Source organism: Brevundimonas sp. SPF441 (assembly GCF_009661015.1).
Lineage (GTDB): Bacteria > Pseudomonadota > Alphaproteobacteria > Caulobacterales > Caulobacteraceae > Brevundimonas > Brevundimonas vesicularis.
The window spans coordinates 1-54273 of sequence record NZ_WJWX01000022.1 but is presented as its reverse complement, the minus strand read 5'-3'; the positions used below and the strand labels follow the sequence as shown (position 1 = coordinate 54273).

General features: G+C 67.0%; 56 protein-coding genes and 1 pseudogene (1 of these 57 only partly in view). 21 read left to right on the top strand and 36 right to left on the bottom strand.

Annotated elements, in window-relative coordinates; translation table 11 throughout:
- A protein-coding gene (locus GGC30_RS12470) for a M28 family metallopeptidase (protein ID WP_153924648.1) crosses the window boundary here: on the bottom strand, positions 1-1416 show its 5' portion. It extends 231 nt beyond the left edge of the window; the window shows 1416 of its 1647 coding nt (coding positions 1-1416); it begins with the start codon at positions 1414-1416; its stop codon lies off the left edge, out of view.
- A 37-nt stretch (positions 1417-1453) separates the two neighbouring features.
- A complete protein-coding gene (locus GGC30_RS12465; RefSeq protein ID WP_153924645.1) occupies positions 1454-2683 on the bottom strand; it encodes a TIGR03862 family flavoprotein in 1230 nt (409 codons plus the stop codon).
- A gap of 64 nt (positions 2684-2747) precedes the next feature.
- Here GGC30_RS12465 and greA point away from each other — a divergent pair, with 64 nt between their 5' ends.
- A complete protein-coding gene (gene greA / locus GGC30_RS12460; protein WP_194943594.1) occupies positions 2748-3227 on the top strand; it encodes a transcription elongation factor GreA in 480 nt (159 codons plus the stop codon).
- A gap of 2 nt (positions 3228-3229) precedes the next feature.
- Here the strand turns inward: greA and GGC30_RS12455 are convergent, their stop codons facing one another.
- Genes GGC30_RS12455 through GGC30_RS12410 form a run of 10 tightly spaced genes read right to left on the bottom strand, consistent with a single transcriptional unit; the run spans position 3230 to position 12069 of the window.
- Positions 3230-3637, bottom strand: a complete 408-nt coding sequence (locus tag GGC30_RS12455) for a helix-turn-helix transcriptional regulator (RefSeq protein ID WP_091751191.1) — start codon at positions 3635-3637, stop codon at positions 3230-3232.
- Between the two features lie 16 nt (positions 3638-3653).
- Positions 3654-5291: an apolipoprotein N-acyltransferase gene (gene lnt, locus GGC30_RS12450; RefSeq protein ID WP_153924642.1), complete on the bottom strand. Its 1638-nt coding sequence runs from the start codon at positions 5289-5291 to the stop codon at positions 3654-3656.
- Positions 5292-5295: 4 nt separating this feature from the next.
- Entirely contained in the window at positions 5296-5742 is a 447-nt protein-coding gene (ybeY, locus tag GGC30_RS12445; protein WP_153924640.1) for an rRNA maturation RNase YbeY, read from the bottom strand.
- The gene (locus GGC30_RS12440) at positions 5739-6725 is read right to left on the bottom strand and encodes a PhoH family protein (RefSeq protein ID WP_055754567.1); all 987 of its coding nucleotides are present in this window, start codon (positions 6723-6725) and stop codon (positions 5739-5741) included. The genes ybeY and GGC30_RS12440 overlap by 4 nt, the downstream gene beginning before the upstream one ends.
- Positions 6725-8161: a tRNA (N6-isopentenyl adenosine(37)-C2)-methylthiotransferase MiaB gene (gene miaB / locus GGC30_RS12435; RefSeq protein ID WP_228763735.1), complete on the bottom strand. Its 1437-nt coding sequence runs from the start codon at positions 8159-8161 to the stop codon at positions 6725-6727. Before miaB ends, GGC30_RS12440 begins: the two co-directional genes overlap by 1 nt.
- A 43-nt stretch (positions 8162-8204) precedes the next feature.
- Entirely contained in the window at positions 8205-8690 is a 486-nt protein-coding gene (locus GGC30_RS12430; protein WP_017505496.1) for a Fur family transcriptional regulator, read from the bottom strand.
- Between the two features lie 27 nt (positions 8691-8717).
- On the bottom strand, positions 8718-9161 hold the full coding sequence (locus GGC30_RS12425; protein WP_153924625.1) for a GNAT family N-acetyltransferase: 444 nt from the start codon (positions 9159-9161) through the stop codon (positions 8718-8720).
- Positions 9161-9838: a tRNA (adenosine(37)-N6)-threonylcarbamoyltransferase complex dimerization subunit type 1 TsaB gene (gene tsaB, locus GGC30_RS12420; RefSeq protein ID WP_153924622.1), complete on the bottom strand. Its 678-nt coding sequence runs from the start codon at positions 9836-9838 to the stop codon at positions 9161-9163. Before tsaB ends, GGC30_RS12425 begins: the two co-directional genes overlap by 1 nt.
- Positions 9839-9884: 46 nt before the next feature.
- The gene (locus GGC30_RS12415) at positions 9885-10445 is read right to left on the bottom strand and encodes a NifU family protein (RefSeq protein ID WP_153924611.1); all 561 of its coding nucleotides are present in this window, start codon (positions 10443-10445) and stop codon (positions 9885-9887) included.
- Positions 10446-10494: 49 nt separating this feature from the next.
- Complete coding sequence (locus GGC30_RS12410; RefSeq protein ID WP_153924608.1) at positions 10495-12069, bottom strand: helicase HerA-like domain-containing protein; 1575 nt, start codon at positions 12067-12069, stop codon at positions 10495-10497.
- A gap of 98 nt (positions 12070-12167) precedes the next feature.
- Here GGC30_RS12410 and GGC30_RS12405 point away from each other — a divergent pair, with 98 nt between their 5' ends.
- A complete protein-coding gene (locus tag GGC30_RS12405) occupies positions 12168-13301 on the top strand; it encodes an AI-2E family transporter (RefSeq protein WP_153924605.1) in 1134 nt (377 codons plus the stop codon).
- Here GGC30_RS12405 and obgE read toward each other — a convergent pair whose 3' ends face one another.
- From obgE to GGC30_RS12375, 6 genes are all read right to left on the bottom strand, one after another.
- Complete coding sequence (obgE, locus tag GGC30_RS12400) at positions 13302-14348, bottom strand: GTPase ObgE (protein WP_153924602.1); 1047 nt, start codon at positions 14346-14348, stop codon at positions 13302-13304.
- Between the two features lie 52 nt (positions 14349-14400).
- A complete protein-coding gene (locus tag GGC30_RS12395; RefSeq protein WP_370451982.1) occupies positions 14401-15855 on the bottom strand; it encodes an NAD-dependent succinate-semialdehyde dehydrogenase in 1455 nt (484 codons plus the stop codon).
- A 93-nt stretch (positions 15856-15948) separates the two neighbouring features.
- On the bottom strand, positions 15949-16086 hold the full coding sequence (locus tag GGC30_RS12390) for an entericidin A/B family lipoprotein (protein ID WP_017505506.1): 138 nt from the start codon (positions 16084-16086) through the stop codon (positions 15949-15951).
- A gap of 50 nt (positions 16087-16136) precedes the next feature.
- The gene (locus GGC30_RS12385) at positions 16137-17831 is read right to left on the bottom strand and encodes a sensor histidine kinase (protein WP_055754559.1); all 1695 of its coding nucleotides are present in this window, start codon (positions 17829-17831) and stop codon (positions 16137-16139) included.
- Between the two features lie 102 nt (positions 17832-17933).
- On the bottom strand, positions 17934-18545 hold the full coding sequence (locus tag GGC30_RS12380) for a sigma-70 family RNA polymerase sigma factor (RefSeq protein ID WP_055754558.1): 612 nt from the start codon (positions 18543-18545) through the stop codon (positions 17934-17936).
- Positions 18542-18742, bottom strand: coding sequence for a NepR family anti-sigma factor (locus GGC30_RS12375; protein ID WP_045809524.1), 201 nt, complete (start codon positions 18740-18742; stop codon positions 18542-18544). The genes GGC30_RS12380 and GGC30_RS12375 overlap by 4 nt, the downstream gene beginning before the upstream one ends.
- A gap of 201 nt (positions 18743-18943) precedes the next feature.
- Between GGC30_RS12375 and GGC30_RS12370 the strand changes: the two genes are divergently transcribed.
- The 3 genes from GGC30_RS12370 to GGC30_RS12360 all read left to right on the top strand — a co-directional run bounded on the left by GGC30_RS12370 (position 18944) and on the right by GGC30_RS12360 (position 21532).
- The gene (locus tag GGC30_RS12370; RefSeq protein ID WP_153924599.1) at positions 18944-19738 is read left to right on the top strand and encodes a response regulator; all 795 of its coding nucleotides are present in this window, start codon (positions 18944-18946) and stop codon (positions 19736-19738) included.
- Between the two features lie 339 nt (positions 19739-20077).
- Complete coding sequence (locus GGC30_RS12365) at positions 20078-21109, top strand: NADP-dependent oxidoreductase (RefSeq protein WP_153924596.1); 1032 nt, start codon at positions 20078-20080, stop codon at positions 21107-21109.
- A gap of 15 nt (positions 21110-21124) precedes the next feature.
- Positions 21125-21532, top strand: a complete 408-nt coding sequence (locus tag GGC30_RS12360; protein WP_017505512.1) for an acyl dehydratase — start codon at positions 21125-21127, stop codon at positions 21530-21532.
- A 58-nt stretch (positions 21533-21590) separates the two neighbouring features.
- On the opposite strand, the gene GGC30_RS12355 is transcribed toward GGC30_RS12360, so the two are convergent.
- Positions 21591-22373: a SapC family protein gene (locus GGC30_RS12355; protein ID WP_066625371.1), complete on the bottom strand. Its 783-nt coding sequence runs from the start codon at positions 22371-22373 to the stop codon at positions 21591-21593.
- Between the two features lie 117 nt (positions 22374-22490).
- Here GGC30_RS12355 and GGC30_RS12350 point away from each other — a divergent pair, with 117 nt between their 5' ends.
- From GGC30_RS12350 to GGC30_RS12320, 7 genes are all read left to right on the top strand, one after another.
- Complete coding sequence (locus tag GGC30_RS12350) at positions 22491-22979, top strand: Fur family transcriptional regulator (protein WP_017505514.1); 489 nt, start codon at positions 22491-22493, stop codon at positions 22977-22979.
- A gap of 2 nt (positions 22980-22981) precedes the next feature.
- Positions 22982-23872, top strand: coding sequence for an alpha/beta fold hydrolase (locus GGC30_RS12345; protein WP_228763736.1), 891 nt, complete (start codon positions 22982-22984; stop codon positions 23870-23872).
- Positions 23873-23951: 79 nt separating this feature from the next.
- Positions 23952-24617 carry a nicotinate-nucleotide adenylyltransferase gene (locus GGC30_RS12340; protein WP_153924589.1) on the top strand — a complete coding sequence of 222 codons (666 nt, stop codon included), beginning with the start codon at positions 23952-23954 and terminating at the stop codon, positions 24615-24617.
- Positions 24618-24761: 144 nt separating this feature from the next.
- Entirely contained in the window at positions 24762-25196 is a 435-nt protein-coding gene (gene rsfS, locus GGC30_RS12335) for a ribosome silencing factor (RefSeq protein WP_082064315.1), read from the top strand.
- A gap of 4 nt (positions 25197-25200) precedes the next feature.
- Positions 25201-25665, top strand: coding sequence for a 23S rRNA (pseudouridine(1915)-N(3))-methyltransferase RlmH (gene rlmH / locus GGC30_RS12330; RefSeq protein WP_017506622.1), 465 nt, complete (start codon positions 25201-25203; stop codon positions 25663-25665).
- A 1-nt stretch (position 25666) separates the two neighbouring features.
- Positions 25667-26746 carry a murein hydrolase activator EnvC gene (locus tag GGC30_RS12325; protein WP_066554033.1) on the top strand — a complete coding sequence of 360 codons (1080 nt, stop codon included), beginning with the start codon at positions 25667-25669 and terminating at the stop codon, positions 26744-26746.
- Positions 26747-26885: 139 nt separating this feature from the next.
- Positions 26886-28262 carry a S41 family peptidase gene (locus tag GGC30_RS12320; protein WP_153924587.1) on the top strand — a complete coding sequence of 459 codons (1377 nt, stop codon included), beginning with the start codon at positions 26886-26888 and terminating at the stop codon, positions 28260-28262.
- Between the two features lie 39 nt (positions 28263-28301).
- Here GGC30_RS12320 and GGC30_RS12315 read toward each other — a convergent pair whose 3' ends face one another.
- Positions 28302-29474 carry a carboxynorspermidine decarboxylase gene (locus GGC30_RS12315; RefSeq protein ID WP_153924584.1) on the bottom strand — a complete coding sequence of 391 codons (1173 nt, stop codon included), beginning with the start codon at positions 29472-29474 and terminating at the stop codon, positions 28302-28304.
- A gap of 13 nt (positions 29475-29487) precedes the next feature.
- Complete coding sequence (locus GGC30_RS12310) at positions 29488-30693, bottom strand: saccharopine dehydrogenase family protein (protein WP_153924582.1); 1206 nt, start codon at positions 30691-30693, stop codon at positions 29488-29490.
- A 314-nt stretch (positions 30694-31007) separates the two neighbouring features.
- Between GGC30_RS12310 and ffh the strand changes: the two genes are divergently transcribed.
- The 5 genes from ffh to GGC30_RS12285 all read left to right on the top strand — a co-directional run bounded on the left by ffh (position 31008) and on the right by GGC30_RS12285 (position 34971).
- Positions 31008-32546, top strand: a complete 1539-nt coding sequence (gene ffh / locus GGC30_RS12305; protein ID WP_153924579.1) for a signal recognition particle protein — start codon at positions 31008-31010, stop codon at positions 32544-32546.
- Positions 32547-32570: 24 nt separating this feature from the next.
- Positions 32571-33122, top strand: a complete 552-nt coding sequence (gene rpsP, locus GGC30_RS12300) for a 30S ribosomal protein S16 (RefSeq protein WP_153924574.1) — start codon at positions 32571-32573, stop codon at positions 33120-33122.
- A 69-nt stretch (positions 33123-33191) separates the two neighbouring features.
- Entirely contained in the window at positions 33192-33719 is a 528-nt protein-coding gene (gene rimM, locus GGC30_RS12295) for a ribosome maturation factor RimM (protein ID WP_137720281.1), read from the top strand.
- Positions 33720-33802: 83 nt separating this feature from the next.
- The gene (locus GGC30_RS12290; RefSeq protein WP_153924571.1) at positions 33803-34519 is read left to right on the top strand and encodes a glutathione S-transferase N-terminal domain-containing protein; all 717 of its coding nucleotides are present in this window, start codon (positions 33803-33805) and stop codon (positions 34517-34519) included.
- A gap of 56 nt (positions 34520-34575) precedes the next feature.
- Positions 34576-34971 (top strand): DUF3597 family protein, encoded by a 396-nt coding sequence (locus tag GGC30_RS12285; protein WP_039245841.1) that lies wholly within the window; start codon positions 34576-34578, stop codon positions 34969-34971.
- Positions 34972-34985: 14 nt separating this feature from the next.
- On the opposite strand, the gene GGC30_RS12280 is transcribed toward GGC30_RS12285, so the two are convergent.
- The 8 genes from GGC30_RS12280 to GGC30_RS12245 all read right to left on the bottom strand — a co-directional run bounded on the left by GGC30_RS12280 (position 34986) and on the right by GGC30_RS12245 (position 43215).
- Entirely contained in the window at positions 34986-36170 is a 1185-nt protein-coding gene (locus GGC30_RS12280) for a benzoate/H(+) symporter BenE family transporter (RefSeq protein ID WP_228763734.1), read from the bottom strand.
- A 57-nt stretch (positions 36171-36227) separates the two neighbouring features.
- Positions 36228-37025 (bottom strand): enoyl-ACP reductase, encoded by a 798-nt coding sequence (locus tag GGC30_RS12275; RefSeq protein WP_194943595.1) that lies wholly within the window; start codon positions 37023-37025, stop codon positions 36228-36230.
- Positions 37026-37126: 101 nt separating this feature from the next.
- Entirely contained in the window at positions 37127-38005 is an 879-nt protein-coding gene (gene galU / locus GGC30_RS12270) for a UTP--glucose-1-phosphate uridylyltransferase GalU (RefSeq protein ID WP_153924562.1), read from the bottom strand.
- An 83-nt stretch (positions 38006-38088) separates the two neighbouring features.
- The gene (locus GGC30_RS12265) at positions 38089-39156 is read right to left on the bottom strand and encodes a substrate-binding domain-containing protein (RefSeq protein WP_153924560.1); all 1068 of its coding nucleotides are present in this window, start codon (positions 39154-39156) and stop codon (positions 38089-38091) included.
- Between the two features lie 91 nt (positions 39157-39247).
- Positions 39248-40060, bottom strand: a complete 813-nt coding sequence (gene phnE, locus GGC30_RS12260; protein WP_045809538.1) for a phosphonate ABC transporter, permease protein PhnE — start codon at positions 40058-40060, stop codon at positions 39248-39250.
- Positions 40057-41073: a phosphate/phosphite/phosphonate ABC transporter substrate-binding protein gene (phnD, locus tag GGC30_RS12255; RefSeq protein ID WP_153924555.1), complete on the bottom strand. Its 1017-nt coding sequence runs from the start codon at positions 41071-41073 to the stop codon at positions 40057-40059. The genes phnE and phnD overlap by 4 nt, the downstream gene beginning before the upstream one ends.
- Positions 41070-41879, bottom strand: coding sequence for a phosphonate ABC transporter ATP-binding protein (phnC, locus tag GGC30_RS12250; RefSeq protein ID WP_055808912.1), 810 nt, complete (start codon positions 41877-41879; stop codon positions 41070-41072). Before phnC ends, phnD begins: the two co-directional genes overlap by 4 nt.
- 106 nt (positions 41880-41985) lie before the next feature.
- Complete coding sequence (locus GGC30_RS12245; protein ID WP_153924552.1) at positions 41986-43215, bottom strand: DUF2254 domain-containing protein; 1230 nt, start codon at positions 43213-43215, stop codon at positions 41986-41988.
- A 229-nt stretch (positions 43216-43444) separates the two neighbouring features.
- On the opposite strand from GGC30_RS12245, the gene GGC30_RS12240 reads away from it, so the two are divergent.
- Both GGC30_RS12240 and GGC30_RS12235 read left to right on the top strand, forming a co-directional pair.
- Positions 43445-44710, top strand: a complete 1266-nt coding sequence (locus GGC30_RS12240) for a type III PLP-dependent enzyme (RefSeq protein WP_039245976.1) — start codon at positions 43445-43447, stop codon at positions 44708-44710.
- A gap of 214 nt (positions 44711-44924) precedes the next feature.
- On the top strand, positions 44925-45980 hold the full coding sequence (locus tag GGC30_RS12235; protein WP_153924549.1) for a deoxyhypusine synthase: 1056 nt from the start codon (positions 44925-44927) through the stop codon (positions 45978-45980).
- A gap of 61 nt (positions 45981-46041) precedes the next feature.
- Here GGC30_RS12235 and GGC30_RS12230 read toward each other — a convergent pair whose 3' ends face one another.
- From GGC30_RS12230 to GGC30_RS12210, 5 genes are all read right to left on the bottom strand, one after another.
- On the bottom strand, positions 46042-47175 hold the full coding sequence (locus GGC30_RS12230) for a GTP-binding protein (RefSeq protein WP_153924546.1): 1134 nt from the start codon (positions 47173-47175) through the stop codon (positions 46042-46044).
- A gap of 41 nt (positions 47176-47216) precedes the next feature.
- Positions 47217-47441: an alkylphosphonate utilization protein gene (locus GGC30_RS12225; protein WP_055754537.1), complete on the bottom strand. Its 225-nt coding sequence runs from the start codon at positions 47439-47441 to the stop codon at positions 47217-47219.
- 150 nt (positions 47442-47591) lie between these two features.
- Complete coding sequence (locus GGC30_RS12220; RefSeq protein ID WP_153924543.1) at positions 47592-49631, bottom strand: NAD(+) synthase; 2040 nt, start codon at positions 49629-49631, stop codon at positions 47592-47594.
- 88 nt (positions 49632-49719) lie between these two features.
- Complete coding sequence (gene map / locus GGC30_RS12215; protein ID WP_153924540.1) at positions 49720-50487, bottom strand: type I methionyl aminopeptidase; 768 nt, start codon at positions 50485-50487, stop codon at positions 49720-49722.
- A complete protein-coding gene (locus tag GGC30_RS12210) occupies positions 50484-50696 on the bottom strand; it encodes a ParD-like family protein (RefSeq protein WP_091751087.1) in 213 nt (70 codons plus the stop codon). Before GGC30_RS12210 ends, map begins: the two co-directional genes overlap by 4 nt.
- Positions 50697-50820: 124 nt before the next feature.
- Between GGC30_RS12210 and GGC30_RS12205 the strand changes: the two genes are divergently transcribed.
- Positions 50821-51942 carry an aromatic ring-hydroxylating dioxygenase subunit alpha gene (locus GGC30_RS12205; protein ID WP_153924537.1) on the top strand — a complete coding sequence of 374 codons (1122 nt, stop codon included), beginning with the start codon at positions 50821-50823 and terminating at the stop codon, positions 51940-51942.
- A 45-nt stretch (positions 51943-51987) separates the two neighbouring features.
- Here the strand turns inward: GGC30_RS12205 and GGC30_RS12200 are convergent, their stop codons facing one another.
- Positions 51988-53004: an adenosine kinase gene (locus GGC30_RS12200; RefSeq protein WP_153924534.1), complete on the bottom strand. Its 1017-nt coding sequence runs from the start codon at positions 53002-53004 to the stop codon at positions 51988-51990.
- A 92-nt stretch (positions 53005-53096) separates the two neighbouring features.
- Here GGC30_RS12200 and GGC30_RS12195 point away from each other — a divergent pair, with 92 nt between their 5' ends.
- Positions 53097-53969 carry a RimK family alpha-L-glutamate ligase gene (locus GGC30_RS12195; protein WP_153924531.1) on the top strand — a complete coding sequence of 291 codons (873 nt, stop codon included), beginning with the start codon at positions 53097-53099 and terminating at the stop codon, positions 53967-53969.
- A 39-nt stretch (positions 53970-54008) separates the two neighbouring features.
- Here the strand turns inward: GGC30_RS12195 and GGC30_RS16305 are convergent.
- A pseudogene (locus tag GGC30_RS16305) lies at positions 54009-54273 on the bottom strand (chemotaxis protein); the annotation flags it as partial.

Below are 54273 nucleotides of genomic sequence, written 5' to 3'. Positions count from 1 at the left end.
CGGGAACAGGGCCGGTACGCCCTTCAGCGCCAGGGGAAAATGGTCCGAACGATAGAAGGCTCCGGCCTGGGGCGCCGGATCGGCGATCAGGGTGCGGCCCGTCTCGGTCGCGTGGCGCGCCAGCACGTCGTCCAGCTGGTTCTTGCCCTTGCCAATGACGACAACGTTCGGATCGATCTCGGTTCCGGGCAGCAGGCTGTCGACATTGATGTTGGCGACCGTGGTCTCCAGCGGCCAGACCGGGTTGGCGGCATAATAGGTCGAGCCCAACAAGCCCGCCTCCTCGCCCGACCAGGCGGCGAAGACGACCGAGCGTTTGGGGCGCGGACCGTCGGCGAAGGCGTGGGCCAGTTCCAGCAAGGCGGCGACGCCGGTCGCATTGTCCACCGCCGCATTATAAATCTTGTCGCCTTGGGCGTTCGGCGTGCCGACGCCGTAGCCGTCCCAGTGGGCGCCGTACATGACGGTTTGGTCCGGGCGTTCGGAGCCGGGAATGCGGGCGATGACGTTCTTGGTTTCCACCTTGTCGGCGATCTGGCCGAAATCGACGCTCATCGTCAGGCCGGGCAGGACGACGGGCTTGAAATCGGCGCTGCGCGCGCTGTCCTTCAGGGCGGCGAAGTCCAGGCCGGTGGCGGTGAACAGCTCTTCCACCTTGGCGCGCTGGATCCAGCCCTGGAACGCCGCGCGCTCAGCGTCAGGGTTGGCGCGCACGATGTCGAACTTGGGCGCGGCCGATGAGTTCTGCAGCGTCGACCAGGGATAGCCCGCGCCGGCCGTCTCGTGCACCACCAGCACGCCCGCCGCGCCGCGACGACCCGCCTCCTGGAACTTGTAAGTCCAGCGGCCATAGAAGGTCATGGCGTTTCCGTCGAACTTGCCGGCGACCGGATCGCCGTCGGGCGCCTGGAAGTCGGGATCGTTGACCAGGACGACGATGACCTTGCCGCGCACGTCCACGTCCTTGAAATCGTCCCACTGGCGCTCGGGCGCCGTCGCGCCGTAGCCGACGAAGACCACAGGCGCGTCGGTCACTGTGATGTGGTTGGTCGGCCGGTCGCTGGATACCAGAACGTCGGGACCGCGCTCCAGGCTGATGGTCTTGCCGCCAACGGTCGCGGCGACGGTCGCCGGGCCGTCCTGGCGCGTGCGCGAAAGATGGGCGACCTGGACGAAGGCGCCGTCCGGCCCGCCGCCCTCGGCCCCCGCCGCCTTGAACTGTTCGACCAGCCAGGCGACGGTTTTTTCCTCGCCGGCCGAGGCGGGGGCGCGGCCTTCGAAATCGTCCGACGCCAGAACCCGAACCGATTCATTCATCCGCGCGGCGTCGATGTTCGGCGCCGTCTCCTGCGCCAAGACCGGGGACCAGGCCATCATCAGGGCCAGGATGGAAACGGCGGGGAGGGCGTGGCGCATCGGATACTCCTGATCGAACCGCGCGACCCTGCCTTTCTCAGTCCCGGCTGTCGAGCCAGTCGATAACGCCCTCGGCCGCGGCGACGGCGGAGGCGAAACTGGCCTGAAGCAGATAGCCGCCGGTCGGCGCCTCCCAATCCAGCATCTCGCCCGCGACGAAGACCCCTGGTCGCGCGGCCAGCATCAGCCGCTCGTCCACGCCGTCCAATACGACGCCGCCCGCCGAGGAGATCGCCCGTTCCAGTCCCTGAACGCCGGTCAGGGTCAGCGGCATTGCCTTGATCCGCTCGGCCAACGCCCGAGGCGAGGCGGGCAGGGGACCGGCCTCATACAGTAGGGCGACGGCGGCCGGCTCCAGTCCGACCACCTTGCGCAGATGGTTCGACAGGCTGGCCTTGCCGCGCGGCTTCGACAGACGGTCGGTCAGTTTTCCGACCGCCACATCCGGCTTCAGGTCGATCTGGATCTCGGCGCGCCCCTCCGTCTCGACCGTCGTCCTCAGCGCGGCGGACAGCGCATAGATGGCGCCGCCCTCAATACCGTAACGGGCGATCATCGCCTCGCCCCGCGCCGTCCGGTCGCCATGGGTGACAGCGACGCCTTTCAGCGGCTGGCCCGCGAACCGATCACGGAACAGCGCCGACCAGGCCACATCGAAGCCGACATTGGCCGGTCGGAAAGGCGACACGGACGCGCCCTGCGCTTCCAGCCAAGGCGCCCAGGCCCCGTCCGAACCCAGACGCGGCCAGCTGGCGCCGCCCAAAGCCAGGACCACGGCGTCGGGCCGTTCCAGTCGTTCCCCGTCCGGCGTCTCAAACACCAGCGCGCCGTCGCGCCAGCCGGTCCAGCGCGAGCGCGTGCGGACGTCGACGCCCTGCGCTTCCAGCCGCGCGAGCCAGGCCCGCACCAGGGGCGACGCCTTCATGGCCTTCGGAAACACCCGCCCGCTAGAGCCGATGAAGGTTTCCTGCCCCAGGGCCTCGACCCAGGCGGTCAGGTCGGCAGGCGTGAACCGGTCGATCCAGGCGGCGGCCGTCGGCTGGGCCGGGCCATAGCGGGTCATGAACCGGTCCAGCGGTTCCGAATGGGTCAGGTTCAGCCCGCCCCGTCCGGCCATCAGCAGCTTGCGGGCCACAGACGGCATGCGGTCGTGCACCACGACCGCCGCCCCTGCCTGCGCCAGCCGTTCGGCCGCCATCAATCCGGCAGGACCGGTGCCGATCACGTGAACGGTGCGAGAGGTCGTAAGACTGGGGGACTGTTGCATGGCGTGGCTTTGCGCGCTTGCGGCCGCGCTGGCTATAGGCGTCGTCGTCGCTATGTTCCGTGTCATGAGCGTTGCCTTCACCCGCGAAGAAGATCTGGAAGCCACCGCCGCCGACCTGGCGGACCGCCCGATCTCGCCCCATCCCAATCTGGTCACGCCTCAAGGTCTGGCGATGATCGAGGCCGAACTGGTCTCGGCCCGCGCCGCCTATACGGCCGCCCAGGTGCAAGGCTCGATCGAGAGCGACCGCACCGCCATGGCGCGCGCGACGCGGGACCTCCGCTACTGGTCCGCACGGCGCGCCTCGGCCCAACTGATCGCGCCGACCGAGGACGATGGGGCCGTGCGGTTCGGGGGTTCGGTATCCATCGAGCGCGAGGATGGGCGCGCCCAGACCTGGCGCATCGTCGGCGAAGACGAGGCCGATCCCGCCGCAGGCTCGGTCAGCCATGTCTCGCCCCTAGCGCGCGCCGTCATGGGCAAGAGGGTCGGCGACGAGGTGACGGTGGCCGGTCAGTCGGCCGAGATCGTCGCGGTCGGCTAGACTCAGTTCTGGGCGTCTTCGTCGCCCAGCATATCCCGCATCATGTCCAGGATCAGCTTCTGCTTGCGCGCGGGCAGGCGCGGTGCCAGGCGCGTGATCTCGACGCTGGTCTTGGTCGGGCGGTGTTCGTGGTCGAAGGCGGGCGCCTCTTCGGCGACGCCGACCGTCGCGCTGCTGTAGCCGTCGAAGAAGAAGGGGATGCCGACCTTCATGAACTCGGCCATTTCGAAGAGTTTCGAGGCCGAGACGCGGTTCGTGCCCTTTTCGTACTTCTGTACCTGCTGGAAGCTGACGCCGACGGCCTTGGCCAAGGCGGTCTGGGTCAGGCCAAGGTCGAGACGCTTTTCCTGAACGCGACGGCCGACATGGCGATCGACGGGATGCGGATCCTCGTCCTTTTCACGCGCCATCGCCGTCACCCTTCACCTAGATCGCTGCTTGATTCCCCTGGACCCTAGATCGCCGGCTCGACGGCCACAAGGACAGGATGAACGCTGTTAGCACTGAGAAAAAGAACAGGAAATCGCCAAATCGACCGTAGGGCGTGACGCCCGTCGGACGGGGCAGGGGGGCGTCGATGACGCCCATGACGCCCGGCTCCAGCCGTTGGCCCTCGACGATCCGGCCCCACGGGTCGATCATGGCCGAAATGCCGGTCGGGGTGGCCCGCGCGATGGGCAGGCCGGTCTCTATGGCGCGATAGCTGGCCAGGTTCAGGTGCTGGCGCGGGCCCGAGGTCGCGCCAAACCAGGCGTCGTTGGACGCATTGACGATCCACTCGGGCCGCCCGGCTGCGCCCGGGGTGAAGCCGGGATACAGGCTCTCGTAGCAGATCAGCACCTGCACCGGCGGGGCCCCCGGAACCGAAATCGGCGCCGGTGTCGGCCCGGCGGAAAAGTCACTGGGCATATGCACCAGGCTGCGCAGGCCGATGGAGGTCATGATCGACCCCAAGGGCAGGTATTCGCCGAACGGCACCAGCCGGTGCTTGTCATAGACGGCGGCGACCCTCAGGCCCGCCCCGCCCTCGTCGGCCAGGGCGAACAGGCTGTTGTAATAGCGCGCGCCCTCGGGCGCGGTCAGGTCCGGCTCGCCGCGCGCCAGGCCCATCAGCAAGGTCTGTCCGGGACGCAGGGCGCCCGCGATGGCCTGGGCGTCGGCTGAGGCGAAAACGTCGTTGGCCGAGGCGGGCAGGGCGCCTTCAGGCCAGACCACGACGTTGGGCGTCCGCGCCGCCGCCTGACCCGTCAGGGCGACATAGCGATCGACGATGGAGCGATAGGCCTCGGGCGACCATTTGGTTTCCTGCTTCACATCAGCCTGAACCAGGCGCACGACTGTGTCTGTGAACTGAAGATCGGACTGCGCCAATCTGACGGCGCCGAAGCCGCCAACGGCGATCAGGGCCAGGGCGCCCAAGCCCGCCGAGATCAACCGGCTGCGCCTGTCGCCAGGCCCGATCAAAGGCGCGAAAGCCGCCGTCGCCGCGACCGTCACCAGGCTCAGCCCATAGACGCCGACGACCGAGGCGAATTGAGACATGCCGCCGCCCGCGCGCCAGGTCGCGCCGGCCGGGTTCCACGGAAAGCCCGTCAGCACATGCCCCCGCAACCATTCGGCGGCGCAGAACAGGGCGGCGAACAGCAGCACCCGCACGGCGCCAAGCGGCGCGAACCGACGATAGAGGGCGCAGGCCGTCCCCCAGAAAAGCCCCAGCCCTGCCGGCAGCAGGCTGGCCGCGAACGGCGCCATCCACGCCTGTTCGGGATTGACGAAGAACGCCTCGGCCACCCACCAGCACCCGACAAAGAAATAGGCGAACCCCGCCAGCCACCCCATCCAGAAGGCGCCGCGCACCGTGTCGGACCGCTCCGACAGGATCATCAGCAGCGGATAGCCTAAAAGCCCGATCAACACTCCGAACGGCGGATGAGCGAAGGCCGTCCCGGCGCCGGCCAGCAGCGCCAGAACAATGCGGATCAGCCGCCAGGTCAGGGCGCGCTTCCTGTCAGGCAGGGCGCGAATCGGGGCCGCCAAACGGTCCAGCAGAGCGTCGGGGAACATTGGGTCAGTCCTGCTCGGCGATATAGGGGTCGGCGACGCCGATCTGGGCCAGGATTTCGCGCTCCTCGGCCTCCATCTCCTCGGCCTCGGCGTCGTCTTCGTGGTCGCGGCCCAAGAGATGCAGCACGCCGTGGACGACCAGATGGCTCAGATGATCGGCCAGGGTCTTGCCCTGCGCCTCGGCCTCGGTCGCGCAGACGCCGAAAGCCAGAACGATGTCGCCCAGATGCGGAAAGGCGTTTTCCGGCGCGGGGAAGGACAGGACATTGGTCGGCCTGTCCTTGTCGCGAAACCGGCCGTTCAGCTCGCGCACGGCGGCGTCGTCAGTCAGCAGGACGACGATATCGCCCTCCACCGTGCCCAGCGCGGCCTGCGCCGCGCGTTCGACGATGGCCTCGACGTCCGGCAGGGCGCCGGTCCAGGCCTCGGCCTCGACTTCAATCTCGATCATGCGGGGTCTTCGAGGTCCGGGGCGGGGCGTCCGCGCGCGGCGTCGGCGTCATAGGCGCGCACGATCCGTTCGACCATGGCGTGACGCACCACGTCGGAAGCCTCGAACTTCAGGATGCCGACGCCCTGAACCCCGTCCAGGATCCGCAGGGCGTGGGCCAGGCCGGAATCGCGCGGGTTCAGCAGGTCGATCTGCGACGGATCGCCCGTGACCACCATCCGCGCGCCCTCGCCCAGGCGCGTCAGCACCATCTTCATCTGCAGACGACTGGTGTTCTGGGCCTCATCGACGATGACGAAGGCATGGCTGAGCGTACGGCCGCGCATGAAGGCGATCGGGGCGGCCTCGATCTCGCCCTTGTCGCGGCGACGCTGCACGTCCTCGGCGCCCAGAATGTCGTTCAGCGCCTCCCAGATCGGCGCCAGATAGGGATCGACCTTTTCATTCAGGTCGCCGGGCAGGAAGCCCAGCTTCTCGCCCGCCTCGACCGCCGGGCGGGTGATAACCAGCCGGTCCACCTGCCCCCGCCGCAGCAGCGATGCGCCATAGGCCGCCGCCAGAAAGGTCTTGCCGGTGCCCGCCGGTCCGACGCCGAAGCTCAGTTCGCATCGGCCCAGCATGTCCAGATAGGCGGCCTGCGCCTTGGTCTTGGGCACGATGGCGCCGCGCTTGCCGCCCGGCAGCGACACGCCCGCCGCCGCCATGCCGGGCGTGCCGCGACCGCCGCGCGCTTGGCCCAGGGCTGCGCGCACGTCGGCCTCGGTGACTTCGGCGCCCAGGGCCGCGCGTTTGGCCAGATCCTCGATCACCTGGCGGGCGTCCGTGCGATCACGTGCGCCGCCGTTGACGGAGACCCCGCCTCCCGGGGCCTCGACCAGCACCTTGAAGGCGTCCTCGATCAGGGCGACGTGGCGACTGTTCGGCCCGATGACCGCCCGCAGTTCGGCATCGTTCAAGGGGACGAATTCAGACTCACGCGCCATCAAGCGGCCTTTTCTTTTTGGGCTGTCGCCGAGCCTGCGGGACCCGGCTGCTTGAGCCCGTCTGCTATGAGCCGGCCCGACAGACTGTTCTGCTGGCCGGCGATGATCTCGACCGGAACGATCTGCCCGATCAGATGATCCGCGTCATCGACGTGGACCGATTGAAGATATGGGGATCGACCGATCGCTTGGCGACGGTGGCCGTGCCGTCCCGGCTTGTCGAACAGGACGTTCAGCGTCCGGCCGGCCTGAGCCACATTGAAGGCGGTCTGCTGTTCCGTCAGCAGGGCGATCAGGCGATGCAGTCGATCCTTGACGACGTCCGGCTCGACCTGTTTGCCCATGCCAGCCGCTGGCGTGCCCGGTCGCGGCGAATAGGCGAAGGCGAAGGCCCCGGCGTAGTTCACACGCCGCACCAGATCCAGCGTGTCCTCGAACTCCCGATCCGTCTCACCCGGGAAGCCGACGATGAAGTCGCCCGCGATGGCGATGTCCGGCCGCGCGACCCGAATCCGGTCGATCAGGTCGAAATATTTCTGACGCCCGTGCTTGCGGTTCATCGCCCGCAAAATGCGATCCGACCCCGCCTGAACCGGAAGGTGCAGATAGGGCATCAAGGCTTCCAGATCGCCATGCGCGGCGATCAACTCATCGGCCATGTCATTGGGATGGCTGGTCGTATAGCGGATGCGATCCAGGCCGGGGATCTCGGCCAGGGCATAGGCCAGTTCGGCCAGGGTCGCCTTTCGCCCGTCCGGCCGCTCGCCGTCATAGGCGTTGACGTTCTGGCCCAGCAGGGTGACCTCGCGCACGCCCCGATCCGCCAGTTGTCTCGCCTCTTCCAGCACCGCCGCCATCGGCCGCGACCATTCGGCGCCGCGCGTGTAGGGCACCACGCAGAAGGTGCAGAACTTGTCGCAACCCTCCTGCACCGTCAGGAAGGCGGTCGGCCCCTCGATGAAGCGGGCTGCAGGCAGGGCGTCGAACTTGTCGTCGGGAGCGAAGTCGGCGCCGATCCGCTCGCCCCGCGCCCGCGCCGTGCGGGTCAGAAGCTCGGGCAACTGGTGATAGGCCTGGGGGCCGACGACGATATCGACGGCCGGCTGACGCCGCATGATCTCCTCGCCCTCGGCCTGGGCGACGCAGCCGGCGACGGCGATGGTCAGGTCCCCGCCGGTCTCGCGCCGGATATCGCGCATCTCGCGCAGCTTGCCGAGCTCGGAATAGATCTTCTCGGCCGCCTTCTCGCGGATGTGGCAGGTGTTCAGGATGACGAAGTCGGCGGCCTTCACGTCGTCGGTGACGCCATAGCCCAGCGGGCGCAGCACATCGGCCATGCGCTCGGAGTCATAGACGTTCATCTGACAGCCGTAGGTCTTGATGAACAGACGCTTTTCGGGCGCCGTCTCGACTTGGGGAACCAGGATCTCGGTCATCGTGGGCTTATGATCGCCCGCAAGCGTCGCGACAAGCCGAGCGTCAGCCCGCATCCACATCGGCGGGATCGACGCGCGCCGCATGGCGGGTGAAGATCAGGCCTTCGCGCTTGGACGGCTCGGCGCCCTCGATCGCAACGCCGTAGAGCTCCAGCTTGTGGCCGATCAGCTGGAAGCCCAGCCGTTCCGCGATCTCGTTCTTCAGCCGCTCGATCTCGGCGTCGAAGAATTCGATAACCTCACCCGACTTGGTGTCGATCAGGTGGTCGTGGTGATCGTCGCCGGCCTCTTCATAGCGGCTGCGGCCGTCGCCGAAGTCGTGCTTCTCGACCACGCCCGCCTCTTCGAACAGGCGCACGGTGCGATAGACGGTGGCGATGGAGATGTGCGGATCGATGGCCGAGGCGCGGCGATACAGCTCTTCCACATCCGGGTGGTCCGCGGCGTTGGATAGCACCCGGGCGATCACCCGGCGCTGTTCGGTCATACGCATGCCGCGCTCGGCGCAGAGTTTTTCGATCCGGTCCATGCGCCTAGAATAGGGGCTTGGATCGCATCAGGGAAGCGTCAGGTTGGCGTCAGCCGCACAGAGGTCGCGGCTCATCACCACCGCATCGGTCCGCGATCCGTCGGCGCCCGCATAATAGGCTTTGCGGCGACCGATCGGATCGAACCCGGTCCGCTCATACAGGCCGCGCGCGGCGATATTGTCGTCGGCGACCTCCAGGAACAGCCGCTTCGCGCCGGCCTGGACCGCAGCGACGGCCGCCGCCTCGACCAGACGTCGCCCCAGTCCGTGGCGGCGCGCAGACGGGACCACGGCCAGGGTCAGGATTTCCGCTTCGTCGACGACGGTCCGGATCAGGATGAAGCCGTCGGGTTCGCTGACCGCCAGCACGCCTGGCTGCAACAATAGATCGGCGAAGGTGTCGGCGCCCCACGGCGCGGCAAACGCCTGAGCGTGCAGGGCGGCGAGTGAGGCGGGGTCCGCCGCCGTCATCACGCAGGCTGGCGCGGCTGGCCCGGCAGGCGGCTGGGCGGCGTGGCGTCGGGCGCGCGCAGATAGAGGGGACGGGGCGGCTGGGTCGCCGGATCGGCGGCGGCGGCCAGGCGCGCCAGCGCCTCCGGCGACGGTGCGACCCGGTCGTCCAGATGCGCGAAGGGCAGATCGGGAAAGACCTGGGTCACGACCGCCGCGCCATTGCCGACCAGGGTGACGCCCGGCCCGGTATCGCCGATCCGCCGCGCGGCCTCTTCCACCGACAACGCTTCCTCGGGGCCAAGCGGCCCACCGTCGGCGAAGAGGCGCGCATAGACCTGACCGCGCCGCGCATCGATCAGGGCTGCAATGGGGCCGTCTTGATGGGTGAGTGAGGCGGCGAGGGCGTCCAGCGCCGAAAGACCGACGACCGGCCGATCCAGCGCTGCGCCCAGACCCTGAGCAAAGGCCAGGCCGACGCGCAGACCGGTGAACGAGCCCGGTCCGACCGTGACGCCGATCCGGTCCAGGCTGTCGAAACCGCCGCCCGCCTCGGCCATGACGTCGCGCACCAGGCCGCCGATCCGTTCCTGATGTCCCTTGGTCATCGGCTCAAAGCGCACGGCGAGCGCGCGATCGTCCTCAAACACCGCCGCCGTGCAGGCGCCGAGCGCCGTATCGATCACCAGAAGTCTCATGGGCGTCTTCTAGGCGGCGCGTCGCAGAACCGCCACCGCGTCCGGATCAGGGGGTCTGCTCGACCCGCGTCACCTCGGGCACATAGTGGCGCATCATCTGCTCGACCCCGGCCTTCAAGGTCGCCGATGACGACGGACAGCCGGCGCAGGCGCCCCGCATCCGCAGGTTCAGCACGCCGGTCGCCTCGTCGAAGGAATCGAACAGGATGTCGCCGCCGTCCTGGGCCACGGCGGGGCGGATGCGGCTGTCCAGCAGGGCCTTGATCTCGGCGACGATCTCGCTGTCGTCCTCGGCATGACCGTCGGTTTCGCCGCCGGCGCCGCGCGTCAGCGCCTGACCCGAGACGAAGTGATCCATGACGACGCCCAGGATCGGTGCCTTCATCTCGGACCACTCCGGACCCTGCGGCTGGCGGGTCACCGAAACATAGTCCGCGCCAAAGAAGACGCCGTCGACGCCTTCCAACTCGAACAAGGCCTCAGCCAGCGGAGAGGCCGTCGCCTCGTCGATGGTGCGGTATTCCAGCGCGGCGGTCGGCGACACGTCGCGGCCGGGCAGGAACTTCAGCACGTTGGGATTGGGCGTGGGTTCGGTCTGGATGAACATGGGCGGGAGATGCGCTCGCCCCCGCCCCGTTGCAAGACCCGAGCAGAACCTAGCGCCGCTTCAACCCGCCCAGCAGACCGCGCATCAGCTCGCGGGTCAGGGTCGACCCAGCGGTGCGCAGGACCGACTTGGTCAGGGCCTCGACCGGCGTTTCGCGGGTGGACCGGCGCGCAGGCTTCGCGGCCTCGCGCGACGCCCGCGCCTCGGCCTGAGCCTGAGCCTTCGCACGCGCTTCGGCGGCCTTCTGATCAGCCTTGGCCTGAGCGGCAGCGGCCTTGTCGGCGTCGGCCTGCGCCTTGGCCTGAATTTGGGCCTGGATTTCAGCCTGATCGGCGGCGCTATGACGATTGGCCAGGATTTCGGCGGCGGATTCGCGGTTCAGCACCTGCTCGTAAAGGCCCCGCACCGGGCTGGCGGCCATGACGGCGGCGCGCTCAGTATCGGTCGCGGGACCCAGGCGCGAGGCCGGCGGGCGGATCTTGGTGCGGGCCACGATGGTCGGCGCGCCCTTTTCGTCCAGCACGGACACCAGGGCCTCGCCCACGCCCAGACCCTGAATGGCCTCGGCTGTGTCGAAGGCGGCGTTGGCTCGGAAACTCTGCGAGGCGGCCTTCAGCCCCTTCTGCTCGGACGGCGTATAGGCGCGAAGCGCGTGCTGAATGCGGTTGCCCAGCTGGGCCAGGACGCTGTCGGGAATATCGGCCGGGTTTTGCGTCACGAAGTAAACCCCGACCCCCTTGGATCGGATCAGCCGCACGACCTGTTCGACCTTTTCCAGCAGGGCGCGCGGGGCGTCGTTGAACAGCAGGTGCGCCTCGTCGAAGAAGAAGACCAGGCGCGGCTTTTCCGGATCGCCCACCTCTGGGAGCTGTTCGAACAGCTCCGACAGCAGCCACAGCAGGAAGGCCGCATACAGGCGCGGACTGTTCATCAGCCGGGTCGAATCCAGCACATTGACCTGGCCCCGGCCGTCCAGGCCGACGCGGATCATGTCCTCCAGCTTCAGCGCCGGTTCGCCGAAGAAGGCGTCGCCGCCCTGCTGCTCGACCTGCAACAGCGCGCGCTGGATGGCGGCGATCGAGGCGGGGGCGACATTGCCGACCTCGCGCCCGATCCGCTCGGCGTTCTCGCCGACATGGACCAGCAGGCTCCTCAGATCGTCGAGGTCCAGCAGCAGCAGGCCTTCCTTGTCCGCGACGTGGAAGACGACGGTCAGCACGCCCTCCTGCACGTCGTTCAGGTTCAGCATCCGCGCCATCAGCACCGGGCCGATCTCGGACACCGTCGTGCGGATCGGGTGGCCCTTCTGGCCATACAAGTCCCAGAAGACGGTGGGGGCGGCGCGCGGCGTCAGGGTCAGGCCCATCTCCGTCGCGCGGGCGACCAGCTTCTCGTTCGGCGCACCGACCTGGGAGATGCCCGACAGGTCGCCCTTCACATCGGCGCAGAAGACCGGCACCCCGGCGTCGGAAAAGCCCTGGGCCATGATCTGCAGCGTGACCGTCTTGCCTGTCCCGGTCGCGCCGGCGACGACGCCGTGACGGTTGGCGCGGTTGAACAGCAGCTTTTCCGGTTGTGCGGCGTCGGACTGGCCGAGGAACAGGCCGGGCAGGGCGTCGGGCATTGGGGTCTCCGATGGCGTCTCCGGCAAAGGTCTAGCGCGTTCCCCGCGCGCTCGGAACAGTGATTGACGGCGACGGCGGGCGGTTCGACAACACGATCATGAAAAACCCCATCGCCACGCCGTCTTCGGTCGCCGCTCGCAATGCTCTCGGCGTCATCGCCACGGTCGCGGCCGGGGCGGCGATCTACTGGCTGCGGGACATCCTGACGCCGCTGGCGATGGCCATCTTCCTCTTGATCATGATCGACGGGGTGAAGCGGTCGGTCGAGGCGCGCACGCCATTGAACAGCCGCATGGCCGGGATCGCGGCCCTGACGCTGGTGGTGCTGGCCTTCTTCGCCTCCATCGCCATCATCGTGAACGGGGCGGCGGGCTTCTTCGGCGAAGCGTCCGGCGTGTCCCAAAACATCGGCCCGCGCATCGATCAGATCATTCGCGACGCCTATGGGCTGGTGCGCCTGGTCAATCCGCCAACGGCGCAGGACCTGATCAACGGCGTCGATGTTCGCGGCTGGCTGACTTCCATGGCTTTCCAGGTGCAGGGCATCGCGTCGGGCGCCTTCTTCGTCCTGATCTATCTGGGCTTTCTGCTGGCCTCGCAGGTCGGCTTCCGGCGCAAGATCGTCGCCATGTTCCCGTCGGAGGCCCAGCGCGACGAGGCGGTCGCGGTGTTCCAGCGCGTGCGCGGCGGGGTCGAGGGCTATATCTGGGTGCAGTCGGTGACCGGCGCGATGATCTGCGTCGTCGCCTGGATCCTGATGCGGGCCGTCGGGCTTCAGAACGCCGAGTTCTGGACCTTCGTCATCTTCATTGTCGGCTTCATCCCCGTGCTGGGCGGGGCGGTGGCCGGTCTGGCCCCGCCGCTGTTCGCCCTGGTCCAGTTCGAAAGTTACTGGCCCGCCGCCATCCTGCTGGTCGGGTTGCAGGTCATCCTGTTCGTCGTCGGCAACTTCATCCAGCCGCGCATGCAGGGCGACAACCAGAACATCGACCCGGTCGTGGTGCTGCTGGCCCTAGCCTTCTGGGGCAAGCTGTGGGGCGTGGTCGGCATGTTCCTGTCGACGCCGCTGGCGGTCATGGCCATGGCGATCCTGGCCGAGTTCAAGGGCTCGCGGTGGATGGCGATCCTGCTGTCGGGCGACGGCGAGCCCTATGCGAACGAGGGCAAGACGACCGACAAACCGAAATCGACCCGCCGCAAGCCCAAACCGGAACCCGCAGCGGAGGGCTGATCAGGGCTGCCAGCCGCTGATCTGGTCCGCGTCGCTGTCGCCGGCCAGGGCGCCGCGCGTCTTCTTCACCTCGGCCCAGGCGGCGCGAAGCAGGGCGGGCACGCCCTCGCCCGACACGCCGGACACCAGCATGGGACGGCGACCGGCGACGGCCTCCAGTTCAGCGGCCTTCTCCTCGCGCGCCTCGGGCGTCAGGGCGTCGATCTTGTTCAGGGCCAGGATCTCGGCCTTGTCCGCCAGACCCTCGCCATAGGCTTCCAGCTCGCCCCGGATGATACGGTAGGCCTCGACCACGTCGTCCTGGGTCCCGTCGATCAGATGGATCAGGCTGGCCGAGCGTTCGACATGGCCCAGGAACCGCGTGCCTAGTCCCGCGCCCTCGCTGGCGCCCTCGATCAGGCCGGGAATGTCGGCGATGACGAACCGCTCGGACGGCGACAGGTCCACCATCCCCAGGTTCGGCGCCAGGGTGGTGAAGGGATAGTCGGCGATCTTGGGCTTGGCGGCGCTGGCGGCCGACAGGAAGGTCGACTTGCCCGCGTTCGGCAAGCCCGCCAGGCCGATGTCGGCGATCAGCTTCAGCCGCAGCCAGATCCAGCGTTCCTGGCCCTCTTGGCCGGGGTTGGCGTAGGTCGGCGCCTGGTTGGTCGGGCCCTTGAAGCGCACATTGCCCCAGCCGCCGTTGCCGCCCTTCACCAACAGCTCGATCTTGCCGGCCGTGTCCATGTCCAGCAGGACCGTTTCCTTGTCCTCGTCCAGCACCTGGGTGCCGACCGGCACCTTCAGATGGACGTCCTCGCCCTTGCCGCCGTGCATCTGGCGGCCCTGGCCGTGGTGGCCGGTTTGAGCCTTGAAATGCTGCTGGTAGCGATAGTCGATCAGGGTGTTCAGCCCGTCGACCGCCTCGATCCAGACGTCGCCGCCCTTGCCGCCGTCGCCGCCGTCCGGGCCGCCGTTGGGAATGAATTTCTCGCGTCGAAACGACACGGAGCCCGCGCCGCCGTTGCCGGAGCGGATATAGATCTTGGCCTGGTCGAGGAACTTCATCGCGGGCTTATGCCGCAGAAGCGCGGCGAATTACAGGCCCGGCGACCCGGCGCTATTTCAGCGCCAGCGTCACCGTCTTGACGTCCACATATTCGTCAATGCCGTGGATCGAGCCTTCGCGACCATAGCCCGACTGCTTGACCCCACCGAACGGCGCGACAGCGGTGGAGATCAGGCCGGTGTTGACCCCGCACATCCCCGCCTCGATCCGACGGCTGAACCGCATGGCCCGGTCCAGATCGCGCGTGAACAGATAGGAGGCGAGGCCATAGTCGCTGGCGTTGGCCTTCTCCAGCGCCTCGTCCTCGGTGTCGAAGGCGAAGACGGGGATCATGGGGCCGAACGTCTCTTCCTCGCGGAACAGGGCGTCGTCGCCGCCCAGGGTCACGGTCGGCTGGAAGAAGCGGCCGCCCAGCTCATGGCGCGACCCGCCGGTCAAGACCCGGCCGCCGTCGGCCTTGATCGCCGCCACATGTTTTTCGACCTTGTCGATGGCCTTGTCCTCGATCAGCGGCCCGACCTTCACGCCGTCGTCGAAGGCGGGACCGACCACGATCTTGGCCACCTCGGCGGCCAGTTTCTCGGCATAGGTCTTGGCGACCGACCGCTCGACATAGACGCGGTTGGGACAGACGCAGGTCTGGCCCGAGTTCCTGAACTTGCCCTTGATGGTTTCAGCGACCGCCAGATCCAAATCGGCGTCGGCGAAGACGATCAGGGGCGCCGCGCCGCCCAGCTCCATCGACACCCGTTTCAGCGTTCCGGCACATTGCTCGGCCAGCTTGCGACCCACGCCGGTCGAGCCGGTGAAGGACAGTTTGCGAATGTCCGGGCTGTCGGTCAGCACCTTGCCGATGGTCGCGGCGTCGCCGGTGACGATCGACAGGGCGCCTTTCGGCAGGCCGGCTTCATAGGCCAGTTCGGCTAGGGCGATGGCGGTGAAGGGCGTCTGGCTGGCCGGCTTGACCACGGCGGTGCAGCCTGCCGCGAAGGCCGGCCCCAGCTTTCGCGTCAGCATGGCGGCGGGGAAGTTCCAGGGCGTGATCAGGGCGCACGGCCCGACCGCCTCGCGATAGGTCAGGATCAGATGGCCCAGAGGGCTATCCTGGGTCTCGCCGATCAACCGTTCGGCCTGGCCCGCGAACCATTTCAGGAAACCGTTGGCGTAGGCGACCTCGCCCTTGGCCTCCTCGAACGGCTTGCCATTCTCCAGCGCCATCAGGGCACCCAGACCCTCCAGATTGTCGTCGATCAGCGCCGCCCATTTGCGCAGGAAGGCCGCACGCGCGTGCGGATCGGATCTCGACCAGGTCTTGAACGTCTCGCTCGCCGCCGCGATGGCCTGTTCGGTTTCGGCGGCGCCCAGATCGGGGACATGGCCGATCACATCGCCGGTCGCCGGATCATCGACGGCGATGCCGCCGCTGTTGGCCGGAACAGCCTTGCCGGCGATCAGGGCGTGCTGGCGCAAGAGTTTGAGGCCGGCGTCGCGGGCGGTGTGGTTCACGGGATGGCTCCTATCGCGGTCCTGAAACGAACAAGGCCCCGACGATGCGGGGCCTTGCCGGTCGAATGCTGCAGCCTGGGCTGCGGCCGTCGATTAGTTCTTGGCGTCTTGAGCGGCGCCGGTCACGGCCTGACCGGCGGCCTGGGTGTCGCGGCCCACGCCTTCAACGGTGTTGCAGGCGGCAGTGGTCAGGGCGGCGGCGGCGGCGACCAGAACGAAAATCTTGCGCATAGGGGAAGCTCCAGGGTTGGCCGGGGTGAAACTCCGCCGGACTCGCCTCATCAACGCGACGCCAGCGCTGCGGTTCCGGGCGTCTTGTCCGCCGGATCGACGGGCGCGAGCGCTTCTGGGGTGGCGAAGATCATGCGGGCGATGGTGCCGCCGCCGGGCGGGGTGGCGAACTCGGTCTCGCCGCGCAACTGCTTGGCGAAGGCGCTCATCAGGGTGCGGCCCACCCCGACCTCGGCGCCGGCCTGGGCGCCCGGCCCATTGTCCTCGACTTCCAGAACCGATTTCTCGCCCTGGACGCGGAAGCGCACCTTCAGCTCCCCGCCGCTGCCGGCGAAGGCGTGCTTCTGGGCGTTTGTCACCGCCTCGACCAGCCACAGCGCCAGGGGCGCCAGCTTGTCGGGATCGACGTGCAGGGAATCGGCGTCCACCGAGCTGATAACCACCGGTCCGCGCCCGGCCTCGCTGGCGACCAGTTGCCCCACCAGTTCGTTCAAAAACTCGCGCGCGTCGGCGTGGCGAATGTCGTTGCTCTGATACAGGGTGCGGTAAATCAGGGCCAAGGCCGAGATGCGTTGGCGCGTATCACCCAGCGCCGCCTTAGCCGGCGCATCGGTCAGGGCGCGCTGCTGCATCGACAGCAGGGACGAGATGATCTGAAGGTTGTTCTTCACCCGGTGATGGATTTCGCGCATCAGCGCGTCTTTTTCCGTCAGGGCGTCGGTCAGTTCGCGGTCACGCACGGTGATGGCCTCGGCCATCTCGTCCAGTGTGCGCGCCATGGTGCGGATTTCGGACGGTGCGTTCATCGCCTGCAGCGGACGCACCGAGAACCGGCCCTTGGCGTAGATGGCCGCGACCCGCTCCAGATAATCCAGCCAGCGAATAAAGATCCGCTCCGACAGCAGCATCACCGCCGCGAACGCCGTCAACCAGGCGCCCAGCGGCAGCAACAGGGTGCCGATCGGATTAAGCCGCGCCCACGACAGCCACCCCGGCGCGGGGGCCGACAGCAGCGCATAAAGATCGCCGCCGGCCAGGGCCGCGCCCGCATAGTCGCGGCGCTGGTTCTGCGCATCCTTGGCCTCGAACACCGCAGACCCCTGATCGCTCGCCCGATCGACCCAGCCCGCGATGTCGTCGCCGGCCGAGAGTTTGAACACGTCGGGATCACTGGCCGTCAGAATACGACCCGCGCCGTCGGTCAGGGCGGCTTGAGCGCCCGACGGCAGCGCGGCGTCAGTGACATCGGGTTGCAGGGCGGAGAAGGGGATCACGGCGACCATGGCGCCGTCGAACCGGCCCATCGGCCGCTCGGCGCGTGTGGCCACGATCAGCGCGCCTTCATAGCCGGCGCCATCGGGGGCGCGCATGACGACCAGTTCTTCGCCATTGCGCAGCCGCTGGAACCAAGTCGACTGGGCGGCGGGCGCCACGCCGGATCTCACGCCGTCCACTCGGCCCGAGGCGCAGACCGCCTCGCCCGTCGGGCTGATGCGGTAGAGGCCCTCGTAGCCTTCCAGACGTCCGACCAGCGCCGTCAGACGCGGTGCGCAATAGGGGCCGACCGCATCGGGGCTGAGCGCGCGCAACAGCACCTGGGCGCTATCCAGTTTGGCCTTGGCGCTGGAGGCGCTGCGTTCGGCCGCCAGTTGAAGGTCCACCTGCCGGTCGTCGGCCTGTCTTTGGAAGTCCGCCTGGGTCTGGATCAGGCTGAGCACGAAGATCGGCAGCAGGGCCATGGCCATGGCCGCGCCCAGCCGAAACCGGATGCCCTGAAAGCGATCCGAGCTCCACGTGCGACCGAGCCGCGGCCTTGGGGCGTCCCTGGTCGTCTCGTTCACCGCCGCTCAGCTCCGGGCGCCGGCCAGCCTGTCGGCCTCGCCGAGAATTGAGCGCATGGCGTCGCCTGCCGCCTTGCCGTCGCGTCCGTAGCCGCCCCGTTCCAGGGTGGCTTGCAGCGCACGCCGCGCGCGGCTGACGCGGCTCTTCACCGTGCCGACTGCGCAGCCGCAGATTTCGGCCGCCTCTTCATAGGCGAAGCCGCCAGCGCCAACCAAGATCAAGGCCTCGCGCTGTTCTTCGGGCAGGGTCTTCAAGGCTTGACGCAGCTCGTCCAAGGCGACGGGCGCCTCGGGATCGTCCACGGCGACCAGGGTCCGCTCGGCGGCTTCCTGATCCAGCTGCGACTGACGCCACGAGCGGCGTTTTTCGGAATAGAACTGGTTGCGCAGGATCATGAAGGTCCAGGCCTTCATGTTCGTGCCCATCTGATAGCTGGCGCGCGCGTCCCAAGCCTTCATCATGGCGTCCTGCGCCAGATCGTCGGCCGCGGTCGGATCGCCGGTCAAGGTCCGGGCGAAGGCGCGCAGATGCGGGATCAGCAGGACCAGTTCGCGCTTGAAGCCCTCGTCGTCGGCCGACGCGGGTTTGGGGGCGGCCCCAAGGCGTGAGGTGCTCATGCGGCGCTGTCCGAAGACTTGGCGTCGGCGCGTTTCAGGATATCGAGAAACTCATCGGGCACGGGTTCGTTGACGACCTCGTCGAACATGTGTCGCAGCTTAACGCCAATGGCCTGCTGGCGAAGGCGAGCTTCTTCAAGCCCTGCCTCCCCCTTCTGGTCGCCTTTGGGACGAGAGGAGTCCGGAGAATCGATCATAGACAGAGCCAAGCCCACCCAACTGTCATCGCGAAGAGATGTCGGTCTCAAACGTCATCAGACCGGCGGGGTTCCTGCATGAACGGCTTTTAATGCTAAAGCTTGTTCGCGGCGGCGGAACCGTGATGCGAATGTGACGTTTAAGCTGGCTATAACGCCCTGCCTTGCCGGTCGGGCTGTGATTTGTCGGGGACTATCTGAATGAGCCTTCTGGCCAGACTCGCGCCGCATCTTCCTTATGTGCGCCGTTACGCACGCGCCCTGACCGGCGATCAATCCACGGGCGACAACTATGTCCGTGTCGCTCTGGAGGCCCTGGCGGCCGGCGAACAGCAACTGTCGGCTGACATGACGCCGCGGGTCGCCCTTTATCATGTCTTCCACGCCATCTGGTCCTCGACCGGCGCGCAACTGGAAACCGGCACGCTGGAAACCACGGGCAGCGACGCCTCGCAGCGTCTGCTGCGCATCGCGCCGCGCTCCCGTCAGGCCTTCCTGCTGACGGCCCTTGAAGGCTTCACCCCTTCGGAAGCCGCGCAGATCCTGTCCGCCGATCCGCGCGACGTGGAGCGTCTGATCGCCGACGCCCAGGCCGACATCGACGCCGAACTGGCCACCGATGTTCTGGTCATCGAAGACGAGGCCATCATCTCTGCCGATATCCAGAGCCTGGTCACGGAACTGGGTCACCGCGTCACCGGCACCGCCACGACGCACGACGAGGCGATCGACGCCGTCGCCCGCCACAAGCCGGGCCTGGTTCTGGCCGACATCCAACTGGCCGACGGCTCGTCGGGCATCGATGCGGTCAAGGATATCCTGAAGACCATTGACGTGCCGGTGATCTTCATTACCGCCTTCCCGGAACGCCTGCTGACCGGCGAGCGCCCTGAGCCGACCTTCCTGATCACCAAGCCCTTCCAGCCGGAAACGGTGAAGGCGGCGATCAGCCAGGCGCTGTTCTTCCACCCGTCACGCCAGAAAGAAGCCGCTTAAAACGCGGTCTCCTTCGGGCGCCAAGACCGGCCTCGGTCCCTCGGGATCGAGGCCTTTTCTTTGTTTTGCGCCAGCATCGATGGGCGAAAGTACGAAGGCGCAAAAAAAAGGCGATCGAGGTCGGGAACCGGCTTCAGGCGCCGTCGTTATTGGTCCGTGGAGGCGGCGACGCCCCCCGACTTGATCTGCGAAAGCTGATCATGCCGCCTCCGCGCCTCATTCTCGATGATGCCACTTCAAAGCGATCCGCAAGGGTCGCTTTTTTCTTGGCGCACACCTCGACCGAGGCCCCCGTCGCGGCCAAGATGGTGGCCAAAGAAAACGCACGGAGAGACGCCAATGGCTTCGACAATCGGCAAGACGAACCGTCAATGGGTGCTGCGCCAGCGTCCCAAGGGCCTGATCCAGCCCGGCGATCTGGAACTGGTCGAGACGGCCATCCCTGATCTGAAGGAGAACGAGGTGCTGGTCCGCACCGTCTATCTGTCGCTGGACCCGACCAATCGCACCTGGATGAACGATTCCGAGGGTTATTTGCCGCCGGTCGGCCTGGGCGAGGTCATGCGCGGCCTGACGCTGGGCGTCGTCGAAGCCTCGCGATCCAGCCGCTTCAAGGCCGGCGATGTCGTCATGCCGACCTCGGGCGGTTGGGCCGACTATGCGGTCGTGCCGGAAGGCGGTCTTCGCCCGGTCCACCGTGCGCCGGGCCTGCCGTTGACGGCCAATATGTCCGTGCTAGGCATGACCGGCCTAACCGCCTATTTCGGCGTCACCGATGTGTTGAAGGCCAAGGAAGGCGAGACCATCGTCATCTCGGCCGCCGCCGGGGCGGTCGGTTCCATCGCGGGGCAGATCGCCAAACAGCGCGGGTGCCGCGTCATCGGCATCGCGGGCGGCCCGCAAAAGTGCGCCTGGCTGACCGACGAACTCGGCTTCGACGCGGCTATCGATTACAAGAACCAGGATGTCGGTGAGGCGCTGGACCGTCTGGCCCCCGACGGCGTCGATCTGAACTTCGAGAATGTCGGCGGCGACATCATGATCGCGGTCTTCAACCGGCTGAAGGTCCACGGGCGGATGGCGGTCTGCGGCCTGGTGTCCTCCTACAATGCGACCAAGGCGCCGCCTTCGCCGAACTTCGCGCGCATCATCACCCATCGCCTGCACGTCCAGGGCTTCCTGGTCCTGGACTACGCCCCACGCGCCCGCGAGATGGTGGCGGAAATGGGCCCGTGGCTGGCGGATGGCCGTGTGAAGTGGAAGGTTCACGTCGACGACGGGCTGGAAGACGCGGTGGGATCGTTGAATCGCTTGTTCACCGGCGATCACGACGGCAAGCTGCTGGTTCGCGTTTCCGAAGAACCCGCCTGAACCCAAGGTCTGCGCATGAGCGATCCGCTGCACGTCCATTTCGAAGACCTAGAGGTGGGGCAGGTCGTGCCGCTGGGCGCCTGTGCGGTCGATCAAGGGGCGCTGGACGTCTTCATCGAGCGGTTCTCGCCGGGCTGGGACGTGGCCTACGGCGCGCCGGACGCCATGGTCTATGTGCTGTGGAGCCGACTGGCGGCCGACAAATCCGGCGGCTGGGCCCAGACCAAGGTCCTGGCCGTCGATGGGCTGCGTTACATGCGCAATCCCCCGGCGGGCGAACTGCTGCGGGGCCGCATGACGGTGATGGGCAAGGATCCGGTCGGCGACGACAAGGGCATCGTCATCGCCTCGCATGACCTGCTGGACGAGGCCGGGCGTCTGGTCTTTTCTTGCCTGACCCGGGCGCTGTTCTCGCGCCGTTGAAACTAAAAACGCCCCGCCGACGAACCGGCGGGGCGTGCATCTGGTTGGCGTTTTGCGATCAGTTTACTGAAGCCGGCGCCTCGGCTTGACGTTGGAAGGCAAGAGCGATCAAGCGCTCCCAGCCCAGCAGAGAGACCAGATGGGCGTAGATTTGGCCCAGAGCCCCGTTATCCCGCAGCTCGACCAGCTTCTCGGCCGAAAGAGCGCGCAGCTTGTCTTCTGATACCGCGTAATATTCGGCAATTTTCTGCGGCTGCGCTGGCGTGCCGTCGGCATTGCGCGGAGTAAAGGTCGCGTCGCGCACATCCAGCAGATCGAGCTGGTTCACGAGAGCCAGGAAGGCTTCCGTGCGAAGACGCTCCTGTTCAAAGTTGTTGCAGAAATCCATCGCCATCTGCGTGTATTCGCTCGCTTGTCCATCAACGAACAAGGGGTTTTCGCCGCCCTCTACGACGATCTCTGCATCGCGATCGATGCACAGGACCATGCGCTCGTTTTGCTTGTCGTCAGCGAAGACGAAGGGATAGCGGCGCACGTAAGCGGGAACGTAGGCGTCAGGGCGGAAGTCGCCTGCTGCAGACACAAAAAGATTGTCGCCCTGACGCAGACCCATGACTGCCATGGGCAGCTTCTGGTCTCCGATGAAGATGATTGGGTAGGACAACGCCGCCGGGGCGAATTCGGTGACCGTCAGCGGGACGATATTGGTCTTGCCGACGAACGCATAAGGCTTCTCGGCCGGGTTGACGCCAAGCGAGGCATGAAGGCCAGCGTCCAGCGGCTCAGGGTTTGTGTAGAAGAGGACGTTGCCTTCGAGCGGCGAATTGTTCGTGTCGGTCATGAAGCGAGGACGCTCTGGTTAAAGATCGGAGGCGCGCCTTCTAGCCCAACGCCGCGCAACCGGCAAACCCGCGATGCGTCGGTTGCAGTGGGGGTCGCCAGCCATTAGCTGTGGCGTATGGGTTCCGCCTGCGATCATGACCATGACCACTCCGGCCTGAACGGCGGGGCGCTGGACCGCGCCCTGGCGGCGGCCGAGGCGCGCGCGGTCCAGCAGGGCGAGCGGATGACCGCCCAGCGCCGGCGCGTCCTGGCTCTGCTGCTGGAAAGCGGCGAGCCGGTGAAGGCCTACGATCTGATCGCGCGTTTTGGCGAAGACGGCCAGGCCGCCAAGCCGCCGACCGTCTATCGCGCGCTGGAGTTCCTGGAACGGCTGGGCATGGTCCACCGCATCGCCTCCATCAGCGCCTATGTCGCCTGCACCGACGATGGCGAGGCCGCCCACGCGGCCGCCTTCTTGATCTGCGACTGCTGCGGCGCGACGCGCGAGGTCAGCGGACCGGACCAGAGCGCCATGAACGCCGCCGCATCGGCCGCCGGCTACGCCATCGCCCGCACCACGATCGAGGCGCACGGTCGCTGCGCCGCCTGTCGCGACGTCGCATGACCATGGACGCGGCGTTGATGTCCCCACCGCGTCGCCTGTCCGTGCCGATCGACAATCGCTGGGGCGCCGGCGAGATGGCCGTGCTGGATTTCGGCGATCCGAACCGGCCGGTCGATCTGATCTTTTCTCACGCCAACGGCTTCAACGCCGCCACCTATCGCAGCCTCTTGTCGCCGCTGTCGGCGTCCTTGCGGATCTGGGCGCCGGATCTGCGCGGCCATGGACGGTCTGCGCTGCCGACCTTCGCCCGGCCCAAGACCAGCTGGCTGGACCACCGCGACGACCTGCTGGCCCTGCTCGAGGCCATTGACGGTCCGCCCGTGGTCATGGCTGGCCATTCGATGGGCGGCACGGCTTCGCTTCTGGCGGCTGCCATTCGGCCGGATCGGGTGTCCAGCCTGGTGCTGTTTGATCCGGTGATCTGGAAACGATCCGCGGTCTTCGCCTTCAACCTGCCCTTCGCCCACAAGCTGATGAAGGCGATCCCCATCGCCAAGGCCACCCTGCGCCGTCGCAGCCAGTTCGACAGCCGCGAACAGGCGATGGCCGCCTATCGCGGGCGCGGCGCCTTCAAGGGTTGGCCCGACATGGTCCTGGCCGACTATCTTTCCGAAGGCCTGAACGAAGGCGACGGCGGGTTCAGCCTTACCGCCGCGCCGGCCTGGGAGGCGGCCAACTACGCAGCCCAGGCGCACGATCCGTGGCGGGCCATGAAACGCTATCCCGGCCCGGTCCGCATCCTGAAGGCCGAACACGGCGCCTTGACCCATGTGCCGGTTCAGCCCCGCGGCCTGCCCAATGTCTCGGTCGAGGTCGTGTCCGGCGGCGGGCACCTGTTCCCCATGACCCACGCCGACGTGGCGCGCGACGCCTTGTTCGACGCCGCCGTCTGAGAACGAATTCTGTAGGCGGAGCATAGGCGCGCGCTATAAGGGCGCCGCTGAGCATAACGCCCGCCGCCCGAGACGCCGCTTGTCCTTCTTCCACGCCGGTCCCGCGCCCAAAGGCGCCGGCCCCCGCTCCGGGGCGCTACGCGACGGCTTGATCCTCGCTCCAGGCATGAAGGTCGGCCTGTTCGGCGGCTCCTTCAATCCCGCCCACGAGGGTCACGCCCATGTCGCCGAGACCGCCATGCGACGTCTGGATCTCGACCGGGTCGTCTGGCTGGTCTCGCCGCAGAACCCGTTGAAGGATGCCCGTCACAGCGCGCCGCTGAAGGACCGCATGGCCTCGGCGCGCCAGCACGCACGCGGTCCGTCGATGATCGTCTCGGACTTCGAGAGTCGGGCCGGCGTCGCCTGGACCGTGGACACCCTGCGCCTTCTGGTCGCGCGGCATCCCGGCGTGCATTTCGTCTGGCTGATGGGGTCGGACAATCTGGCCAGCTTCCACCGCTGGCGAGGCTGGACCGACATCATGCGGCTGATGCCGGTGGCGGTCATCGCCCGGCCGGGTTCGCTGCTGGACAGCCGCACGGCGCCGGCCGCCGCCCGCTTCGCCGGTTTCCGCATTCCGGCCCAGCAGGCGGGGCTTCTGCCGACGCTTCAGGCGCCCGCCTGGACCTATCTGACGGCGCCGCTCAACCCCCTGTCGTCCACGGCGATCAGGACCGGCGCAGGCGTGCGCGCGACCTCGTGATCGCCGGATGATTCGGGCGGCGGTTCACGTTGCGGCCCATCCGTGCTAGAGGGCTTCTTTAGTCAACGCTCCCGGAGCCCTCCGCTGACCCCCTCGCCCGCGTATGATACGCAAGACGCCGCCGTCTCGAATACGGCGCACGAGATGGACCCTATCGAACCTCTCCATTCCGAAGACGGCTTTGAATCCGACGCCTCCCCGCGCGGCTTCGACGATTCCGCTCCCCGCCCCGTCGGCTCCACGCCGCTGGAAGAAGCCCTGCTGAGCCGCCTCGACGAGGACAAGGCCCAGGACATGGTCCTGATCGACCTGAAGGGCAAAAGCGCCATGGCCGACACCATGATCGTGGCGTCCGGTCGTTCGCACCGTCACGTCGGCGCCATCGCCGACCACCTGCTGCGCACGCTCAAGGAACAGGGGCTGGGCAAGGCCAAGGTCGAGGGCCTGCCGCACTGTGATTGGGTTCTGATCGACGCCGGCGATGTGATCGTGCACCTGTTCCGCCCGGAAGTGCGCACCTTCTACAACATCGAAAAGATCTGGGCGGTCGACTCCGCCCACCGCATGGTCCGCGACTGACACCATGAAGCTGAGCATCGTCGCCATCGGCCGACCGGGCCGGGGGCCTGAAGCGACGCTCGCCGACGACTACGCCAAGCGCGCCACCCTGTCGGGACGCGCGCTTGGCCTCGGTCCCCTCGAACTGATCGATCTGGAAGCTCGCAGACCCGGCAAGGCGCCGGAGGCTGAGCTGATCTTGGCTGCCGCAGAGGGCGCGCACCTGATCGCCTGCGACGAGCGCGGCAAGACCTATTCCTCGCGCGCCTTCGCCGACCACATCGCCAAATTGCGGGACCAGGGCGAGCGTCGTCTGGTCTTCGCCATCGGCGGGGCGGACGGGCTGGACGCCAGCGTGCGCGACGCCGCGTCCTCGACCCTGGCCTTCGGTCCCCAGACCTGGCCCCACGCCCTGGCGCGCGCCATGCTGGCCGAACAGCTGTATCGGGCCGTGACCATCCTTGCCGGATCGCCCTATCATCGCGACTGACATGCGTCGCGCCATACCCTTATCGCTGGCCCTGCTGACGGGTTTCGTCTGCGCCGCCCCGGCGATGAGCAACCAGGCGCCCGAGAGCGAACTGTCGCGCATCCAGGCCGAATACCGCGACGAGACGGTGCGCGCCCGTCGTCTGCGTGCCGACGCCGACGCCGCCAAGACCGAACTGGCTCAGTTGGAGCGCCGTCTGGCCTCGTTGCGGGCCGACGAACAGACCGGCGACCGTCAGATCGACGATCAGCGCGCGCGCCTCCAGCAACTGACCGAGCGCGAGGCCGAACTGGTCACGGACCTGGCGCGCGAGCGCGGCGCCCAGGGCCGTCTGCTCAGCGCGTTGCAGATGATGAGCCGCCGCCCGCCGCCGCCGTTGCTGGTGCCCGCCGACAAGGCCATCGACACTGTGCGCGCCTCCATCCTGCTCAAGGCCATGACGCCGGATCTGGAAAGCCGCGCCAAGGTGCTGGCCGCCCGTCAGGCCGAGATCATGCGCATCCGCCGCCTCGCCGTCCTGTCCTCGGAGCGACTGCTGACGACCGAGAGCGAGCAGGGCGACCGGCGCGGCGAGATCGAGGGGCTGACGGCGCGCAAGACCGCCCTGACCGCCGTTCTGAACGCTGAGGCCCGCGCCGCCGAACGCGCCGCCGCCGTGTTGGAACGCCGCATCCGCGAACTGGGCGGCGCGGTCCCGACCACCCAGGCCGAAGAGACGCCGACCGCTCGCCTTCCGGCCGGACGCGGTCGCCTCAGTTCGCCCGTCGCCGGCGCGCCCAGCCAGACTTGGGGCGCCGGAACCTCCGGCTGGCGCTGGCGGGCTGACCGCGCGGCCGTCACCGCGCCCGCCGACGCCAAGGTCGCCTACGCCGGGCCGCTGACGGGGTGGGGCAATGTGGTGGTGCTGGACCTCGGTCCCGGCTGGCGCGCCGTCATCGCCGGGTTGGAAAGCGTCGATGTCGGCCCGGACGCCCGGGTTTCGGACGGCCAGACCCTGGGGCGCAGCGGCCCGGACGGCGATGTCTATTTCGAACTGCGCCGCGACGAACGGCCGATCGATCCGGGACCGTGGTTGCGTTGAACCCGCAATAGTCCTTTGCATTCTCGTCTGACGCTGATTTTATCGGCGGGACGCCGCGTCGCCACGATTTGGTCGTGACTGCGGGGCCTTAACCTTCCCACGGGCGCCCACAGTGATCGGCCCGACCGAAAGAGACCGAATGCGTAAACTGCTCCTCGTCGGCTGCGCCGCTCTGGTGCTCGGCGGATCCGCCGCTGCTGTCAGCAGCCAGACCCCGCGAAACGAAACCTTCCGCATGCTGGAGCTGTTCGGCGACGTGGTGGGCATCGTCGAGCAGGCCTACGTCGTCCCGGTCGACAACAAGAAGCTGATCGAGGCCGCGCTGGCCGGCATGATGACGGCGCTGGACCCGCACTCCAACTATCTGCCGCCCTCCAACTACGACGACCTGCGCGAACGCACCGAGGGCCAGTATTCTGGCGTCGGCCTGACCATCAGCGCCGACGGCGGCATGGTGAAGGTCATCTCGCCGATGGACGACAGCCCCGCCGCTAAGGCCGGGGTCCAGGCGGGCGATGTGATCTCTTCGATCGAGGGCCAGAACGCGGCGGGCCTGACGGTCAGCCAGGTGTCCGAAAAGCTGCGAGGGGCCGTGGGCACCAGCGTCAAGGTGACCTTCCTGCGCGACGGTTCAGACCCGCTGGAAGTGACCCTGACCCGCGAGGTCATCAAGGTTCAGTCGGTCACCGGCCGGGTCGAGGGTGACTTCGGTTATCTGCGCGTCTCGACCTTCAACGAGAACACCGGCCGCGAGCTGAACGAGGCTATCGCCAAGATCAAGGCCGAGAAGCCGGGCGTGAAGGGCTATGTCCTGGACCTGCGCAACAACGGCGGCGGCCTGCTGAACGCTGCCATCGACGTGTCCGACGCCTTCCTGGAACGCGGCGAGATCGTCAGCCAACGGGGCCGCAAGCCCGAGCAGATCCAGCGCTATTCCGCCAAGCCCGGCGACGTCACCGGCGGCCTGCCGCTGGTCGTCCTGGTCAACTACGGCTCGGCCTCGGCGTCGGAAATCGTCGCCGGCGCCCTGAAGGATCACCAGCGCGCGACCATCGTGGGCCTGACCAGCTTCGGCAAGGGTTCGGTCCAGACCGTGATCCCGCTGCGTCAGGGCCAGGACGGCGCCTTGTCGATCACGACCGCGCGCTACTACACCCCCTCGGGCGCCTCGATCCAGAAGATCGGCATCGAGCCGGATCTGGAAGTCGCCCGCAACGAGGCCGAGGCCCGCATCGTCTCGCGCTCCAGCTTCATCTATTCCGAGGCCGCCTACGCCACGGCCCTGGACGCCTCCATCGGCGCCGAGCGCAAGGGTCCGCACACCCCGCGCGAAGCCCCGGGCGAAAAGTTCGACAAGGAAAAGGACTATCAGCTTCAGCGCGCGCTGGACGTCCTGCGCGCCGGCGGCGACCTGTCGAAACTGTCGTCCCCGCCCGAAGGCATCGTCGTCACCGAGCCGGGCTCGACGCCCAAGCCCGACGCCGAACCGACGGCGGACGAACCGAAAGAAGAATAGGTCAGGGAAGGGCGGCGCGAGCCGCCCTTTTCTTTGCGATCAGGACAGTCGGTCGCGGAAGGCCAAATAGTCGAAGTCACGCACCGTCCTCAGCGCATCCGTCTGGGAGTTCCACAGCACGATAGACGGCAGCGGCACGCCGTTGAAGGTGTTGGTCTTCACCATCGAATAGTGGGCCTGGTCCAGAAACGCGATCCGCGTTCCGGGCGTCGGCCTCTCGGCGAAGACGTAGTCGCCGATGATGTCGCCGGCCAGGCACGACGGCCCGCCCAGTCGCACCGTCACCCCATGCTCGGGCTCTTTCAACAGCGCGGGGCGATAGGGCGCCTCGATCACATCGGGCATATGACAGGTGGCGGAGATGTCGGTGATGCCGATGGGCATGCCGTTTTCGAACACGTCCAGCACCTCGCCGATCAGTATGCCGGCGTCCAGCGCCACGGCCTCGCCCGGCTCCAGATAGACCTGAACCCCGTGCCTGGCCTGCAGATCGCGCACGAAGGCGATCAGATCGTCGGTCTGATAGTCGGCGCGGGTGATGTGGTGCCCCCCGCCCAGGTTCAGCCATTTGATCCTGCCCAGCAGCGGCGAAAGCTTGGGCTCCACCGCCGCCCAGATGCGCGACAGGGGCTGGAAATCCTGCTCGCACAGCGCATGGATATGCAAACCGTCGACGCCGATCAGATGTTCGGCGGTCAGTTGCGACACCGGAAAGCCCAGGCGCGAACAGGGCTGGGCCGGGTCGTATTTGGCGACCTCGCCTTCGGAATGTTCGGGGTTCAGCCGCAGGCCGATCTCGAACGTCTCGCCGTCCGCGCGCGCTTGGGCGATCAAGTCGATGAAGCGGGCGATCTGGGCCGGGTTGTTGAAGATGACGTGATCCGACAGACGCAGGATCTCAGGCAGGTCCTGCGCCGTATAGGCCGGCGAATAGGTCGTCAGCTCGCCCTTGTAGAACTCGCGCGCCAGCCGCGCCTCCCACAGACCCGAGGCGCAGACCCCGTCGAGGTATTCGCCGACCACATCGGCCAGCGACCACATCGAAAATGCCTTCAGCGCCAGAAGCACGCGCGCCTCCGCTCCGTCACGCACGCCCTTCAGCACGGACAGATTGCGACGGATGGCCGCCTCGTCCACCACGAAGGCGGGCGACGCGACGCGGTTCAGGTCGAAATGCGCAAAGGCGCCCGGATCGCCGGCCTGGGTCTGCATTCAGTCGGTCCGATCAGAAGTCCAGAGGGGCGTCCAGGTCCTGAACCTTCCACGGCAGGCCGTGCTTGTTCAGCATGTCCATGAAGGGATCGGGGTCCAGCTGCTCCATGTTGAACACGCCGTCGCCCTTCCACTGGCCGGTCACCATCAGGGCTGCGCCGATCATGGCCGGCACGCCGGTGGTGTAGCTGACGGCCTGGTTGCCGGTCTCGGCATAGGCCTCTTCGTGGTCGCAGATGTTGTTGACGTAGACCGTCTTCTTGACCCCGTCCCTTAGGCCGGTGGCGATGACGCCGATGTTGGTCTTGCCCTTGGTGATCGGACCCAGCGAGGCCGGCTCGGGCAGCAGGGCCTTCAGGAACTCGATCGGAATGATCTCGCGGCCCTGGAACGACATCGGCTCGATCGAGGTCATGCCGATGTTTTCCAGCACTTCGAGGTGCTTCAGATAGCTGTCGCCGAAGGTCATCCAGAAGCGGATGCGCTTGATCTCGGGATAGAATTTCGCCAGCGATTCCAGCTCCTCATGGTACATGAGGTACATGTTCTTCTGACCCACGCCCTCGAAGTCGAAGGTCTGTTTGTGGCTCAGCGCCGGGCCTTCGACCCACTGGCCGTTCTCCCAGTGACGCGAGTTCGCGGTCACTTCACGCAGGTTGATCTCGGGGTTGAAGTTGGTCGCGAACGGCAGGCCGGTGTCGCCGCCGTTGCAGTCCAGGATGTCCAGCGTCTCGATGGAATCCAGCAGGTGCTTCTTGATGTAGGTGGTGAAGACCGAGGTCACGCCGGGATCGAAGCCCGAACCCAGCAGCGCCATCAGGCCGGCGTCCTTGAAACGGTCCTGATAGGCCCACTGCCACTTGTATTCGAACTTGGCCTCGTCGCGCGGCTCGTAGTTGGCGGTGTCCAGATAGTCGACGCCGGCGGCCAGGCAGGCGTCCATGATCGACAGGTCCTGATAGGGCAGGGCCAGGTTCACGACCAGTTCGGGCTGCACCTTCTGGATCAGCGCCGTGGTCGCCGCCACGTCGTCGGCGTCGATGGCCGCCGTGTCGATGTCGACGCCGAAGCGCGATTTCACGGACTGGGCGATCGCATCGCACTTGGACTTGGTGCGGCTCGCCAGGGTGATATGCGAGAAGATGTCCGCGTTCATCGCCATCTTGTGGACGGCCACCGAACTGACGCCGCCCGCGCCGATAACCAGCACCTTGCTCATCTGTGCTTCTCCCGAAGTCTGAAACCCTGGCGACAGCGCCGCCCCTATAAAGGGCGCGGCTCTTAGCACGATGATGACAATCCGCTAAATCCCTGCGTCGATATTGGCTCTTATAGCGTGACCGGATCGCTCCGGTTGCCTTTGTAAGGTTTTTCCGCCATAAGCCGCCGCTTCCGACGCAAGTGAACCTGCGTCTCCACCGGGACGACCCTCATTTCGATGAGACGAGCCCGGCGAGAACCCTCCGCCGACGTGATCGTCGCCGGGGGCCGTTGTCGTATGGAGCCGTTTCACCCGTCGCTATGAGGTAGTGAATGTTCGAGGCTCTGAACGAGCGGCTGACAGGCGTCTTTGACCGGATCACCGGGCGCGGCGCCCTGTCCGAAAAGGATGTCGCCGAGGCGATGCGCGAAGTGCGCGTGGCCTTGCTCGAGGCCGACGTCGCCCTTCCGGTCGTCAAGGAATTCATCGCCTTCGCCACCGAGCGCGCGACCGGCGAAGAGGTCATCCGTTCGGTCAAGCCGGCCGATCAGGTGGTCAAGATCGTCTATGACGGCCTGATCGAGATGCTGGGCGGCGAAGAGCCGGTCCCGCTGAACACCAACGCCAATCCGCCCGCCGTGGTGCTGATGGCCGGCCTTCAGGGCTCGGGCAAGACCACGACCTCGGCCAAGCTGGCGCTGCGCCTGACCAAGTTCGATCGAAAGAAGGTCATGATGGCCTCGCTGGACACGCGCCGTCCGGCCGCGATGGAACAGCTGGCCACCCTGGGCAAGCAGATCGAGGTCGCCACCCTGCCGATCGTGGCGGGCGAGAGCGCGGTCCAGATCACGCGCCGGGCGCTGCAATCGGCCAAGCTTCAGGGTTTCGACGTCCTGATCCTCGACACCGCCGGCCGCATCACCCTGGACGAAGGGCTGATGAACGAGGTGGCCGAGGTCGCCGACATCGCCAAGCCCGTCGAGACCCTGCTGGTCGCCGACAGCCTGACCGGCCAGGACGCCGTTCGCACCGCCAAGGCCTTCCACGAGCGCCTGCCCCTGACCGGCCTGGTCTTGACCCGCGCCGACGGCGACGGTCGTGGCGGCGCCATGCTGTCGATGCGGGCCGTCACCGGCCTGCCGATCAAATATCTGGGCGCCGGCGAAAAGGTCGATGCGCTGGACGTGTTCGACGCCCGCCGCGTCGCCGGCCGCATTCTGGGTCAGGGCGATATCGTCGCCCTGGTCGAAAAGGCCAGCCAGGATCTGGACCAGGCCAAGGCCGAGAAGATGGCCCGCAAACTGGCCAAGGGTCAGTTCGATCTGGATGATCTGGCCGGCCAGCTTCAGCAGATGAAGCGGATGGGCGGGCTTCAGGGCATCATGGGCATGCTGCCCGGCGTGGCCAAGATGAAGGGTCAGATGGCCGAGAGCGGCATCGACGACCGCATGATCCTGCGTCAGGAAGCGATCATCTCCTCGATGACCAAGGCCGAGCGCAAGAAGCCCGACCTGCTGAACGCCTCGCGCAAGAAGCGCATCGCCGCCGGCGCCGGCGTCGATGTGCAGGACGTGAATCGGGTTCTGAAACAGCACCGCCAGATGGCCGACGTGGTTAAGTCGATGGCGCGCGGCGGACCCAAGAAGATGCAGCAGATGGCCGCCATGCTGGGCGGCCTTGGCGGCGGCGGCATGCCCGGAATGGGCGGCGGCGGCCCCGACATGGCCCGCCTCAAGGCGTTGGGCGGCGGCAAGATGGCCGAACCCTCCGCCGACGATCTGAAAGCCATCCAGGACCGGCTCGCCGGACTGGGCGGCGGACAACTTCCGGGAGGTCTTCCTGGCCTGCCGGGCTTCCCTCCCAAGAAATAACGACTTCCTAGAAAGAGACCTGAAATGCTGAAGATTCGTCTGGCCCGCGGCGGCGCCAAGAAGCGCCCCTACTACCACATCGTCATCGCCGACTCGCACTCGCCGCGCGACGGCAAGTTCATCGAGAAGGTCGGCAGCTACAACCCGATGCTGCCCAAGGACGGCGCCCAACCGCGCGTCGCCCTGAAGGTCGAGCGCATCGCCGAGTGGCTCGGCAAGGGCGCTCAGCCGACCGACCGCGTCGCCCGCTTCCTGTCGCAGGACGAGACCTTGGGCCAGAAGGTCAAGTGGACGCAGTCGAACAACCCGAACAAGGGCGCTCCGGGCAAGAAGGCGCAAGAGCGCGCCGCCGAACGCGCCCAGCGCGAAGCCGACCGCCTGGAAGCCGAAGCCGCCGCCAAGGTCGAGGCTGCTGAAGCCGCCGCCCGCGCCAAGGAAGAGGCCGCCGCCGCCGCCGAAGCCGCCAAGAACGCTCCCGCTACTGAAGAAGCGCCTGCCGAGGAAGCTCCGGCCGCTGACGCCGCCGCCGAGGAAGCCCCGGCTGCTGAAGCGACCGAGGAAAAGGCCGAAGGCTAAGCCTTTTGGTTTGACGATGATCAGGGCGGCGTCTTTCGACGCCGCCTTTTTCATGGGTTAAGAACACGCATGACCACGGACAGCAGATTGATCCTCGTCGGCCAGGTCGGCGGCGGCTTCGGCGTGCGGGGCGAGGTGCGGGTGACCGCCTTCACCGCCGATCCCCTGGCCCTGACCGCCTATGGCCCTCTGCTGCGCGCCGATGGGACCGTGGCCCTGACCCTGACCTCGACGCGGCCCGACAAGAACGGCGTCGTCGGCCGGGCCAAGGAGATCACGACCAAGGAACAGGCGGACGCCCTGCGCGGCCTTAAGCTGCACGTCCCCCGCGACCGGTTCCCCGAGCCGGACGAGGACGAATTCTACCTCGCCGACCTCTTGGGCGTTCAGGTCCGCGACACGGCGGGCGCCGTCATGGGCACGGTGAAATCGGTTCAGAACTTCGGCGCCGACGACATGCTGGAGATCGCGCCCGCTGCCGGCGGCCCGACCTGGTATCTGCCCTTCACTAAGGAAGCGACGCCGGAACTGCACCTGGCCGACGGCTGGCTTATGGCCGTGCCGCCGACCGAGGTGGGCGAGCGCGAGCCGGACTAGCACTTCGTCACCGCTCCCGTCGGTGTTGCGGATCGCCCGGACGGCGCCGACATAGGCCTATCGCAATAGCCGAGGCCGCACCCATGACCGACCTGTCCGCCATCCCGATCACGCAACGCTGGCCGGCCCAGCATCCCGATCGCATCCAGCTGTATTCCCTGCCGACGCCCAACGGCGTGAAGGTCTCGATCATGCTGGAGGAGGTCGGCTTGGCCTATGAGCCGCACCTGATCGACATCACCAAGAGCGAGACCTGGGGGCCGGAGTTTCTGTCTCTGAACCCCAACGGCAAGATCCCCGCCATCCTCGATCCGAACGGCCCGGGCGGCCAGCCGCTGGCCCTGTTCGAATCCGGCGCCATCCTGATCTATCTGGCGGAAAAGACCGGCAAACTGCTCTCGGCCGACCCGGCGACCCGCTACGAGACGATCCAGTGGGTCATGTTCCAGATGGGCGCGATCGGCCCGATGTTCGGCCAGCTGGGCTTCTTCCACCGCTTCGCCGGCAAGGACTACGAGGACAAGCGCCCGCGCGACCGCTACGTCGCCGAAAGCCGCCGCCTGCTCGGCGTGCTGGAGACGCGGCTTGCCAATGACGGGGGAGAACCCCGCGACTGGCTTGTCGGCGACTATTCCATCGCCGATGTCGCCACCCTGGGCTGGGTCCGCAACCTGATCGGCTTCTACGAAGCGGGCGAGATCGTCGGCTTCGCCGACTTCCCGCGCGTCGCCGCCTGGCTGGAGCGCGGCCTGGCCCGCCCCGCGGTCCAGCGCGGCCTCAACATCCCGGCGCGCGACTGATCTGAACCTCGCCCCGTCGGTCGCGTTGTCTGCTCACACCAACAGGAGCGCGACCGATGGGCATCTTCTCTTCGATCTGGAACAAGATCACGGGCCACAAGCCGAAGGCGGCCCCCGTTCCGCCGCCGGCCTCGACGGCTGGAATCCCGGCGCCCAACGCCGCACCAGCCCCGACCGCCGCGCCGGCCTTGCCGCCCGTCGATGTCGAGGCGGTGCTCAGCGATCTGGCGGCGTCCAAGGGTGGCGGCGGCAACTGGCGCACCTCGATCGTCGATCTGCTGAAGCTGCTGGACCTGGATTCCAGCTTGGCCGCCCGAAAGGAGTTGGCCGAGGAACTGAATGTCCACGCCGGCGAGCACGGCTCGGCCGAACAGAACATCGCCCTGTCCAAGGCGGTCTGGAAGAAGCTGGCCGAAAACGGCGGTCAGGTCCCGGCCTCGCTGCGCGACTAGCCCCCCCAGCTGGATCAGGCCGGCGGTCTGATCCAGCGCATCGCGGCCAGCGCCGCAAACCCTACCACGAGGCCCCAGAAGGCCGATCCGACGCCGAACAGGGTCAGGCCTGACGCCGTCGCCGCAAATGTCAGCACCGCCGCTTCGCGCGATCCGACCTCCGTTATCATTGTCTGGAGCGCGCCCGTCAGCGGCGCGATCAGCGCCAGCCCTGTTACTGCCGCGAGCACGGCTGGCGGCATGGCGATGAACAGCCCGGCCAGCGTCGCGGCGAACAGAGCCACGACCAGATAAAGACCGCCGTGGATCACGCCCACGATCCAGCGCTTGGCGACGTCGGGGTGCGCGTCCGGCCCGGTGCAGATCGCTGCCGTGATCGCCGCCAGATTGACCCCATGCCCGCCGAACGGCGCGATCAGCAGGCTGGCGACGCCGGTCGACAGGATCAGTCGGTTGGCGGGCGGCGGATAGCCGGCGCTCTGCAGGACCACCAGCCCGGGCAGGTTCTGCGCCGCCAGCGTCACCAGAAACAACGGAAAGCCCAGGCTGACCGCCGCCTTCCAATCGAAGACAGGCGCGACCGGCTCCAGATGGCCGAACAGGCCGGTCCCGGCGGGCAGGGCCAACTGCCCCCGCATCGCCAACACCGCAAAAGCCGCCGCCAGCACGGCGGGCAAGGCCCAGGTCGGCCACAGACGCCTAAAGATCAGAAACACCGCGATCAGCCCTACGACCAAGGCCGTCTCGTCCGGCACGACCTTGAACAGTCTCAGTACGAAGGGCAGCAGCACCCCCGCCAGCATGGCCGAGGCGATGGCCGCCGGGATACGCGCCGCCAGCCGGCCCAGAACCGGGATCAGGCCGGTCATGATCATCAGCAGGGCGGCGAAGACGAAGGCGCCGATCGCCGTCGGCCAGGACAAACCCAGCGTCGAGGCCGCCAGCAGGGCCGCCCCCGGCGTGGACCAGGCCAGAACGACGGGGATTTTCAGCCGCCAGCTCAGCAAGGCGCCCGGCGCCCCGATGCCCAGGCACAGGGCCGTCACCATTGACCCGATCTGGCCCGCGTCCGCGCCCACGGCCTGGCCGGCCTGAACGACCAAGGCGACCGTCCCGCCAAACCCGATCACCGTCGCCACGGCGGCGGACGACAAGGCCGAGGCGGGCAGGGTGCGCATGGAAAAGGCCGGAGCAGTCATGCCCCGGCCTTAAACCGTCGCTTCAGGTGGCGGAAGGCTGGGATCAGCCCTCCTTGATCAGCCCTCGGTGTCTTCCGGCAGGCCCACGGCATGGAAGCCGGCATCGACGTGGACGACTTCGCCCGTGGTCGAACGGCCCAGGTCCGAACACAGCCACAGGGCCGCGCCCGCGACGCCCTCCATCGAGGTCTCTTCCTTGATCAGGGAGAACTGCGCCGACTTGGAGTGCAGGCCGCGCCCGCCCGAGATGCCGGCCAGCGACAGGGTGCGCATGGCCCCGGCCGAGATGGCGTTGACGCGGATGTTTTTGGGACCCAGGTCGCGCGCGATATAGCGGGTCGCGGCTTCCAGCGCGGCCTTCGCCACGCCCATGGTGTTGTAGTTCGGAATGACCCGCTCGGACCCCAGATAGGTCAGGGTAATCAGGCTGCCGCCGTTCGGCATCAGCTTGGCGGCGCGCTTGGACACGTCCACGAAGCTGAAGGCCGAGATGTTCATGGCCAGCAGGAAGCTGTCGCGCGTGGTGTTGTCCACGAAGCTGCCCTTCAACTCATCCTTGTTGGCGAAGGCCACCGAATGGACGACGAAGTCGATCGTGCCGAAGGTCTTTTCCAGTTCGGCGAAGGCCGCATCCATCGAGGCGTCGTCAGTGACGTCGGCCGGGATCAGCAGCTTGGCGCCGACGCTTTCGGCCAGGGGACGTACCCGGCGCTCCAGGCTCTCGCCCAGATAGGTGAAGGCCAACTCGGCGCCCTGGGCGGCCAGCTGCGAGGCGATGCCCCAGGCGATGGAGCTGGAGTTGGCCACGCCCATGATCAGGCCCTTCTTGCCCTTCATGAGGTCGCCGGTCGGCATGTTCCAGCCTTCGGAAGTCGCCATGGTTCGTCTCCTGATGATTTGCGCGGAGGGTTAGCAGGGGCGGGCGTAAACCGGAACCCCCGCCGCCTTCCCTTGCGTTACAGCAGGCCCGCGATCGCCTGGCGCGCCGCGTCGCCCAGGTCGGGGCGTTTCAGGGCCAGGGCGACGTTGGCGCGCAACAGGCCGATCTTGTCGCCGCAGTCGTGGGTGACGCCCGCGTATTCGACGGCGGTGAAGCTCTGGTCCGCCATCAGTCGCGCCATGGCGTCGGTCAGCTGGATTTCGCCGCCCGCGCCCTTTTCCTGCGTCGCCAACAGGTCGAAGATTTCCGGCTGCAGGATGTAACGGCCCGAGATCGACAGGTTGGACGGCGCCGTGCCCTTGGCGGGTTTTTCGACCATGCCCTTCATGACGATGCGCGAACCGTCGCGGCTGACCGGATCGACGATGCCGTATTTGTGCGTCTGATCTTCCGGGACGGATTCCACGCCGATGATGTTGCCGCCGGTTTCGGCATAGACCTCGGCCAACTGCTTCAGGGCGCCGGGCTGAGAATCCACGATGACGTCGGGCAGGATGACGGCGAACGGCTCGTGGCCGATGATGTCGCGCGCGCACCAGACGGCGTGCCCCAGGCCCTTGGGCTGCATCTGGCGGGTGAAGCTCATCTCCCCGGCCGAGGCCAGTTCGGCGTTCATCATCTCCAGGATGTCGGTCTTGCCCTTGGCCAGAAGTTGGGCTTCCAGCTCGATCTGGTGATCGAAATAGTCCTCGATGGCGCCCTTGGAGCGGCCGGTGACGAAGACGATGTGCTCGATCCCGGCTTCGCGCGCTTCTTCGACGATGTAGGACAGGATCGGCCGGTCGACGACGTTCAGCAGTTCCTTGGGAGTCGTCTTGGTGCCGGGCAGGACCCGGGTGCCGAGGCCCGCGACGGGCAGTACGGCCTTGCGCAGGCGCGCGGGCGTGGTGGTCATCAAATCATCCTGACAGCTATCCCGCCCCTTCTACCCGGTGCGGACCGGCGAAAGAAGGGGCGGAACGGCGGTCGGGTTCCCCCTTACTTGGCGGGGCGTGCCATCGGCGTCATGGCGGCGATGGTCGCGCGCTGGGCCAGCAGTTGGTCTTCCGGCAGCGGGATCAGGCCGCGGTCGGCCAGATAGCCGCCCTTGGCGGCGGCGCCTTCCGACAGGAACTCCTGCACGAACTGCTGCAGGCCCGGAATGACGCCGATATGGGCCTTCTTCACATAGATGTAGAGGCTGCGCGACAGCGGGTATTCACCGCTGGCGATGGTGTCAGCGGTCGGGGCCACGCCGTCGATGGTCTCGGCCTTCACCGTGTCCAAGTTCTGTTCCAGGAACGAATAGCCGAACACCCCCAGCGAACCCGGCGTGCGGGTCAGGGTCTGGACGATGGCGTTGTCGTTCTCGCCGGAATCGATCCAGGAGCCGTCCTCGCGCAGGGTGTGGGCGATGCCTTCAAACCGGTCCTTGTCGCCTTCGATCGCCTTGACCGCCGGCACCAGCTTGGCGCCCGGCGTCATGCCCAGCTCCAGGAAGGCGTCGCGCGTGCCCGAGGTGGGCGGCGGGCCATAGACCTGGATGCGCTGGTTCGGCAGGCCGGCGTTGACCTGGTTCCAGGTCTTGGCCGGATTGGCGACGAACTGACCGTCAGCGCCCGGCACTTCCTTGGCCAGGCCTTCGTAGAGGTCATTCAGTTCGAAGTTGAAGCCGTTGCCGTTACGGGCCGTGGCGATGACGATGCCGTCGAAGCCGATCTTGATCTCAACGATGTCGGTGACGCCGTTCTTGGCGCACAGGTCGAACTCGGACTGCTTCATCTGACGCGAGGCGTTGGCGATGTCCGGGGTGGTCGGGCCGACGCCCTGGCAGAAGGCTTGAATGCCGCCGCCGGTGCCCAGCGATTCGACACGCGGGGCCGCGCCGCCCGAACCGCGCGCGAAGGTCTCGGCGACCCGCGTGGCGAAGGGGAAGACGGTCGACGAACCGGCCGCCCAGATGCCGGAGCGCGCGCCGGAGGCGGAGCCGCCCCCGCCGTTGTCGCCACAGGCCGCCAGGGCCAGAAGGGCGGCGGCCGAAGCCGCTAGTTTCAGTGTGCGGATCATCCAAGGCTCTCCCTGAGCATCGATTTCGCGATGCTTAGAGCAGAGGATTATGACAGTCCCGAGAATGGGCCCGCGAAAGGGACCGCCGTCGCTACAGCAGGCGGCGGCGCATCACCTGCGACAGGGTGTCGATCAGGGTCACGGCAACCACGACGACGATGACGATGGCCGAGACGGCGCGGAAATCGAAGGCGTTCATGCTGTCGAACAGCACCTGGCCGATGCCGCCCGCGCCGATCAGACCCAGCACGGTCGCGGACCGGCTGTTGGATTCGAAACGGTACAGGGCGAACGAAGTCCACAGCGGCGCGACCTGAGGCAGGACGCCCCAGACGATCTCGTGCAGTTTGCCGGCGCCGGTGGCGCGCACGCCCTCGACCGGACCCTTGTCGATCGACTCGACCGCTTCCGAGAACAGCTTGGCCAGAACCCCGGCCGTATTCAGGGTGATGGCCAGGACGCCCGCCAGAGGCCCCAGGCCCACGGCGGTGACGAACAGCAGGCCGATCACCAGATCCGGCACCGAACGCAGCAGGTTCATGATCCAGCGCACCGGCGTCACGACCCAGACGGGCGCGATGTTGCGCGCCGCCGCCAGACCCAGCGGAATACCCAGGATCACGGCCAGGAAGGTGCCCCATAGGGCGATCTGCACCGTCTCCCACATCTTGGCGACGAACATCTTCCAGTCGCTGAAGTCGGGACGCAGCAGGTCGTGGACGAACAGCTGGGTGCTGTCGTTGCCGGCGAACAGACGCGAGATGTTGCCCAGATCGACGGCGTCGATGCTGTACAGCAGGACAGCGGCGACGCCGCCCCAGACCAGGACGTCGGCGACCCAGGCGAGGGCGGACTTCTTGGGCGCCGCCGGAATCGCGACGGCGGGAGACGCGACTGCGGTCAAGGCCGGACCTCACGCAGGCTGCGCAGGCGTTGAAGCTCGCGCTCGGCGGCGGCGGCGGCGGCCGTATCGCCCTTGGCGCGGGCCTCGCCCAGTTTCTGGTCGGCGATCATTTCGCGGATCGGGTCCAGATAGCTGTCGTCGGCGGCGGTGAAGCGGGAATATTCCAGGTCCGCCAGAACCTTGCGCTGCCGCTCGGCCTCGGCGCCTTCGCCCTGGCCATAGGTCAGGAAGAAGCTGCGGATCTTTTCCTTCAGCGCAGGATCCAGGTCCTCGCGCACGACGATGCCGCTCTCGGGGATCGGCGGCGAGGTCCAGATTTCCTCGATCTGGCCGGCCAGCTGCGGGTTCTCCTTGCGCATGAAGATGGTGTTCACGCTGTTGGAGGTCGCCACGTCGATCACGCCGGTCGCCACGCCGAAGGCGTTGGCCTGGTGGTTCGCCGAGCGCACGGTCTTGAAGCACTGGCTGGGGACCACGCCGCGCGCATTGAACAGGAAGGTCAGCGGGGCCAGGGTGCCCGACGTCGACTGGGCGTCGCCGATGCCGAAGTTGTACTTCTTGCCGCACGCCATGACCTGATCCAGCGTGATGCCCGATCCCTTCTTGACGATCAGGGTCGACTGATAGCTGTCCAGACCCTCGCGGTTGACGGTGCGGGCGATGACTTCGGCCTTGGCGCGATCGATGGCCTCGACCTCAGGCTTGGCCGAGAACCAGCCCACCTGGGTGTGGTTGCCGCGCATGGCCTCGACCAGGACGGTGTAGTTCGAACCGAAATAGGGCTTCACCGGCACGCCGATGGCCTTGGACATGTCGTCCAGCAGCGGCTGCCACAGCGGGCCGGCCGAGGCTTGGCCTTCGGCGGACAGGATCGAGAAAGTGATCTCGCTGGGCGCGCCGCCCGCAGCCTTCTTGTCCTCGCCGCCGCCGCAGGCCGCCAGGCCCAGGATCATGACGGCGGCGCCGGCCGCAGCGATTAGACGGCGGGTGGGGGAAATGCGCGACAGGCTCATGCCTTGGTCTCCCAGAACGCGTCCTCGAACTCGGGACCGTAGATTTCTATCAGGCGCTTTTGGTCCAGCGCCGTGGACGGGCCGTCATAGACGATCTTGCCGCCTTGCAGGGCGATGACGCGGTCGCAGTAGCGGATGGCGTAGTCGACCTGGTGCAGGGTGACGATCACCCCCATGCCGTCGCGCTTGTTCAACTCGACCAGCAATTCCATGACCTTGCGGGCGGACACCGGGTCTAGCGAGGCGACGGGTTCGTCGGCCAGAATGGCCTTTGCGCCCTGCACGATGGCGCGGGCGATGGCGCCGCGCTGCTGTTGGCCGCCGGACAGGGTGTTGGCGCGCTGGGCGGCGTAGTCGCTGACGCCGACGCGGTGCAGGGCCGCCATGGCCTTGTCCTTGTCCGCCTGGGGCCACAGGCCCAGCAGGCCCTTCCATCCGGGCAGACGGCCCAGCGCGCCCAGCATGACGTTGGAGAACAGGCTCAGTCGCCCGACCAGATTGAACTGCTGGAAGATCATGCCCAGCTTGCCGCGCGCCTTGCGCACGGCGCCGGTGACCCGGCCGTCCTTCTGCACGGTCTCGCCGAACACCTGGATCGTGCCGGCGCCGGCGTCGATCGACTGCAGACCGGTGATGGAGCGGAGCAGGGTGGACTTGCCCGAACCGGACGGACCGATCAAGGCGACCATTTCGCCGGAGGCCACGGAAATCGAGACGCCGTCCAGCGCCTTTCGCGATCCGAAGGTCTTCGACACGTCACGCGCCAGGACAAGCCCAGGGGCGGCGGCGGCTGCGGATGAACTCATGAACTCGCTAGGAGGCTATGGCGAAGGGGCGCCGCAATAAGCTGAAATCGCGCTCGGGCAAGTCCTAATCGCACGTCGGGCGCAATCTCGTCCAGACCCGAGCCGTTCAGGAGCCTTCTGCCGCACCCTTCACCCGGACGTAGTCCGCTGGAATCGGCAAGGCGGCGCGCGATCGCTCCAGCGCCTGATCGGCCATTGTCCGGACCGGTGCGGCCAGACAAGGGATCGAGGCCAGCGCCCTCAAGCCTTTTTGCAGTCTGATGGCGACCGCAACGTCGCCGGCCCCGTAACGGGTGATCGGGCCGAACAGATCGTCGAGCAGATCGTCTTCGGAGACGCCCGGCATCATCAGGCGATCGCGCAGGGTCCGCTTCTCGTCTTCCTCGCGCTCGCGGGCCCAGATGTCCATCAGCCTCACGCCGGTCGACACCACCTGAATGGCCGTTCCGGGATCGTTGATACCAGGCGACAGAGCCTTGGCGGCGATCTCGCCCAGAACGATCAGGCCGAAGCGAGGGTCTTGATCATAGGAGCGCGAGTCTCCGATCGCGAAGGCGGAGCAGAAGGCGTCCTGGGCCTCTTTGTCGCAGGCCGGCAGGCTGACCCGGGCGAGGACCTCCCCGCGTCGCACGAAGGCGCCCGGCGCAGCGACCACCTCGACATGGCAATCCCGCTTTTCGGCCATGGCCTGCAGGCGATCGGGATCGACGTTCTGGACATAGCCTGTTTCCGGCGCCGTCACGTCCGCGCCGTTTTGCAGATGGCCCCCGCGCCCGCCCAGAAACGGATTGTCGCGCCGCTGTTCCAGCGCCTCGCACGCCCGGGCCTCGACCAGATCGATCATGTGACCGACCCGCGCCAGGCTGGACAGGCGGTTGATCCAGGCTAGGAGGCGAAACGCCACCAGACCCACCATGGCCAGGCTGATCAGGAACAGGATCGCCCGGCCGTTCTGGCCGTAATAATGGGCGTTGATCGCGGTGACGGCGACGATGGCGTAGAGAAAGGCGCCGACGAAGGTCGCCAGCGACTTCTGGGTCTCGTCATCGCTGGTGACCAGGGCCGCGACACGCGGACTGGCCGCCGACGACACGGACGTATAGGCCGTGACCATCGCGCCGACCGAAAAGGTCGCCACGCCCAGCAGGCTGGACGCCAGAATCGTCAGGATCGATTCCACAGACTCGCCGCCCAGGCGCTCGGCCATCTCCTGCGGCACCCATGGGGCCAGGGCGGCGGCCAGCAAGGCTGCGGCAACGCCCGCGATCGCATAGGCTGTGGCGCGCACCCACAACTGACGCCGCATCTTGCGCCAAAAAAACAGCCATCGATTCATCAAACCCTCCGAGCATCGCAACGGCGCAGAACGGTCAAGGTTGCCGTCGGATCGTGTCGTGGAGGGCGCAGGCCGGATTTGTGACAGCCAAACCTAGGCTCCGCCACGAAAAAACCTCTTTACATGACAGTCGCGCGTCCCCATATCGCGCTCTCCGGCGGACCCCGTAGGTCCTGTCTGCGCCGCTAACGCCGGTCTGGGTTTAACAATTAGCAGGGGGTTACGTGAATTGCGCACGTATCAGCTTCCCCTGGACCTGGTCCGTGAGCGGTCCCCTGAACGTCCCGTCGCCCTCGTGCGGCCGCGTTCGGTTTCCGTAGCGGCGCGCTGGTTCCAGGATAATCTAAAGGCCGACGTCTTCTACGCTGTGAAGGCCAACCCTTCGCGCTGGGTCGTCGAAACCCTGATCGAGGCCGGCGTTCGCGGCTTCGACGTGGCGTCCATCGCCGAGATCGAGCTGGTGCGCTCGGTCAGCCATGACGTGCGCCTGGCCTTCATGCATCCGGTCAAGAGCCGGTCTGCGATCACTAAGGCCTACTTCGATCACGGCGTGCGCACCTTCTCGCTCGACTGCATCGACGAGCTGAACAAGATCCTCGACGCCACCGGCGGCGCGGACGACCTGAACCTGATCGTGCGCATGGCCGTCTCGGCCGACGGCGCCGCCTATACGCTGTCGGGCAAGTTCGGCGTGTCGTCGGATCAGGCGCCGGCCCTGCTGATGGCGACGCGCCAGGCGGTCAAGGACGGCCTGATGGGCGTCTCCTTCCACGTCGGCAGCCAGTGCATGCGCCCGACCGCCTATCAGGCCGCCATGGCCCAGGTCGGCCGGTCGATCAGCCGTGCGGGTGTGATCGTCGATATCGTCGATGTCGGCGGCGGCTTCCCGTCGGTCTATCCGGGCATGGTCCCGCCGGACATGAGCGAATACGCCGACGCCATCCATCGCGGCTTCAACGAAATGCCGGTGTCGGAAACGACCGAGCTGTGGTGCGAGCCTGGCCGGGCGCTGGTCGCCGAATCCTCGTCGATCCTGGCCCGTGTCGATCTGCGCAAGGGCGACGCCCTGTATCTGAACGACGGCTCCTACGGCTCGCTGTTCGACGCGACCCATTCGCGCTGGCCCTTCCCGACCAAGCTGGTGCGGGACGGCGAAAGCGCGGGCGAGCTGAAGGCGTTTCAGTTCTACGGCCCGACCTGCGATTCCATCGACCACATGCCGGGACCCTTCTGGCTGCCGGCCGATGTGCGCGAAGGCGACTTCATCGAGATCGGCATGCTGGGCGCTTACGGCGTGGCCATGTCGACGGGCTTCAACGGCTATGGCGAACACGACATCGCCGCGGTCGAGGACGCCCCGATGGCCTCGCTCTACGGTCTGGCTCCACGTTCCATCCCCACCGTGCGCACCACGGCGGAAGAGAACGCTCGCAAGGTCGTGCGCCTGTCACGCCCCAAGGGTAAGGCCGGTCAGCGCAAGTCGCGCCGGAAGTAGGACGCCCGCACCTGTAATCGTCATCCTCGGGCTCGACCCGAGGATCGGCCCCCTCTGCGTCTTCCTTGCGAGGAACGCGCGGCGGAACGTCCGACCCTCGGGTCAAGTCCGAGGGTGACGGCCGATGGTTGGGCGTCTATCGGTCCTGTCGGTCGCTCCGTCCCGGCACGTCTGCTTGTTCGACGGGCGCTCAAATCACAGGGAAACCGCCGAAATGAACGCTCCCGTTCAATCGAACACCAAGGCCCAACTGCTGCAGAATGTCGTCGAGCACGTCGACATCACGAGCTTCGACGCGCGCCCGATCATCGACTCGATGCGCAAGATGTCCTTCTCGTCACGCGACACCGCCCGCGCCGCCGACATCTTCTCGATGGCCATCGAGGACAAGGACTGCTCGCCCTGGCTGATCCTGGCCGGTTCGACCTCGGCCGGCGGCTGCATGCACGTGTACCGCGACATGGTGAAGTTCGGCATGGTCGACGCCGTGGTCGCCACCGGCGCCTCGATCGTGGACATGGATTTCTTTGAGGCCTTGGGCTTCAAACACTATCAGGCGGCTGGCGAGGTGGACGACAACGTCCTGCGCGACAACTACATCGACCGGATCTACGACACCTATATCGACGAGGAAGAACTCCAGGCCTGCGACCACACCATCCTGGAGATCGCCAATCGGCTGGAGCCGCGCGGCTATTCCAGCCGCGAGTTCATCTGGGAGATGGGCAAGTGGCTGAGCGAGGGTAATGCGAAAAAGCCCGGCTCGCTGATCCAGACCGCCTATGAAGAAGGCGTGCCGATCTTCTGCCCGGCCTTCGTCGACTCCTCGGCCGGCTTTGGTCTGGTGAAGCACCAGAAGGAACGGGCCGCCGCCGGCCAGCCCTATCTGATGCTGGACGCCATCGCTGACTTCCGCGAACTGACCGACATCAAGATCGCCGCCGGCGTTACTGGCCTGTTCATGGTCGGCGGCGGCGTGCCCAAGAACTTCGCCCAGGACACGGTCGTCTGCGCTGAAATCCTGGGTGTCGAGGCCGAGATGCACCGCTATGCGGTCCAGATCACCGTCGCCGACGTCCGCGACGGCGCCTGCTCGTCCTCGACGCTGAAGGAGGCGGCTTCGTGGGGCAAGGTCCAGACCACCCACGAACAGATGGTCTTCGCCGAGGCCACCACGGTCGTCCCCCTGATCGGCTCCGACGCCTACCACCGCGGAGCCTGGAAGGCTCGCGACAAGCGCCGCTGGAACAAGTTGTTCGAGAGGGGCTGAACAAAGAAAAAGGCCGGTGGATTGCTCCGCCGGCCTTTTGTCTGTCAGTTCACCTTTCAGATCAGGCGGCGCAGGCCTCAAAGCCGGCCTTCAGCGCGGCTTCGTCCAGATCGCGGCCGATGAAGACGGCGCGGCTCCAGCGGCGTTCGGCGGCGCCCCATTCGCGTTGCAGGTCGCCCTCAAGAATCATGTGCACGGCCTGGAAGACCAGGCGGCGGTTCTCGCCCTTCACGTCGATGATGCCCTTGGCGCGCAGGATGTTCTGACCCTGCTCGCCCAGCAACCGATCCAGCCAGGCGGTGAATTTCGCCCCGTCCAGCGGCCGATCCAGCGACAGAGAAATCCCCTTGATGTCGTCCTGATGGGCGTGGCCGCGCGCGCCATGGGAGTGCGCGCCGTGGGCGTGGTCGTGATGATCATGGTCATGCCCGTGGTCATGGTCATGGTGATGGTGGTCGTGGCCGCAATTCTCGTCGTGGACATGGCCGTCGGCGCCGTGGGGCGGGTTCACGAAGTCCGGCTTGACCTCCAGAATACGATCCAGGTCGAAGGCGTGAAGGCCCAGCACTTGGTCCAGCGGCACGTTCGAGCGTTCAGCGCGGACGATGGGCGCCAGCGGGTTCAGCGCCCGCAGCCGGGCCTCGACGGCGTCCAACTCCTCCGTCGTGGCCAGATCGACCTTGTTCAGGATGATGCGGTCAGCGAAGGCCACCTGCTCGCGCGCTTCCTTGGAGTCGTCCAGACGCGCCATGACGTGTTTGGCGTCGACCAGGGTCGTGACGCTGTCCAACTGCGTCTTGGCCTTGACGTCCTCGTCCACGAAGAAGGTCTGGGCCACCGGACCGGGGTCGGCCAGACCCGTCGTCTCTACGATGATGGCGTCGAAGGCGGGCTTGCCGGGACGTTGGCGCTTCATCAGGCCGGCGACCACACGGATCAGGTCGCCGCGCACGGTGCAGCAGACGCAACCGTTGTTCATTTCGAACACGTCTTCGTCGGCGCCGACCACCAGGTCATTGTCGATGCCGATTTCGCCGAACTCGTTGACGATGACGGCGTAACGCTTGCCGTGGTCCTCGGTCAGGATGCGGTTCAGCAGCGTCGTCTTGCCCGCGCCCAGATAGCCGGTCAGCACGGTGACGGGGATCTTGCCATTGGCGGGGGACGAGGCGGGGGCGGCGAGGGTGTCGGTCATAGGCCGCTAGATGGCGGCTGCATCGCGCGAAGGGAAGAGGGTCAGGCCTTCTTCACGAACTCGGTGCGCAGGACCAGGCCGCGCACCTTCTCCACATTGGCCTCGATCTCGTCCGTGTCGCCGGTCAGGCGGATGTTCTTGACCAGCGTCCCGCGCTTTAGCGTGACCCCGCCCGATCCCTTGACCTTCAGATCCTTGATCAGGGTCACGCTGTCGCCGTCAGCCAGGATGTTGCCGTTGGAATCTTTGGTCACATCGTCGGTCATGGCCAAGCTTCTAGTGCCGCGTCTCCTCCCCATGCAATGGGGACGGGGACCACGAAGTGGTGGAGGGGTTCTTCTACCCACACAGCCAAGAGCCCCTCCGTCTCTCCGCTACGCTTCGAGCCACCTCCCCGCAAAGCGGGGAGGAGACGATCAGTCCGGCACGTTCGCTTCCAGTTCGTCCAGCCACACCCGCGCATTGCCGTCCGACGGCGCGCGCCAGTCGCCGCGCGGCGACAGCGATCCGCCGGTGACCACCTTTGGCCCGTTCGGCAGGGCCGAACGCTTGAACTGGGCGGTCTGGAAGAAGCGGATCAGGAACTTCCTCAGCCACCCCTTGATCGTCGCTAGGTCGTATTCGACCTTCTCGTCTTCGGGCGTGTTCGCCGGCCATTCGCCCGCGCCTGCATCGCCCCAGGCCTGGTGCGCCAGGAAGGCGACCTTGGACGGCGTCATCCCGAACCGGCTGATGTAGAACAGGAAGAAGTCGTTCAGCGCATAGGGGCCGACGGTCCCTTCCGTCGACTGGATCACCCCGTCCTTGGCCGGCACCAGCTCGGGCGAAATCTCGGTGTTCAGAATGGCGTGCAGCGTGTCACGCGCGGCCGTGCCGATCAGGTCGCCCGCCGCCACCCAGCGGATCAGGTGCCGGATCAACGTCTTCGCCACTCCGCCGTTGACGTTGTAATGGCTCATATGGTCGCCGACGCCGTATGTGGCCCAACCCAGCGCCAGTTCCGACAGGTCCCCGGTCCCCAGCACGAAGGCCCTGTGCTGGTTCGCCAGCCGGAACAGATAGTCGGTCCGGAGGCCCGCCTGCACGTTCTCGAAGGTGATGTCGTGCACCGGCTGACCCTCGGCGTAGGGATGGCCGATGTCCTTGAACATCTGTTCGGCGGCGGGGCGGATGTCGATCTCTGCGCCCGTGACGCCCAACGCGGTCATCAGGGCCCAGGCGTTGGACTTGGTCCCGTCCGAGGTCGCGAACCCCGGCATGGTGAAGCCCAGGATATTGGTCCGCGGCAGATCCAGCCGGTCGAAGGCGCGACAGGCGACCAGCAGGGCCTGGGTCGAGTCCAGCCCGCCCGACACCCCGATCACCAGCGACTTGGCCCCCGTCGCCGTCATCCGGCGCATCAGCCCCTGAACCTGGATGTTGAACGCCTCGTAGCAGTCCTGATCCAGCCGCCCGGCGTCGTCCGGCACGAAGGGGAACCGGTCCAGCGGCCGGATCAGCTCGCTGGCCTCATGATCCTCGCGCGCCATGAAGGGCACGACCGTCGCCGGCTCGCCTTCGTTTCTCGCGCACTCGGCGAAGGTGCCGTTGCGCAACCGGTCCAGTCCGATCCGGTCCACGTCCACGTCTGCGATCGTCAGATGGCTGTCCAGGGCGAACCGCTCGCCTTCGGTCAACTTGGACCCCAGTTCGTGGATCGTCGCCTGCCCGTCCCAGGCCAGGTCAGTGGTGCTCTCGCCCCAGCCAGAGGCGGCGAAGACATAGGCCGACAGCGTCCGCGCCGAATGGCTGGCGCTCAGCATCGCCCGCTCGTCCGCCTTGCCGATGACGATGTTTGACGCCGACAGGTTCAACAGGATCCGCGCGCCCGCCAGCGCCGCCCGCGTCGAGGGCGGCAGCGGCGCCCAATAGTCCTCGCAGATCTCGACCGAGAAGACGAAGCCCGGCCGGTTCACCGCCTCGAACAACAGGCCCGGCGCGAAGTCCACCGTCTCGCCGTTCAGCTTGATCGCGTCCTCGGCGCGCGCCGTCGCCGGCGCGAACCAGCGTTTCTCATAGTATTCGCGGTAGTTGGGCAGATAGGTCTTGGGCACAACGCCCAAAACCTCGCCGGACCCGATCACCACCGCGCAATTATACAGGGCGTCGCCGTTGCGGATCGGCGCCCCGACCACCGCCACGACGTCCGCCTCGGCCGTCGCCTCCGCGACCACGGCGATCTGCCGCTCGACCTCGTCCAGCAGCGCCGCCTGCATATGCAGATCGTCGATGGCGTAGGCCGACAGCGACAGCTCGGGGAACACCATCAGGTCCAGGCCCTGCTCGCCCGCCTGACGGATCAGCGCGACGTGCTCTTGCCCGTTCGCCCTGGGGTCGCCCACGTGGCTGACCGGCGTCGCCGCCGCTACGCGCACGAAGCCGTGGGTCTTGGGAGAATGGAACAGAGCATCAGCCATCGGATCGTCCGCATCACCCGGCCCGCGCCGGTCGTCGGCTTTCATATAGGCGCGAATGATGAAGGGACGGAAACTCTCCTTCGCGCGCCTATGCGCCCCGCTTCTCGTCCGGTCTCAGGGTCAGGACCCGCACACCGTCCTTTGTCACAGCCACCGTATGTTCGAACTGGGCCGACAGTTTTCCGTCGGAGGTGACCACGGTCCAGCCGTCGTCCTCGGTCAGGACCGTGCGCACGCCCTGGTTCAGCATCGGTTCGATGGTGAAGGTCATGCCTTCGCGCAGGGTCGCGCCGGTCCCGGCCTTGCCGAAATGCAGCACCTGCGGCTCTTCATGCATCTCGCGCCCGATGCCGTGCCCGCAATAGTCGCGCACCACCGAATAGCCGGCCTGCTTGGCGTGTTTTTCGATGGCGAAACCGATGTCGCCCAGTTTCGCGCCCGGGCGCACCGCCTGAATGCCCTTCCACATCGCCTCATAGGTGGTGCGGGCCAGCCGTCGGGCCTGCGGTCTTACCGAGCCGATGAGATAGGTCTTGGAGGAATCTGCGATGAAGCCGTCCTTCTCCAGCGTGATGTCCAGATTGACGATGTCGCCGCTCTTCAGGATGTCGTTCGCCGAGGGCACGCCGTGGCAGACGACTTGGTTGATCGAGCTGTTCAGCACGAAGCCATAGCCGTACTGACCCTTGCTGGCCGGCCGCGCCTTCAGCTCGTCGACGATGAAGGCCTCGACCCGTCGGTCGATTTCCAGCGTGCTCAACCCCTCCAGCGTCATCGCATTCAGATGGGTGAAGACCGAGGCCAGCAGTCGCCCCGCTTCGGCCATCAGCGCAATCTCGGCCGGCGTCTTGATCATGCGGCGGCGCCCGTCGGCACGGACGCATCGACGCCCGCCGCCCGCAACTCGCGCGCCACCAGTTCCTGGAACGTCACGCCGGGATGCATCTCACACAACATGCCGATCCTGATCCAGAACGCCGCCTGAGCGTTAATCGACCGATAGGACGCCTTCGCAGCGCGCCGCAGCTGCTCGTGCAGTTCGTCCTCGATATTGACGATGCCCACCTGCTAGCTCCCGACCAAATGAAACAGATATGTTTCGTATATCATATCGATAGGACGACAAGCCATATTGTTGAGGCCGGCTGGGATGATGGCCTAGCCTGTCAGCCGCTGTTAAACAGCGCAGATGACCGTCGCTCCTGTGCCACCGCCCCAAGCCGAATCTGCCCCGTCCAAGGCGGGCGCGCAGCCGTTCGGCAAGGGGTTCGTCACCGACGCCTGGTATTTCGTCGCCCTGGGCCGCGACGTCGCCCCGGCCAGCCTGAAACGCTACGAGATCATGGGCGAGCCGGTGCTGATCGGCCGCACCCGCGCAGGCCAAGTCTATGCGATGCGCGACATCTGTCCCCACCGCGCCGCGCCCCTGTCGGCCGGCAAGCTGGTCGAAAAGCCCGGCGAGGGCGAGACGGTCGAATGCCCCTATCACGGCTGGCGTTTCCGGCCCGACGGCGTCTGCGCCGCCATTCCTTCGCTGGTCGAGGATCAGGCGTTCGAGGCGAACCGCATCCGCGTGCGGTCCTATCCGGTGCGCGAGAGCCAAGGGATCGTCTTCGTTTGGATGGCGTCGGACGCCCGCAATCCGATGGAGCCGGACCACGAGCCGCCTGTCTTCCCCGGCGTAGTCGGCGGCGAGGCCAAGCTGGTCGAGGCGATGGATTTCGACAGCCATATCGACCACGCCGTCGTCGGCCTGATGGACCCCGCCCACGGCCCCTACGTCCACCAGCAATGGTGGTGGCGGTCCGAACATTCGATGCACGAAAAGTCCAAGGCCTTCGCCCCGACCGCGTTCGGCTGGGCCATGGTGCGCCATGCGCCCTCGTCGAACAGCCGTCTCTACAAGATCCTGGGCGGCGCGCCCGCGACTGAGATCACCTTCCGCCTGCCGGGCTTCCGCTGGGAGCACATTCAGGTGGGCGAAAAACAGGTCCTGGCCCTGACCTGCCTGACGCCAATCACCGACACGAAGACGCGGATCACCCAGATCTTCTGGTCCGACCACTGGGTGTTCGGCTTGGCCAAGCCCTTCTTGCGGATGGGGGTCGTCGCCTTCCTGAAACAGGACGGCGGCATGGTGAACCTGCAGAACGAAGGCCTGCGCTACGACCCCGCCCTGATCTGGATCGACGACGCCGACAAACAGGCCAAATGGTATCAGCAGCTGAAGCGCGAATGGGCCAAGAGCCGCGCCGAGGATCGGCAGTTCGTCAATCCGATCCAGCCTGTGACGCTGAGGTGGAAAAGCTGAAGACGAACGTCTCCTCCCCATCAAGATGGGGAGGAGACTGTATCGTTAGAGCTTCAGCCCGGTCTCTTTGGCCAAATCGCCCAGCTTCACCATCGGGCGCGGGCCCCAGTGGGCGATGACTTCGGAGGCTGCCAGCGAGCCCAGCTTGCCGGCCTCTTCCAGCGTCAGGCCGCGCGCGAGGCCCAGCAGGAAGCCGGCGGCGTACTGGTCGCCGGCGCCGGTGGTGTCGATCACCTTGGCGACCGGATAGGCGGCGACGACGACGCGCTCGTCGCCCTTGATCACGACCGAGCCGTGCTCGCCGCGCGTGATCGCGGCGATCTCGACGATGGCGGCCAGTTGCGCGGCGGCGGCGTCGAAGTCTTCGGTCTCGAACAGGGCGCCCAGTTCGGCCTCATTGGCCAGGACGATGTCGGCGGACTGGGTGATGAAATCCAGCAGCTCGGCGCGCCAGCGGGCGACGACGAAGGTGTCCGACAGGGTGATGGCCACCTTGCGGCCCGCCTTGTGCGCGGCGGCGGCGGCGCGTTCGAAGGCAGCGCGGGCGGGCGCGGGGTCGAACAGATAGCCTTCCAGATAGACGATCTCGCTGGCGCCGATCAGGGCCTCGTCGATGTCGTCGGCATACAGCTGGTTTGCGGCGCCTAGGAAGGTCGCCATGGTTCGCGCCCCGTCCGACAGGACGTTGATCAGGCAACGGCCGGTGCCGAAGCCCTGATCCGCCCCGCCCGTCAGGACAGGGGTGTCGAAGTGAACGCCCGCCGCGCGGATGTCGTGGGTGAAGACCTGGCCCAGCGTATCGTCGGCGACCTTGCCGATATAGGCCGCGCGACCGCCGAACGAGCCGACGCCCGCCACGGTATTGCCGGCCGACCCGCCCGAAGCCTCCACGCCCGGCGCCATGGCGTCATACAGGGCGGCGCTGCGTTCGGCGTCGACCAGCTGCATGGAGTTGGGCGCCAGGTCCTGGGCCGTCAGGAAGGCGGCGTCGCAGGGGCTGAGGACGTCGACGATGGCGTTGCCGACGGCGCAGACGTCATATTGGGCGGTGTTCTGGGTCATGGTCGCGCCTTAGCCGGTCAACGCCCGCACGTCACCCGAAATCATATAAGGAAGCCCTTATATGCTCCGCGTCGCTTCGGTATGAGGACCGCATGACCCAGATCGCCGTGCTGACTCCCGACCCCGCCGACAAGACCTATGTTGGCCGCTGGCCCGGGGTGCTGGAACGGTTCAAGGCGACGCTGGAAAGCACGGGCGCGACGGTCACGGCCACGCCTTGGACCAATCATGTCGAGGACGCGTCGGGCCTTAAGGCCTATGACCTGATCCTGCCGGTAATCGCCTGGGGCTATCACCGCGATCATGGGCGCTGGCTGAAGGCTTGCGCGACGTGGAGCGCGGCTAGCCTGGCGGTCGCCAATCCGGCCGAGGTGCTGCGCTGGAACTCCGACAAGACCTATCTGGCGCGGCTGGCGGACAAGGGCGTGCCGATCCCGCCGACGCGCTGGACCGACGGCGCGACCCAGGAACAGGTGGACGCCGCCTTCGCAGAGACCGGCGCGCCAGTGCTGATCGTGAAGCCGACCGTCTCGGCCGGGGCGTTTCGCACCCTGCGCCTGATGCCAGGCGAGGTGTTGAGCGATGCGCCCGAGGGCGCGGCGATGATCCAACCCTATCTGAAGTCGATCGAAACCCAGGGCGAGACCTCGCTGCTGTTCTTCGGCGGCCGATTCAGCCATGCGGTCAACAAACGGCCGGCAGCCGGCGACTTCCGCATCCAGGTCCAGTTCGGCGGCCTGTATACGGCCGTGACGCCGGACGCGGCGGCGATGGCCTTGGCTGAGCAGGTGCTGGCCGCCATCGACGAACCGCTGCTCTATGCCCGCATCGACATGGCCCGCGACGACGCCGGCCGATGGGTGCTGATGGAGGCCGAACTGATCGAACCGGACTTCTACCTGGACCACGACCCCGCGAACGGCGCCGGCTTCGCCGAGGCCGTCAAGGCGCGGCTGGAGGCCTAGGCCGCCTGGCGCTGAATCGCGGCCAACCGAGCCTGGAGCTCAGAACTCTTCCCAGTCCGATTGAATAGCGGCCGCAGCCGCCCGCCCACCGCCGCCGGCCGCCATACGCGCGCGCGCGGGGGCGGCGTGGGCGCGGGCGAAGCTCTCGACCCGGGCCTTCATCTGCTGGATAGGAGTCTTGTGGATCGGCGACGGGGCCGCCGCGACCTGGCTGGTCTCGAAGCGGCCGACCAGTTCGGCCAGTTCGGCGGCTTCGCGGCTCAGGCTCAGGCTGGCGGCGGTCGACTGCTCGACCATGGCCGCG

What these genes read in the sequence shown, in the direction of transcription:
- rpsP (WP_153924574.1), top strand. Translation starts at nt 32,571, where the DNA reads ATGCTGAAGATTCGTCTGGCCCGCGGCGGCGCCAAGAAGCGCCCCTAC.
- phnC (WP_055808912.1), bottom strand. Translation starts at nt 41,879, where the DNA reads ATGAGTTCATCCGCAGCCGCCGCCGCCCCTGGGCTTGTCCTGGCGCGT.
- GGC30_RS12230 (WP_153924546.1), bottom strand. Translation starts at nt 47,175, where the DNA reads ATGACCGACACCCTCGCCGCCCCCGCCTCGTCCCCCGCCAATGGCAAG.
- GGC30_RS12325 (WP_066554033.1), top strand. Translation starts at nt 25,667, where the DNA reads ATGCGTCGCGCCATACCCTTATCGCTGGCCCTGCTGACGGGTTTCGTC.
- miaB (WP_228763735.1), bottom strand. Translation starts at nt 8,161, where the DNA reads ATGACCGAGATCCTGGTTCCCCAAGTCGAGACGGCGCCCGAAAAGCGT.
- GGC30_RS12415 (WP_153924611.1), bottom strand. Translation starts at nt 10,445, where the DNA reads ATGTTCATCCAGACCGAACCCACGCCCAATCCCAACGTGCTGAAGTTC.
- GGC30_RS12220 (WP_153924543.1), bottom strand. Translation starts at nt 49,631, where the DNA reads ATGGCTGATGCTCTGTTCCATTCTCCCAAGACCCACGGCTTCGTGCGC.
- obgE (WP_153924602.1), bottom strand. Translation starts at nt 14,348, where the DNA reads ATGAAGTTCCTCGACCAGGCCAAGATCTATATCCGCTCCGGCAACGGC.
- phnD (WP_153924555.1), bottom strand. Translation starts at nt 41,073, where the DNA reads ATGAGCCTGTCGCGCATTTCCCCCACCCGCCGTCTAATCGCTGCGGCC.
- GGC30_RS12385 (WP_055754559.1), bottom strand. Translation starts at nt 17,831, where the DNA reads ATGGCCATGGCCCTGCTGCCGATCTTCGTGCTCAGCCTGATCCAGACC.
- rlmH (WP_017506622.1), top strand. Translation starts at nt 25,201, where the DNA reads ATGAAGCTGAGCATCGTCGCCATCGGCCGACCGGGCCGGGGGCCTGAA.
- GGC30_RS12390 (WP_017505506.1), bottom strand. Translation starts at nt 16,086, where the DNA reads ATGCGCAAGATTTTCGTTCTGGTCGCCGCCGCCGCCGCCCTGACCACT.
- GGC30_RS12275 (WP_194943595.1), bottom strand. Translation starts at nt 37,025, where the DNA reads ATGCCGACCGGCGACCTCATGAAGGGCAAGAAGGGCCTGATCATGGGC.
- GGC30_RS12235 (WP_153924549.1), top strand. Translation starts at nt 44,925, where the DNA reads ATGAACGCTCCCGTTCAATCGAACACCAAGGCCCAACTGCTGCAGAAT.
- rsfS (WP_082064315.1), top strand. Translation starts at nt 24,762, where the DNA reads ATGGACCCTATCGAACCTCTCCATTCCGAAGACGGCTTTGAATCCGAC.
- ffh (WP_153924579.1), top strand. Translation starts at nt 31,008, where the DNA reads ATGTTCGAGGCTCTGAACGAGCGGCTGACAGGCGTCTTTGACCGGATC.
- galU (WP_153924562.1), bottom strand. Translation starts at nt 38,005, where the DNA reads ATGACCACCACGCCCGCGCGCCTGCGCAAGGCCGTACTGCCCGTCGCG.
- GGC30_RS12195 (WP_153924531.1), top strand. Translation starts at nt 53,097, where the DNA reads ATGACCCAGATCGCCGTGCTGACTCCCGACCCCGCCGACAAGACCTAT.
- GGC30_RS12290 (WP_153924571.1), top strand. Translation starts at nt 33,803, where the DNA reads ATGACCGACCTGTCCGCCATCCCGATCACGCAACGCTGGCCGGCCCAG.
- map (WP_153924540.1), bottom strand. Translation starts at nt 50,487, where the DNA reads ATGATCAAGACGCCGGCCGAGATTGCGCTGATGGCCGAAGCGGGGCGA.
- rimM (WP_137720281.1), top strand. Translation starts at nt 33,192, where the DNA reads ATGACCACGGACAGCAGATTGATCCTCGTCGGCCAGGTCGGCGGCGGC.
- GGC30_RS12410 (WP_153924608.1), bottom strand. Translation starts at nt 12,069, where the DNA reads ATGCCCGACGCCCTGCCCGGCCTGTTCCTCGGCCAGTCCGACGCCGCA.
- GGC30_RS12285 (WP_039245841.1), top strand. Translation starts at nt 34,576, where the DNA reads ATGGGCATCTTCTCTTCGATCTGGAACAAGATCACGGGCCACAAGCCG.
- GGC30_RS12380 (WP_055754558.1), bottom strand. Translation starts at nt 18,545, where the DNA reads ATGAGCACCTCACGCCTTGGGGCCGCCCCCAAACCCGCGTCGGCCGAC.
- lnt (WP_153924642.1), bottom strand. Translation starts at nt 5,291, where the DNA reads ATGTTCCCCGACGCTCTGCTGGACCGTTTGGCGGCCCCGATTCGCGCC.
- GGC30_RS12430 (WP_017505496.1), bottom strand. Translation starts at nt 8,690, where the DNA reads ATGGACCGGATCGAAAAACTCTGCGCCGAGCGCGGCATGCGTATGACC.
- GGC30_RS12425 (WP_153924625.1), bottom strand. Translation starts at nt 9,161, where the DNA reads ATGACGGCGGCGGACCCCGCCTCACTCGCCGCCCTGCACGCTCAGGCG.
- GGC30_RS12200 (WP_153924534.1), bottom strand. Translation starts at nt 53,004, where the DNA reads ATGACCCAGAACACCGCCCAATATGACGTCTGCGCCGTCGGCAACGCC.
- GGC30_RS12265 (WP_153924560.1), bottom strand. Translation starts at nt 39,156, where the DNA reads ATGATCCGCACACTGAAACTAGCGGCTTCGGCCGCCGCCCTTCTGGCC.
- GGC30_RS12440 (WP_055754567.1), bottom strand. Translation starts at nt 6,725, where the DNA reads ATGGCGCGTGAGTCTGAATTCGTCCCCTTGAACGATGCCGAACTGCGG.
- GGC30_RS12315 (WP_153924584.1), bottom strand. Translation starts at nt 29,474, where the DNA reads ATGCAGACCCAGGCCGGCGATCCGGGCGCCTTTGCGCATTTCGACCTG.
- GGC30_RS12310 (WP_153924582.1), bottom strand. Translation starts at nt 30,693, where the DNA reads ATGAGCAAGGTGCTGGTTATCGGCGCGGGCGGCGTCAGTTCGGTGGCC.
- greA (WP_194943594.1), top strand. Translation starts at nt 2,748, where the DNA reads ATGAGCGTTGCCTTCACCCGCGAAGAAGATCTGGAAGCCACCGCCGCC.
- GGC30_RS12280 (WP_228763734.1), bottom strand. Translation starts at nt 36,170, where the DNA reads ATGACTGCTCCGGCCTTTTCCATGCGCACCCTGCCCGCCTCGGCCTTG.
- GGC30_RS12365 (WP_153924596.1), top strand. Translation starts at nt 20,078, where the DNA reads ATGGCTTCGACAATCGGCAAGACGAACCGTCAATGGGTGCTGCGCCAG.
- GGC30_RS12350 (WP_017505514.1), top strand. Translation starts at nt 22,491, where the DNA reads ATGGGTTCCGCCTGCGATCATGACCATGACCACTCCGGCCTGAACGGC.
- ybeY (WP_153924640.1), bottom strand. Translation starts at nt 5,742, where the DNA reads ATGATCGAGATTGAAGTCGAGGCCGAGGCCTGGACCGGCGCCCTGCCG.
- GGC30_RS12360 (WP_017505512.1), top strand. Translation starts at nt 21,125, where the DNA reads ATGAGCGATCCGCTGCACGTCCATTTCGAAGACCTAGAGGTGGGGCAG.
- GGC30_RS12345 (WP_228763736.1), top strand. Translation starts at nt 22,982, where the DNA reads ATGGACGCGGCGTTGATGTCCCCACCGCGTCGCCTGTCCGTGCCGATC.
- tsaB (WP_153924622.1), bottom strand. Translation starts at nt 9,838, where the DNA reads ATGAGACTTCTGGTGATCGATACGGCGCTCGGCGCCTGCACGGCGGCG.
- GGC30_RS12465 (WP_153924645.1), bottom strand. Translation starts at nt 2,683, where the DNA reads ATGCAACAGTCCCCCAGTCTTACGACCTCTCGCACCGTTCACGTGATC.
- GGC30_RS12370 (WP_153924599.1), top strand. Translation starts at nt 18,944, where the DNA reads ATGAGCCTTCTGGCCAGACTCGCGCCGCATCTTCCTTATGTGCGCCGT.
- GGC30_RS12245 (WP_153924552.1), bottom strand. Translation starts at nt 43,215, where the DNA reads ATGAATCGATGGCTGTTTTTTTGGCGCAAGATGCGGCGTCAGTTGTGG.
- GGC30_RS12355 (WP_066625371.1), bottom strand. Translation starts at nt 22,373, where the DNA reads ATGACCGACACGAACAATTCGCCGCTCGAAGGCAACGTCCTCTTCTAC.
- GGC30_RS12320 (WP_153924587.1), top strand. Translation starts at nt 26,886, where the DNA reads ATGCGTAAACTGCTCCTCGTCGGCTGCGCCGCTCTGGTGCTCGGCGGA.
- GGC30_RS12225 (WP_055754537.1), bottom strand. Translation starts at nt 47,441, where the DNA reads ATGACCGACGATGTGACCAAAGATTCCAACGGCAACATCCTGGCTGAC.
- GGC30_RS12405 (WP_153924605.1), top strand. Translation starts at nt 12,168, where the DNA reads ATGAAAAACCCCATCGCCACGCCGTCTTCGGTCGCCGCTCGCAATGCT.
- GGC30_RS12455 (WP_091751191.1), bottom strand. Translation starts at nt 3,637, where the DNA reads ATGGCGCGTGAAAAGGACGAGGATCCGCATCCCGTCGATCGCCATGTC.
- GGC30_RS12375 (WP_045809524.1), bottom strand. Translation starts at nt 18,742, where the DNA reads ATGATCGATTCTCCGGACTCCTCTCGTCCCAAAGGCGACCAGAAGGGG.
- GGC30_RS12205 (WP_153924537.1), top strand. Translation starts at nt 50,821, where the DNA reads ATGACCGTCGCTCCTGTGCCACCGCCCCAAGCCGAATCTGCCCCGTCC.